The 57,671-nt window shown below is 55.8% G+C and carries 45 protein-coding genes and 7 pseudogenes (2 of these 52 cut by a window edge); 25 read left to right on the top strand and 27 right to left on the bottom strand.

Going from position 1 to position 57,671, the window contains the following annotated elements:
- Positions 1-479, bottom strand: partial view of a PA4780 family RIO1-like protein kinase gene (locus tag KBY02_RS15290; RefSeq protein WP_003318655.1) — the 5' portion only. Its footprint begins 418 nt before the window's first position; only the first 479 of its 897 coding nucleotides appear in the window; the start codon lies at positions 477-479; the stop codon falls past the left edge of the window.
- A gap of 244 nt (positions 480-723) precedes the next feature.
- Positions 724-1,527, bottom strand: a complete 804-nt coding sequence (locus KBY02_RS15285) for an AraC family transcriptional regulator (RefSeq protein WP_024642166.1) — start codon at positions 1,525-1,527, stop codon at positions 724-726.
- A gap of 84 nt (positions 1,528-1,611) precedes the next feature.
- Between KBY02_RS15285 and KBY02_RS15280 the strand changes: the two genes are divergently transcribed.
- Positions 1,612-2,640 carry a bile acid:sodium symporter family protein gene (locus tag KBY02_RS15280; RefSeq protein WP_024650884.1) on the top strand — a complete coding sequence of 343 codons (1,029 nt, stop codon included), beginning with the start codon at positions 1,612-1,614 and terminating at the stop codon, positions 2,638-2,640.
- Between the two features lie 7 nt (positions 2,641-2,647).
- On the opposite strand, the gene KBY02_RS15275 is transcribed toward KBY02_RS15280, so the two are convergent.
- The 3 genes from KBY02_RS15275 to KBY02_RS15265 all read right to left on the bottom strand — a co-directional run bounded on the left by KBY02_RS15275 (position 2,648) and on the right by KBY02_RS15265 (position 5,819).
- Complete coding sequence (locus tag KBY02_RS15275) at positions 2,648-4,045, bottom strand: DUF726 domain-containing protein (protein ID WP_116893403.1); 1,398 nt, start codon at positions 4,043-4,045, stop codon at positions 2,648-2,650.
- Positions 4,046-4,077: 32 nt separating this feature from the next.
- Positions 4,078-4,356 (bottom strand): hypothetical protein, encoded by a 279-nt coding sequence (locus tag KBY02_RS15270; protein ID WP_011266537.1) that lies wholly within the window; start codon positions 4,354-4,356, stop codon positions 4,078-4,080.
- 185 nt (positions 4,357-4,541) lie between these two features.
- Positions 4,542-5,819 (bottom strand): acetyl-CoA C-acetyltransferase, encoded by a 1,278-nt coding sequence (locus KBY02_RS15265; RefSeq protein ID WP_004407972.1) that lies wholly within the window; start codon positions 5,817-5,819, stop codon positions 4,542-4,544.
- A 108-nt stretch (positions 5,820-5,927) separates the two neighbouring features.
- Between KBY02_RS15265 and KBY02_RS15260 the strand changes: the two genes are divergently transcribed.
- The 6 genes from KBY02_RS15260 (at position 5,928) to KBY02_RS15235 (ending at position 10,587) form a co-directional block, all read left to right on the top strand.
- Entirely contained in the window at positions 5,928-7,283 is a 1,356-nt protein-coding gene (locus KBY02_RS15260) for a 3-oxoacyl-ACP reductase (protein WP_004407971.1), read from the top strand.
- Positions 7,284-7,313: 30 nt separating this feature from the next.
- Entirely contained in the window at positions 7,314-8,171 is an 858-nt protein-coding gene (locus tag KBY02_RS15255) for a MaoC/PaaZ C-terminal domain-containing protein (protein WP_024641338.1), read from the top strand.
- A 121-nt stretch (positions 8,172-8,292) separates the two neighbouring features.
- Positions 8,293-8,598 carry a MazG-like family protein gene (locus KBY02_RS15250; RefSeq protein WP_004407969.1) on the top strand — a complete coding sequence of 102 codons (306 nt, stop codon included), beginning with the start codon at positions 8,293-8,295 and terminating at the stop codon, positions 8,596-8,598.
- Entirely contained in the window at positions 8,595-9,344 is a 750-nt protein-coding gene (locus tag KBY02_RS15245) for a methyltransferase domain-containing protein (protein WP_004407968.1), read from the top strand. The genes KBY02_RS15250 and KBY02_RS15245 overlap by 4 nt, the downstream gene beginning before the upstream one ends.
- A 19-nt stretch (positions 9,345-9,363) precedes the next feature.
- Complete coding sequence (locus tag KBY02_RS15240; RefSeq protein WP_116893402.1) at positions 9,364-10,002, top strand: DUF4136 domain-containing protein; 639 nt, start codon at positions 9,364-9,366, stop codon at positions 10,000-10,002.
- Between the two features lie 18 nt (positions 10,003-10,020).
- The gene (locus KBY02_RS15235; protein WP_116893401.1) at positions 10,021-10,587 is read left to right on the top strand and encodes a DUF4136 domain-containing protein; all 567 of its coding nucleotides are present in this window, start codon (positions 10,021-10,023) and stop codon (positions 10,585-10,587) included.
- Between the two features lie 84 nt (positions 10,588-10,671).
- On the opposite strand, the gene KBY02_RS15230 is transcribed toward KBY02_RS15235, so the two are convergent.
- From KBY02_RS15230 to KBY02_RS15220, 3 genes are read right to left on the bottom strand one after another with little or no spacing between them, the layout of a single operon-like run.
- A complete protein-coding gene (locus KBY02_RS15230) occupies positions 10,672-11,262 on the bottom strand; it encodes an LON peptidase substrate-binding domain-containing protein (RefSeq protein WP_004407958.1) in 591 nt (196 codons plus the stop codon).
- 14 nt (positions 11,263-11,276) lie between these two features.
- The gene (locus KBY02_RS15225) at positions 11,277-11,993 is read right to left on the bottom strand and encodes an LrgB family protein (protein ID WP_024641341.1); all 717 of its coding nucleotides are present in this window, start codon (positions 11,991-11,993) and stop codon (positions 11,277-11,279) included.
- The gene (locus KBY02_RS15220; RefSeq protein ID WP_004407954.1) at positions 11,990-12,352 is read right to left on the bottom strand and encodes a CidA/LrgA family protein; all 363 of its coding nucleotides are present in this window, start codon (positions 12,350-12,352) and stop codon (positions 11,990-11,992) included. Before KBY02_RS15220 ends, KBY02_RS15225 begins: the two co-directional genes overlap by 4 nt.
- 190 nt (positions 12,353-12,542) lie before the next feature.
- Between KBY02_RS15220 and KBY02_RS15215 the strand changes: the two genes are divergently transcribed.
- The 3 genes from KBY02_RS15215 to KBY02_RS15205 all read left to right on the top strand — a co-directional run bounded on the left by KBY02_RS15215 (position 12,543) and on the right by KBY02_RS15205 (position 15,533).
- Complete coding sequence (locus tag KBY02_RS15215; RefSeq protein ID WP_024638257.1) at positions 12,543-12,998, top strand: MaoC family dehydratase; 456 nt, start codon at positions 12,543-12,545, stop codon at positions 12,996-12,998.
- A 140-nt stretch (positions 12,999-13,138) separates the two neighbouring features.
- Positions 13,139-14,866 (top strand): C13 family peptidase, encoded by a 1,728-nt coding sequence (locus KBY02_RS15210; protein WP_225650608.1) that lies wholly within the window; start codon positions 13,139-13,141, stop codon positions 14,864-14,866.
- 25 nt (positions 14,867-14,891) lie between these two features.
- Complete coding sequence (locus tag KBY02_RS15205; RefSeq protein WP_011266528.1) at positions 14,892-15,533, top strand: NAD(P)H-binding protein; 642 nt, start codon at positions 14,892-14,894, stop codon at positions 15,531-15,533.
- Positions 15,534-15,793: 260 nt separating this feature from the next.
- Here the strand turns inward: KBY02_RS15205 and KBY02_RS15200 are convergent, their stop codons facing one another.
- Genes KBY02_RS15200 through mpl form a run of 3 tightly spaced genes read right to left on the bottom strand, consistent with a single transcriptional unit; the run spans position 15,794 to position 18,046 of the window.
- Entirely contained in the window at positions 15,794-16,078 is a 285-nt protein-coding gene (locus KBY02_RS15200) for a YceK/YidQ family lipoprotein (RefSeq protein ID WP_024638259.1), read from the bottom strand.
- Positions 16,071-16,700: a flavin prenyltransferase UbiX gene (gene ubiX / locus KBY02_RS15195; protein WP_003393457.1), complete on the bottom strand. Its 630-nt coding sequence runs from the start codon at positions 16,698-16,700 to the stop codon at positions 16,071-16,073. The genes KBY02_RS15200 and ubiX overlap by 8 nt, the downstream gene beginning before the upstream one ends.
- Positions 16,697-18,046, bottom strand: a complete 1,350-nt coding sequence (mpl, locus tag KBY02_RS15190; protein ID WP_024641063.1) for a UDP-N-acetylmuramate:L-alanyl-gamma-D-glutamyl-meso-diaminopimelate ligase — start codon at positions 18,044-18,046, stop codon at positions 16,697-16,699. The genes ubiX and mpl overlap by 4 nt, the downstream gene beginning before the upstream one ends.
- Before the next feature lie 225 nt (positions 18,047-18,271).
- Here mpl and KBY02_RS15185 point away from each other — a divergent pair, with 225 nt between their 5' ends.
- The 10 genes and pseudogenes from KBY02_RS15185 (at position 18,272) to KBY02_RS15140 (ending at position 28,590) form a co-directional block, all read left to right on the top strand.
- Positions 18,272-19,792 (top strand): aldehyde dehydrogenase family protein, encoded by a 1,521-nt coding sequence (locus KBY02_RS15185; protein WP_024638261.1) that lies wholly within the window; start codon positions 18,272-18,274, stop codon positions 19,790-19,792.
- Between the two features lie 431 nt (positions 19,793-20,223).
- Entirely contained in the window at positions 20,224-21,618 is a 1,395-nt protein-coding gene (locus tag KBY02_RS15180) for an ethanolamine ammonia-lyase subunit EutB (protein WP_004407936.1), read from the top strand.
- The gene (gene eutC, locus KBY02_RS15175) at positions 21,615-22,478 is read left to right on the top strand and encodes an ethanolamine ammonia-lyase subunit EutC (RefSeq protein ID WP_024638262.1); all 864 of its coding nucleotides are present in this window, start codon (positions 21,615-21,617) and stop codon (positions 22,476-22,478) included. The genes KBY02_RS15180 and eutC overlap by 4 nt, the downstream gene beginning before the upstream one ends.
- A 241-nt stretch (positions 22,479-22,719) precedes the next feature.
- Complete coding sequence (locus KBY02_RS15170) at positions 22,720-23,367, top strand: DedA family protein (RefSeq protein ID WP_004407930.1); 648 nt, start codon at positions 22,720-22,722, stop codon at positions 23,365-23,367.
- A gap of 3 nt (positions 23,368-23,370) precedes the next feature.
- Positions 23,371-24,180: a zinc-dependent peptidase gene (locus KBY02_RS15165; RefSeq protein WP_032657097.1), complete on the top strand. Its 810-nt coding sequence runs from the start codon at positions 23,371-23,373 to the stop codon at positions 24,178-24,180.
- Positions 24,181-24,290: 110 nt separating this feature from the next.
- Complete coding sequence (gene ppa, locus KBY02_RS15160) at positions 24,291-24,818, top strand: inorganic diphosphatase (RefSeq protein WP_003317259.1); 528 nt, start codon at positions 24,291-24,293, stop codon at positions 24,816-24,818.
- Positions 24,819-25,171: 353 nt separating this feature from the next.
- Positions 25,172-25,903, top strand: coding sequence for a helix-turn-helix transcriptional regulator (locus tag KBY02_RS15155; RefSeq protein WP_225650607.1), 732 nt, complete (start codon positions 25,172-25,174; stop codon positions 25,901-25,903).
- Between the two features lie 402 nt (positions 25,904-26,305).
- On the top strand, positions 26,306-27,511 hold the full coding sequence (locus tag KBY02_RS15150; protein ID WP_225650606.1) for a tyrosine-type recombinase/integrase: 1,206 nt from the start codon (positions 26,306-26,308) through the stop codon (positions 27,509-27,511).
- A 51-nt stretch (positions 27,512-27,562) separates the two neighbouring features.
- Positions 27,563-28,045: pseudogene (locus KBY02_RS15145) on the top strand (SDR family oxidoreductase); the annotation flags it as partial.
- Positions 28,046-28,401: 356 nt separating this feature from the next.
- Positions 28,402-28,590: a hypothetical protein gene (locus KBY02_RS15140; protein WP_225650605.1), complete on the top strand. Its 189-nt coding sequence runs from the start codon at positions 28,402-28,404 to the stop codon at positions 28,588-28,590.
- A 493-nt stretch (positions 28,591-29,083) separates the two neighbouring features.
- Here KBY02_RS15140 and KBY02_RS15135 read toward each other — a convergent pair whose 3' ends face one another.
- From KBY02_RS15135 to KBY02_RS15105, 7 genes are all read right to left on the bottom strand, one after another.
- Positions 29,084-30,325, bottom strand: a complete 1,242-nt coding sequence (locus KBY02_RS15135) for a cystathionine gamma-synthase family protein (RefSeq protein ID WP_225650604.1) — start codon at positions 30,323-30,325, stop codon at positions 29,084-29,086.
- Between the two features lie 769 nt (positions 30,326-31,094).
- Positions 31,095-32,411 carry an aspartate aminotransferase family protein gene (locus KBY02_RS15130; RefSeq protein WP_225650603.1) on the bottom strand — a complete coding sequence of 439 codons (1,317 nt, stop codon included), beginning with the start codon at positions 32,409-32,411 and terminating at the stop codon, positions 31,095-31,097.
- A gap of 199 nt (positions 32,412-32,610) precedes the next feature.
- Complete coding sequence (locus KBY02_RS15125) at positions 32,611-34,452, bottom strand: carbamoyltransferase (RefSeq protein ID WP_225650602.1); 1,842 nt, start codon at positions 34,450-34,452, stop codon at positions 32,611-32,613.
- 280 nt (positions 34,453-34,732) lie between these two features.
- Complete coding sequence (locus tag KBY02_RS15120) at positions 34,733-36,910, bottom strand: iron-containing redox enzyme family protein (RefSeq protein WP_225650601.1); 2,178 nt, start codon at positions 36,908-36,910, stop codon at positions 34,733-34,735.
- A 128-nt stretch (positions 36,911-37,038) separates the two neighbouring features.
- On the bottom strand, positions 37,039-38,046 hold the full coding sequence (locus KBY02_RS15115; RefSeq protein WP_412548788.1) for an SGNH/GDSL hydrolase family protein: 1,008 nt from the start codon (positions 38,044-38,046) through the stop codon (positions 37,039-37,041).
- Between the two features lie 100 nt (positions 38,047-38,146).
- Positions 38,147-39,388 carry a biotin carboxylase gene (locus KBY02_RS15110; RefSeq protein ID WP_225650599.1) on the bottom strand — a complete coding sequence of 414 codons (1,242 nt, stop codon included), beginning with the start codon at positions 39,386-39,388 and terminating at the stop codon, positions 38,147-38,149.
- Positions 39,389-40,252: 864 nt separating this feature from the next.
- Positions 40,253-41,161, bottom strand: coding sequence for a dihydrodipicolinate synthase family protein (locus KBY02_RS15105; RefSeq protein WP_225650598.1), 909 nt, complete (start codon positions 41,159-41,161; stop codon positions 40,253-40,255).
- A 481-nt stretch (positions 41,162-41,642) separates the two neighbouring features.
- Between KBY02_RS15105 and istA the strand changes: the two are divergent.
- A pseudogene (istA, locus tag KBY02_RS15100) lies at positions 41,643-43,142 on the top strand (IS21 family transposase).
- Positions 43,135-43,945 (top strand): annotated as a pseudogene (gene istB / locus KBY02_RS15095) (IS21-like element ISPsy20 family helper ATPase IstB). The pseudogenes istA and istB overlap by 8 nt, the downstream one beginning before the upstream one ends.
- Positions 43,946-44,102: 157 nt before the next feature.
- Here the strand turns inward: istB and KBY02_RS15090 are convergent.
- The 4 genes and pseudogenes from KBY02_RS15090 to KBY02_RS15075 form a co-directional block, all read right to left on the bottom strand.
- Positions 44,103-44,249, bottom strand: a pseudogene (locus tag KBY02_RS15090) (IS5/IS1182 family transposase); the annotation flags it as partial.
- A 515-nt stretch (positions 44,250-44,764) separates the two neighbouring features.
- A complete protein-coding gene (locus KBY02_RS15085) occupies positions 44,765-46,336 on the bottom strand; it encodes a 3-keto-5-aminohexanoate cleavage protein (RefSeq protein ID WP_225650597.1) in 1,572 nt (523 codons plus the stop codon).
- A gap of 15 nt (positions 46,337-46,351) precedes the next feature.
- Entirely contained in the window at positions 46,352-47,893 is a 1,542-nt protein-coding gene (locus KBY02_RS15080) for a gamma-glutamyltransferase family protein (RefSeq protein WP_225650596.1), read from the bottom strand.
- Between the two features lie 62 nt (positions 47,894-47,955).
- Positions 47,956-49,371, bottom strand: coding sequence for an MFS transporter (locus tag KBY02_RS15075; protein WP_225650595.1), 1,416 nt, complete (start codon positions 49,369-49,371; stop codon positions 47,956-47,958).
- Positions 49,372-49,523: 152 nt separating this feature from the next.
- Between KBY02_RS15075 and KBY02_RS15070 the strand changes: the two are divergent.
- Together KBY02_RS15070 and KBY02_RS15065 are read left to right on the top strand one after the other, a co-directional pair.
- Positions 49,524-50,483: pseudogene (locus KBY02_RS15070) on the top strand (IS30 family transposase); the annotation flags it as partial.
- Between the two features lie 227 nt (positions 50,484-50,710).
- Positions 50,711-51,557, top strand: a pseudogene (locus tag KBY02_RS15065) (IS5 family transposase); the annotation flags it as partial.
- 357 nt (positions 51,558-51,914) lie between these two features.
- Here KBY02_RS15065 and KBY02_RS15060 read toward each other — a convergent pair.
- The gene (locus KBY02_RS15060; RefSeq protein ID WP_225650594.1) at positions 51,915-52,751 is read right to left on the bottom strand and encodes a PhzF family phenazine biosynthesis protein; all 837 of its coding nucleotides are present in this window, start codon (positions 52,749-52,751) and stop codon (positions 51,915-51,917) included.
- 68 nt (positions 52,752-52,819) lie between these two features.
- Positions 52,820-53,161 (bottom strand): annotated as a pseudogene (locus KBY02_RS15055) (transposase domain-containing protein); the annotation flags it as partial.
- Between the two features lie 182 nt (positions 53,162-53,343).
- On the opposite strand from KBY02_RS15055, the gene KBY02_RS15050 reads away from it, so the two are divergent.
- Positions 53,344-53,586: a helix-turn-helix domain-containing protein gene (locus KBY02_RS15050; protein ID WP_225650593.1), complete on the top strand. Its 243-nt coding sequence runs from the start codon at positions 53,344-53,346 to the stop codon at positions 53,584-53,586.
- A 92-nt stretch (positions 53,587-53,678) separates the two neighbouring features.
- Here KBY02_RS15050 and KBY02_RS15045 read toward each other — a convergent pair whose 3' ends face one another.
- The 3 genes from KBY02_RS15045 to KBY02_RS15035 form a co-directional block, all read right to left on the bottom strand.
- Positions 53,679-54,530: an alpha/beta hydrolase gene (locus tag KBY02_RS15045; RefSeq protein WP_225650592.1), complete on the bottom strand. Its 852-nt coding sequence runs from the start codon at positions 54,528-54,530 to the stop codon at positions 53,679-53,681.
- The gene (locus tag KBY02_RS15040) at positions 54,530-56,809 is read right to left on the bottom strand and encodes an autotransporter outer membrane beta-barrel domain-containing protein (protein WP_116893404.1); all 2,280 of its coding nucleotides are present in this window, start codon (positions 56,807-56,809) and stop codon (positions 54,530-54,532) included. Before KBY02_RS15040 ends, KBY02_RS15045 begins: the two co-directional genes overlap by 1 nt.
- A 191-nt stretch (positions 56,810-57,000) precedes the next feature.
- On the bottom strand, positions 57,001-57,671 hold the 3' portion of the coding sequence (locus tag KBY02_RS15035; RefSeq protein WP_225650591.1) for a WavE lipopolysaccharide synthesis family protein. It continues 373 nt past the right edge of the window; the window shows 671 of its 1,044 coding nt (coding positions 374-1,044); its start codon lies beyond the right edge, outside the window — the gene reads right to left on this strand; it ends in the stop codon at positions 57,001-57,003.

Below are 57,671 nucleotides of genomic sequence, written 5' to 3'. Positions count from 1 at the left end.
AGCATCAGCACGATCTGCTCGATCAGGAATGCGTGATACTCGCGCGCCTGATCCGGCTCCAGCACGACGTCGTTCAGACGCGGCGCTGCATCGCCATACTCGTCAGCTACCAGTTCCATGAGCAGCACGCCTTCCAGGAAGTCGTACGGCTTGGGCACCCGGACACCTGCGCCGGCCAGACGAAACAGCGCAGCCACTTCGGCATTCTGCCAAGCGTCTTCGGTTTCCTTGCGCCCGAACTTCGAGCCCTTGGCCATGGCGCGGGCCTGACGGCTGTTGCGTACCTTGCGACCTTCCTGATACTCGGCCGCCTGACGGAAACTGCGTTTGTTAGCCTCCTTGTAAACCTTGGCACACCGCAGCTCATTGCCGCAACGCACCACATAAACAGCTGCCTCTTTACCACTCATGAGCGGGCGCAGCACCTCGTCGACCAGACCGTCTTCGATCAGGGGTTCAATGCGTTTAGGAGTTTTCATCAGCTTTTATTGTGGGTCCTTTGTTGCCAGATACGCGATTGTTGCCGTTATACGGCAATCCTCCGCCAGCGAGTAGGGGTAACCCCCTGTGGATTGAAAGGTTTTTTAAGAAAAAACCACGCAATCCCCCGGTTTAAAGCACCTTTCGTGCCGTACAGCCGGTGAAAGATATTCCGGGACAAAACATGTAAAAGCAGAAAAAACAGCGTTAGATGCACTCGTTAGTGCACAAGGCATCCACGCCTTACTTGAACAAGTCACCGGGGGTGTGGCCGAACAAACCCTTGAAGGCTGCGATGAACGCTGACGTCGAGTCATAACCGCAGGCCAGCGCGGTCTGCGTCACACTGGCGCCCTCTTCCAGTGCAGACAGCGAAGACAGCAGCCGTGCCCGCTGCCGCCAGCCACGAAAGCTCAATCCGGTTTCGCGCTGAAACAGGCGCATCAGCGTCTTCTCGGAGGTCCCGAGGCGGGCGGCCCAGTCGTGCAGGGTGATCAAGCGCCCCGGCTCTTCGATCAACTCATTGCACAGCCCCAGCAAACGCGGATGACGTGGCAACGGCAGTGAAAAACCCACTTCGGGCAGTTGCGCCAGTTGATCCAGCAGCACCTGCACCAGCCGCGCCTCATGGCTGTCCTGCTCGGGATAATCCACGGGCAACAGGCAGAAGCTCTTGATCAGCTCGCGGGCCAGTGGCGTGACTTCCAGTACCCTGCAGCGCTGCGGTGCCCACCCCGAATCTGCCGTGCGAATGTACAGGCTGCGCATTTCGGCGCGCATGGAGGTCACCACCTCATGCTCGAGCCCGGCAGGCACCCAGACGCCCCACTGCGGCGGCGCAAAGAAACTGCCCTCGGCGGTATGCACACCCAGAACCCCGCTGATCGCGTAGGAAAACTGCACCCAGTCATGGCGATGGGGCGGCGTCCAGGAACCGGCGCTGAGGCTTTCGGCACGGGCATACAGCGGGCGCGGCAGGCCGGACAAGGCCGGTATCTGCCGTTCGCCTGTGAGCTGTCGCTGATTGATCTGTCCGTTACTCGGCATCTTATGGCCTTATGTCGCAAGACGGCTATGGAGCAACAGAGTAGCCTGCACGCCTCTCTGTTTACAAAAATTCTCCGGCCCCCTATGCAATCACTCAAACACTTCAAGCGCGTCGCCACCGACTGGTTCCTCTGGGGCATGGTGCTGGCGACGGTACTCGCCTATTTCTTCCCGCGTTTCGGGGCTACCGGCGGCAGCATGCACGCTGAGTACGTCATCAAGGTCGGCGTGTTCGTAGTGTTCTTTCTGCATGGCGTGAATCTGTCCAGCGAGCAGATCAAGAAAGGCCTGACCAACTGGCGCTTGCACGTGATGATCCAGGTCTTCACCTTCGTGGTGTTCCCGCTGATCTGGCTGGCGTGCAACAAGCTGCTGGGCTCGCAGGTGCCAGCGCTGCTGATGCTGGGCTTCCTCTACCTGTGCGCCCTGCCCTCGACCATCTCCTCCTCTGTGGCGCTGACCGGCAGCGCAGGCGGCAATGTCCCGGCAGCGATTCTCAATGCCAGCATGTCCAGTGTCATCGGGATTTTCATCACCCCGTGGCTGGTCAGCCTGGTGGTCGGCACCGGCGCTGGCGGGATCGATCTGGGCGATACGCTGCTCGACCTGTGCGCCATGCTCCTGCTGCCACTGGTGCTTGGCCAGTTAATGCGGCCGCTGCTGGGCAAGTTCTTCGCCCGTCACAAGAAATACACCAACCTGATCGACAAGCTGGTGATTCTGCTGCTGGTGTATGCGGCGTTCTGCAACTCGATGATCTCCGGCATGTGGCAAAGCCAGGGCAACAGCGTGATCCTGACCGCGTTCATCGGCACCGCGCTGCTGCTGGCGGTGATCCTGTTGATGACCACCCGCACGGCGCGGGTGCTCAAGTTCGATCATGCCGACAAGGTCGCGGCGGTGTTCTGCGCCACCAAGAAGTCCCTTGCTGCAGGCGCGCCGATGGCTGCGCTGATTTTCGGCAGCAATCCGGGGCTTGGCCTGATTCTGTTGCCGATCATGATCTACCACCCGATGCAGCTGATCGTGTGCTCGATCATCGCCGAGAGCTACGCCAGTCGTCATCGCCAGCAGCTTTCGGCCGCCGCCCTGGAAGAAGCTCGCGCCGCGTGATTGCGGCTTACATCAGCGCGTCATCATCCAGCGTGACGCGCGCGTAGAAGACGATCGCCACGGTGGGGATCAGTGCGGAATAACCCGGTCGCAGCGCAGTGCCGAAGTGCGTCAACAAGCGTTGCACCGGGGCCTGGCGAATTGCACCGAGCAAGCCCTTGACCGCGACGGGCGCCTCGTCGGGCTGCGCGGTCTTGAAAAACGCCGCCACGGTCAGGCGCTCGGCCAGTGCATCGACATGCGCGGCATAGATATCCCAGCTCATCGCGCGGACACTGGCACGCGGCATCTGCACCAGCGGGTGCGCGCTGTTGAACGCATGGCGAAAGAACGTTCTGAGCAGCAACTCTTCCACTTCGACCACTGTCGCGCACTGGTGCAGCGCATCGCCCAGACCGTATTGCCGCGCCAGCATGCCCAGCACTCGCGTATAGGGCACGCCACGACGCCGGGCGGCATTGATCAGAAAGTGCCCGGCGACCAGCTGGAATTCGCGCACGAAGGCGTAAGTGCGGTCCGCTTCAGTGGCCTTGAGGCGCGTCCAGCGACTGCTGCGCAAATGCTTGATGGCCGCCTCCAGCACGTAGTCCGGCGAACGGGCCAGAACGCTGTGCAGCCAGACGTCCTGCAGGACCGGGTCGCGAGTCATTGTCGGTAGCACCGCAACGCCGGTTTCCAGCCCTTCACAGCCACTGAAGCGAGTGGCAATCAGCACTTCCTGCAAGCGCTGCCAGTAATGGTGATGGCGATAACCCCGCATGCGCACGTTCTCGAAGTGCTCGACCGGCGTACGTCCCAGGCTCTTCTCGCCGAGATTCAGCAACAGCACATGATCTTCCGTGGAGTACGCATTGATCAGCCGTCCGCTGATTTTCTGCTTGAGCCGCTCGGCCTCGGCAGCATCGATGCGTACGGCAGCGGCCATCAGCAATACGTCGCCCACCACCAGCCCGTGTTCGGGTGTCTGCTGCAGCTCCTTGAGCGCGCTGACCAGCAGCCGGCCGCCCAGTGAATGGCCGATCAGATTGACCTGCCTGACGTCGGGATGATGTTCGAACAGGTAGCGATCCAGCTGCGCCAACAGCACCTTGCCCATGTCGCGGGCACGGTTGCGGATACGCGCAAAATGAACGACCCGGTCCCCCGCCAGCGCCGCCGCGCCCGCGAGCGGGTGCACTCGGGCAGCCGCCATCAGCAGGCCACGGGAACGGTTGCCCATCTGGGTGAAATGGCTGGATGGCCAGAACGCCAGAATGTTCACACTCTGGCGCAAGGCGCCGGGGATGCTGTTGGCCAACAGGCGTCGGTCATCCAGATCATGCCCTGACGAGTAGCCGTGAATGAAGACGTTGGCGACCTCGCCCGAGGTCTTGGGCAGGGTCAGAAACTTGAAATGATTTTCCACGTTGTCCTGTCACACATGGGCGGATTGCACGCTCAATTGCTGGCGATGAAGCGCTTGGCGATCAGTACGATCAGTCGCAGGCAGAACATGATACCGGTCACCGCGATGACCCATTTGGCCACCAGCAGGAAATAAACCTCTATTTCATCGGAGACCAGCCCCACCAGCAAGCCCATCCCGCCGATCAGCAAACCGATCAGCATCAGCCCGATATAAGGCCTCAGCCAGCGAGTGCGCGCGCCTTTGTCGAACAGATAGAACACGGTGCCGATCAGAATCAGCAGTACCGATACGCCAATAATGAACCCCATGCCTTACCTCAACGTTACAGGCCAATAATGCTGATTGATCATCCCACGCACGGGTGTGACACGGAGCGCCACGACATGCATTCCCACGCCGGAGCGTGAGGAACGATAGTCGTCAGGTAGACCGCGATAGTGCCCATGCTCTGCGTAAGTCAGTTGTGGATTATGCCCATGACCCCAGCATTTGCCTAACGCTCCAGAATCGCCGTCACGCCCTGGCCGCCTGCAGCACAGATGGAAATCAATCCACGTCCGCTGCCTGCCGCATCCAGCAGCTTGGCCAGGTTGGCGACGATGCGGCCTCCGGTCGCCGCGAACGGGTGGCCGGCAGCCAGCGAGCTGCCCTTGACGTTCAGTTTGCTGCGATCAATCGACCCCAGCGGCGCGTCCAGGCCCAGACGGGTTTTGCAGTAGTCGGCGTCTTCCCAGGCCTTGAGGGTGCATAGCACCTGCGCGGCGAAGGCTTCATGGATTTCGTAGTAATCGAAGTCCTGAAGGGTCAGGCCATTGCGGGCCAGCAGACGCGGAACGGCGTAGACCGGCGCCATCAGCAGCCCTTCTGCACCGTTGACGAAATCCACCGCTGCGGCCTCGCCATCACGCCAGTAGGCCAGCACCGGCAGGCCCCGCTCGCGAGCCCATTCCTCGCTGGCCAGCAACACCACCGATGCGCCATCGGTCAGCGGTGTCGAATTGCCCGCCGACAAGGTGCCCTTGGCGCTGCGCTCGAACGCGGGCTTGAGGCCGGCGAGCTTTTCAAGCGTCAGGTCCGGACGCAGGTTGTTGTCACGGATCAGCCCCAGATACGGCGTCATCAAATCATCCTGCCAGCCCTCGGCGTAGGCCGCGGCCATTTTCAGATGGCTCTCGAGCGCCAGTTGATCCTGCGGCCCGCGCTCTATGCCCCAGGTCTGCGCCATCAGCTCGCAATGCTGGCCCATCGACAAGCGCGTACGCGGCTCGCCGTTACGCGGCAGCTCCGGTTTGAGGTGGTGTGGGCGCAACTGCATCAGGGCTTTGAGCTTGTCACCGGGCGTCTTGCTGCGGTTTACCTGCAGCAGGATCTTGCGCAGCCCCTCGTTGACGCCGATCGGTGCATCGGACGTGGTGTCCACGCCACCGGCAATACCGCACTCGATCTGCCCCAGAGCGATCTTGTTGGCCACCAGCAACGCCGCTTCCAGCCCCGTACCACACGCTTGCTGAATGTCGTAAGCCGGGGTCTGTGCCGAGAGCCGCGAGCCGAGCACGCATTCGCGGGTCAGGTTGAAGTCTCTGGAGTGTTTGAGCACTGCGCCCGTCACCACCTCGCCCATGCGCAGCCCGTGCAGATTGAAGCGCTCGATCAGCCCTTCCAGAGCAGCCGTGAGCATGTCCTGATTGCTGGCCTTGGCATAAGGGCCATTGGAGCGCGCGAACGGAATGCGGTTACCGCCGACGATGGCGACCCGACGAGGATGCGTCATGGAAAACTCCCTTTCTTCAAGCGAATGAATGAGCCGTGTCGATCGCAAGAACAAACGTCATGCCACCGTGGTCCATTCCTTTGAACCCCGACTTCAGGAGAGTGTTCCATGCCGTCAGATCGCTATATTGATTTCGCCAACTCCGACATGGGTCGGCGCCTGGTGAAGGCCGTCGGTCTGCCCGCCCCCACTCACCTGGAGCGCTGGCAGGCCGGACGTCTGCGTCCCGTCGAAGGGACCTTGCTGATCAGCGCAGGACCGCTGGGGGATCAGGTCCGCCAGTTCGCCAGCCGCCTGACCGACTCGCTTTACAGTTTCGGCAGCGACATGCCCGGTGCCACGACGTGGGTGTCCAACCAGGGTCCGCGCCTTAAGGCAGTGGTTTTCGACGCCAGCCAGATCCTGCGCACCGATCAGCTCAGGCAGTTGCGGGACTTCTTTCAGCCGCTGCTGCGCAATCTCGATCACTGCGCGCATGTGGTCATTCTCGGCAAGGCACCCGAGACACTCACTGATCCGCTGGCGGCCAGCACTCAACAGGCCATCGAAGGCTTCAGCCGCTCGCTGGCCAAGGAAGTGCGCAATGGCGCAACGGTCAAGTTGCTGCAGGTGGATGACGACGCGCAGGATCAACTGGAGGGCGCCCTGCGCTTCTTCCTCACGCCCAAGGCTGCGTTCATCTCCGGCCAGTTCGTCCACCTCAGTGCCTGCCCGAGCAAGGTGCAGGACTGGACCCGCCCGCTGGCCGGGCGCAAGGCAGTGGTGACGGGCGCGGCACGCGGCATCGGCGCGTCAATCGCCGAGACCCTGACCCGTGACGGCGCGCAGGTCATCCTGCTGGATGTGCCGCAAACCAGGAACGAGCTGGAAGCACTCGCCTCACGGCTTGGCGGTCAGGCCCTGGCGCTGGATATCTGCGCGGCGGATGCCCCGGCGCAGTTGCTCGAACACCTGCCCGACGGCGTCGACATACTGGTGCACAACGCCGGCATCACGCGCGACAAGACGCTGGTCAACATGCCGGAAGATTTCTGGGACTCGGTACTGGCGGTCAACCTCAGTGCGCCGCAAGTGCTGACTCAAGTACTGCTCGACGCGGGAGCCTTGAAGGATAACGCGCGGATCGTGCTCATGGCCTCGATCAGCGGTATCGCCGGTAACCGCGGGCAAACCAACTACACCACCAGCAAGGCAGGTCTGATCGGTTTTGCACGGGCCATGGCCCCCGGGCTCAAGTCACGCGGCATCAGCATCAACGCCGTCGCGCCGGGCTTCATCGAAACGAAAATGACCGCGCACATGCCGTTCACCCTGCGTGAAGCCGGGCGGCGCATGAGTTCGCTGGGTCAGGGCGGCTCGCCACAGGACGTTGCCGAAGCGGTGGCGTGGTTCAGCCAGCCGGGCAGCGGCGCGGTGAGCGGTCAGGTTCTACGTGTATGTGGTCAAAACGTGATCGGGGCTTAAGCACCCGCATCGAATTCAAGGAGATGGATGATGACGGCTCACTGGCGCTACCTCAATTCCCTGCAGCCCCTGTCCAACCTGTTCATCCAGGCAGCGCTCAGGCGCAAGGTCACCGGGATGCAGCTACCCGATCTGGGCTTGCGCAGCTGGATTGCGGTCGATACCGACAAGCTTGAAGCGTACCGCAAAGTGTGCGGATTCGAAGAGAGCAGCCTGCTGCCTCCGACCTATCCGCACGTGCTGGCATTTCCGCTGCAAATGCAATTGATGACCTCCGAGGACTTTCCGTTCCCGCTGCTGGGGCTGATTCACCTCGCCAATCGCACCCGCACGCATCGCCCACTGGGCGGTGTGAGCCAGTTGTACATCAGCGTTCAGGCCACCGATCTGCGCCCGCATGCCAAGGGGGCGACGTTCACCCTGGTCACCCAGGCCGAAGACGGCATGGGGCTGTTGTGGGAAGAAGAAAGCACCATGCTGTGCACCGCCGTGCATCTGGAAGACAGCCCGGTAAGCTATCCGGAAGCCGAGCCGCTACCGCTCAGCGAACTGCAACACTGGCGGGCGACGGCGCAGATAGGCCGCGAGTACGCCAAGGTGTCGGGCGACTACAACCCGATCCACCTCAGCGCCCCCAGCGCCAGGCTGTTCGGTTTTCCACGCGCCATCGCCCACGGCATGTGGCTCAAGGCCCGGGCGCTCGCGGCGCTGGGCGAGCATTTGCCGGCCTCGAATGTCGAGATCAGCGTGCAGTTCCAGAAGCCTGTACGCCTGCCTGCCGACGTGACGCTGTCGGCCAGTGCCGCCGGCTCGCAGGGCCAGTTCCGTGTCGAAGGCCAGGAAGGCATCGTGCATATGGTCGGTAGCTGGCAGCCTGTCAGCGAGTGACGCACAGCCGGATGAACACCTCTGACGGGAGCCCTGCTCCCATCAACGGCTGAACAAACCTCAACGCCCACTTGCCTGGCGACCCGTTCCCCCTGAAGCTATGCGTCTTCAGGAGAGCATGATGAACCTCGACGAGTTGACCCAACGCCTGCACCGCATCCGCGACCAGAATGACTGGAAACAATTTCACAGCCCGAAAAACCTGGCCATGGCTGCCAGTGTGGAGATGGCCGAGCTGGTGGAAATATTCCAGTGGCTGCGCGAAGACCAGTCCCGCGAGCTGCCTGCCGACCAGTTGGAGCACGCCGGCCAGGAAGTCGGCGACATTGTCCTCTACCTGTTGCTGCTGTGCAGCGAACTGGGCCTGGACATGGACGCGGTGGTGCGTAACAAGCTGGCTGACAGCGAGCGGAGATTTGCCAAGTGAGTGATCGGCATTTCGACCAGCTGGCGACCCGTTTTGCAGAAAAGATCTATGGCGGTGCCAAGGGTGCCATTCGTCTGGCAGTACTGCAGGCCGACCTGACCGAGAACCTGCCCGCGCGACCGCTTCGTGTACTGGATATCGGCGCCGGGCTGGGCCACATGTCGTTATGGCTGGCCGAACAGGGTCATCAGGTGACCCTGGCCGAACCCGCCGAGCCGATGCTCGAAGGCGCACGCCAGCGCTTCGCCGATGCCGGACAGACGGCAACCTTCATTCAGGCCCCGTGGCAGGCGCTGCCCGAGTTACTGAGCGACACTTATGATCTGGTGCTGTGCCACGCCGTGCTGGAATGGCTGGCCGAGCCGCACAGCATCCTCCCGGTGCTGCGCCGGCTGACCAAGGACGATGGCTGGCTGTCGCTGGCGTTTTACAACCGCGATGCCTTGGTCTATCGCAACCTGCTGAAGGGCCATTTCCGCAAGATGCGCAAAAATGACATGGCCGGAGAAAAACAGAGCCTGACGCCCCAGCAACCGCTCGACCCCCGGGAACTGGCGGCGCAACTTGAAGGCCTGTGGCAAGTCGAAACGCGTAGCGGGGTGCGGGTATTTCACGATTACATGCCGGTTGAATTCCAGGCTCGGGCCGAGCTGACGGATCTGCTGGAAATGGAACTGGCGCATCGGCGTCATCCAGCCTTTGCCGGGCTGGGTCGATACCTTCACTGGATGTGCCGTCCGGTCTGACATCACTGCGGAGCCCACCATGAAACACCGTTCTGCCTTGTTTGCCATGCTGCTGGGAACCGCTCTGCTCGGGATCTGCGCCTGCCAGAGCGACAACCCGTATGTCGCCAGCTCTCTGCCCATGCCTCCCGCCCCCGCGCAGGCGGCAAGAACGCTGGACATGAGCGCCTACCCTGCGCCGCCGCGTGACTATGGCCGTTATCGCTCTTGGGGCTGGCTCAACGGTCAGCTGCCGCCCGGTACCGCATGGGTGGATTCGGCGCAGGTGGTCGAAGCCGTGAGCAACGGCCTGGATCAGCGTGGCTTGCGACCGGCTCGCGGCAATCAGCCGGCAGACCTGTACGTCGCTGCCACGACCCGGCAGGAAACCCGGCTGCGCCAGGTGCGTGAAGATTACGATCCCTACTACGGGGGCGGCATGGGCTATGGCCGCTACGATGGCTACCGGCCCGGTTATGGCGGCTACGCCAATGTGCCGGTGGTGCGCACCTATCAGGAAAAGGTCATGGTGGTGCAGATCAACCTGATTGACGCGCGCAGTGGCCAGCCGGTATGGAGCGCCAGTGCCGATGCGCGCGCCAGCAACAATCTGGCCGACCGCAGCAGTGCATTGCGGCAGGCCGTGCAACAGGCTCTGGCGGCCTACCCGCCTTCGTAACCCTTTCGGAGAACTGCCATGTTTCGCCGTATCGTTCTGCTGACCTGTGCCATGTTGCTGACGGCCTGTCAGAGCAACTCGATCAATCGCGACTTCGATGCCCAGCGGGATTTCGGCGGCTATCGCAGCTGGAGCTGGAAGGAGCCCGCCGTTCAGTATCAGCCCGACAATGATCCACGGCTCAAGAGCGACCTGACCGAGCAGCGCCTTCGCCAGTCGATCGGCGAGCAACTGGACCAGCGTGGATTACGCATGGCCGCAGCCGGCGCCCGGCCGGATTTGAAAGTGCAGGCCTGGCTGATCGTCGAAAACCGTCAGCAGACGGTCAGCACCAACTATGGCGGGGGCTGGAGCCCCTGGGGCGGTTATGGCTACTGGAACGGGCCGATGAACACCGAAACCCGCAGCGTCGACTACAAGGTCGGCACCGTGCAGATCGATATGTTCGACGGCAAGGACGGCAAGCTGGTCTGGCGTGGCAGCACAGAGCGCATCCTCAATGACAACGCCGGCAGCCCGTCCGAACGCGATCAGGCCATGCGCACTACGGTGGCGAAAATTCTGGAGCAGTATCCACCGCGCTAACCGCGACAGACGTGCCGATGCTCTGCGTCGGCATGGCGTTCCAGACGCTCTGCTACCCTGCGCAATGAACAGCGCGATCCGGGCTCAGGCCTGCAGATCGCCCTGCATTTCATCGAGCAATTCCTGAATCGCGTCGAGACGCTCTTCGGGGTCGTCGATTTCCAGCAGTTCCACTTTGTCTTTTTCGGTGAACGGCAGCAGATAGGCAAGCTGGTTGGACAAGGCGTATTGCCCACCGGCAGACACACCCATGTTCAAGGAAGCCACCATTGGATGCTCGGCCAGCGCTTCGAGCAGGGCTACAAGGTCGGCGTCTTCCTCCTGCAGCGGGCGCTCCACGGGCTCTTCCAGCCACTCGACCTCGGCCACCAGCAGTTGATCGCGCTGAACCTCAGTAGCGACAACCCGGAAGCGACGCCCCCCGACCACACGAATGCCCAGCAAGCCGTTCTCCTGCTGCTGAAAATCCATGACCAGCGCTTCGCAGCCGATCAGCGAATGGCCGTCCGGCGCGGAGCCGACTTCACTTCCCTCGGTGATACACACCACACCGAACCCTTCCCCCTGCTTCATGCAGCGGCCGATCATGTCCAGGTAACGGGCTTCAAACAGCTGCAGATCAAGCACGCACCCCGGAAACAGCACAGCATTCAGCGGAAACAATGGCAGCGTCATAGAAAAGCCTCCTTTTAAATGGCCAGCGACATTGCCAGCGGCAGGAACAACGCCGTTGCAACGCCCATCAGACTCATTGCCAACGCAGCAAAAGCCCCCGTTTCTTCCCCCTCCTGCAATGCCACGGATGTGCCTACCGCATGCGCGGTAAGCCCCAGCGCCATGCCTCGGGCAGCAGGATTGTCCACCCCGATCAGTGACAGCAGACCGGGGCCGAAAATGGCACCGAATACGCCAGTAATCAACACAAAAACAGCCGCCAGGGCGGCAACCCCGCCGATCTGCTCGGCGACCAGCATGGCGATGGGCGATGTCACTGATTTGGGCGCCATGGTCATCAGAATCATGTGGTCGGCACCGAACAGCACCCCGAACCCCACGCACAAACCGGTGGCAAACACCCCGCCGATTACCAGCGTAGTCAAGACCGGCCAGAACAACTGGCGGATCCGTCGCATATTCAAATAGAGCGGGACCGCCAGCGCAACGGTTGCAGGCCCCAGCAGCGTGACCAGAATCTCGGTGCTTTTGCGGTACTCGGTGTATTCAAGGTCGCAGAACAGCACGACCCCGATCACCACCACCATCGAGACCAGCACAGGCTGCAGAAACAGCCAGCGGGTTCTTTCATAGGCGGCCATCGCCAGTTGATAGGCACCCAGGGTGATCGCGATGCCGAAAAGCGGGTGATGGATCACCGACAGCCATGCACCGTGCCAGTCAAGACTCATGGCAACTCCCGGCGCTGGGCCTGACGCTTGATCAATGACTGCATCAGCCAGCCGACAAAGACCACGGAAATCATCAGCGACAGGGTCAGGGTGCCAAAGATCGCCCAGAAGTCCTCGGCAATGGCCGACGCGTACACCATCACCCCGACCGCAGGCGGCACCAGCAGCAACGGCAGATAGCGCAGCAGACTGCTGGCCGCCATGCTGATCGGCTCGCTGACTTCACCGCGCCACATCAAATACGCCATAAGCAGCACAAGGCCGATGATCGGCCCTGGCAAAATCGACAGAAACAGGTGGTTGAGCGCGGTCCCCAGCAATTGGAACAGCACCAGCCATGTCAAACCCCTTAACAGCATGAGGACTCCAGCAGATAAACGAACCCGGCGAACGATCGGCGTCATTATAAACACGCTGCGCCAGAGGTCATGAGTGGGTATTCGCATTGCCGCAGTTGCTTGACCGGCCAGCCGCCCTCTGCTGATCTGATATTCGCCCGCAGGCACGAGCTATGCGGGCGATACCGCCTCATCAGACAAGGAGAGCAGCATGCCTTCTGTACCCGTCACAGAACTCAGGCAGCACATCGGCAAGGACGCAGGCTATTCAGACTGGCTGACCATCGACCAGCAGCGTATCAACCTGTTCGCCGACGCCACAGGGGATTTCCAGTTCATCCATGTCGACCCGGTCAAAGCGGCGCAGACTCCGTTCGGCGCGACTATCGCACATGGCTTCCTGTCGTTGTCGCTGATTCCCAAGCTCATGGAGGGCATCATGGTACTGCCCGAAGGCTTGAAGATGGCGGTCAATTACGGGATGGACAGTGTGCGCTTCGTTCAACCGGTGACGGTCAACTCGCGGGTGCGTCTCAAGGTCCAGCTGACCGACGTGAGCGAGAAAAAACCCGGCCAGTGGTTGCTCAAGGCAACGGCCACCCTGGAGATCGAAGGTCAGGAAAAACCCGCTTTTGTGGCCGAACCTTTAACGTTGTGTTTCGTATAAAGCGTTTAAAACATGAAACAGTCGTAACAGACTGTTTCATCCCGTTGACTCGCTGCGGCATACTCCCCTGCGGTCGTGCCCCCTAACATCTGCTCAAGCGGAGCCGGGCTCGCCCCTGAATCATTCTTCCGGGATCTCACATGCGCGCGCTCGCTCCATTGGCTTTGACACTCTTGATCGCAGGCTGCGGTGATGGCGAATCAATTTTGCCACCAGACGGTCGCCTGCCCGACGGCGGACGCTACCGGGGCGATCTGGTCAATGGTGTCCTGCAGGGCCAGGGCCGCATCGACTACCCCAACGGCAGCTGGTTCGCAGGTCAGTTCGAAAACGGCCTGCGGCAGGGTCAGGGCGAATGGCACGCCAGCAATGGCGACGTCTACAAGGGCGGCTTCGAGCAAGGTCTGTTCAATGGCCAGGGCCGACTGACCACCCGCGCTGGCGCGAGTTATGTCGGCAGCTTCAAACTTGGCATGCGTGACGGCGAAGGCACCCAGAAAGACAAGGGCGTGCTTTATCGTGGCCAGTTCAAGGCCGGTGTATACGACGGCCCCGGTCGCCTGGAACTGGAAGACGGCAGCCAGCATCAAGGCATGTTCGCCAATGGCAAGGCCAACGGCGAGGGGTCGCGCAGTGACGCCAGTGGCAACCAGTACAGTGGCAACTTCATCGACGGTCAATTGCAGGGCACCGGCAGCTTCACCAGTGCTGAAGGCGATCAATACGTCGGCAATTTCCGCAACAGCCAGCTGGACGGCAAGGGTCGCTACGAAAACAGCGACGGTGACGTCTGGAGCGGTGAGTTCAAGGAAGGCGCGCTGACCGGCAAAGGCGAGTTGATCGGCTCTGACGGCAGCCGCTACCAGGGTGATTTCGACAACTGGCGCTTCATGGGTCAGGGCCAGTTGCTGTTGGCCGATGGCAGCCGCTACATCGGCCAGTTCGCCGATGACACCTACCAGGGCGATGGCGTGCTGATTTCTCCGGATGGCAAGGAGCAGCGCGGCATCTGGGCCAACGGCGAGCGAATCCGTGATGCCAAAGGCAAATTGCTCCCGGACCCACTCGAAGCCGGGCTGCTGGTCCAGGGTTCGCTGCTGGACAAGGCACTGGCAGCAGTGCCGGCGTCGACACCGGCCACCGAGCTGTACACGCTGGTCGTAGGTGGCGACGGCAAGCAGAGCGTGTTCATGCGCGAAGCGGACTACGTGAGCAATCTGCTCAAGTCGCGCTTCGGTGCCGTCGGGCAAGTCAGCCTGGTCAATCATCGCGATCACATGGATGACCGGCCGATGGCGACGCGTGAAACCATCACCCGCGCAGTGCAGACACTCGCCCAGCGCACCGGCCCGGAAGACCTGGTGTTCATTTATCTGACCAGCCACGGCACTCAGGATCATGAACTGGTGCTCGACCAGCCGCGCCTGTCGCTGGCAGACCTGCCCGCCGACGCATTGGCCGCGGCCCTCGCGCCACTGAAGAATCGTGACAAGGTTGTGGTGATTTCAGCCTGTTATTCCGGCGGCTTCATTCCCGACCTGAAAGATGAACGCACGCTGATCATGACCGCCTCGCGCGCCGACCGCGTCTCGTTCGGCTGCTCGGAAGAGGCCGACTTCACTTATTTTGGCGATGCACTATTTGCCAGGGCATTGGTCGAAACCGATGACCTGCAACACGCTTTCAACGAAGCGAAGGCCTATGTTGCGCAACGTGAGACCGAAGACAACTTCGAGGCCTCCGAACCGCAGATATGGGCACCCAAAGGAGTCCTGGCGCGCTGGCAGCAGTTGCGCAAGAGCCAGGCCGAACGCGCGTTGAGCACGGCGTTGAACCGCACGGAAGCGAAGACTTCGACTAGCCGCTAGGCTTAGCAGTATCAAGGAGAACGATATGTACCTGACGCCGCAACACATCCTGCTCGCAGGAGCCACGGGCCTTACAGGCGAGCATTTGCTGGACCGGCTGCTCAGCGAGCCGACCGTCACCCGCGTGCTGGCACCGACGCGCAAGCCGCTGGCCGAACACTCGCACCTGGAAAATCCGGTCGGCGAGCTGGCGACGCTGCTGCCAACGCTGTCTGGCCGGGTGGACATCGCATTCTGCTGCCTGGGCACCACGATCAAACAGGCGGGCTCGCAGGACGCCTTCAAGGCGGTCGATCTGGACATGGTCACAGCGTTCGCCAGCCGCGCCCGCGAGCTCGGCGCTCGCCATTTGCTGGTGATCAGCGCAGTCGGCGCAGATCCGCAGTCCAGCACCTTCTACAACCGCGTCAAAGGCGAAATGGAACAGGCGCTTCGTGCCCAGGGCTGGCCGCAACTGACCATCGCCCGCCCTTCCCTGCTGGTGGGCAGCCGTCCTGAAACCCGTTGGGTCGAGCAACTGGCGGCACCTATCGCCAAACTGATCCCCGGCAAATACGGCGCCATCGAAGCCTGCCACCTGGCCCGCGCCCTGTGGCGGCTGGCGCTGGAAGAGCAGAACGGCGAACGGATCGTCGAATCGGATGAGCTGCGCAAGCTGGGCAAGTAGGTTCGCCGAGGCTCAGCGATGACCGTCCCCACGCTCCGCGCTCATCTTTAAACACAAGTCCGATTTTGATTCTGGCCGGAGGCCGTAGGAGCGAACTTGTTCGCGAATGCGATGTTTCAGACGGTACATTTTCGGCGATCATACCGCCCCTTTCGCGAACAAGCGATGCGTCGCCCGGCTTGCTCCTACGGCCTGCGGCCAGAATCAAAAGCAGATTTGTATATAACGATCAGCTCCGCATGGGAATGATCTGCGTCACATTAAAGCCCGCCCGTAGCCTGAACCCCCAGTCCCGCGGCCGTCAGCAATGACAGTGGCAGCAGCAGGGTGTCGAGCAGCGCACTGCCCGGCAGGTCAAGGCCAGGGTAGCTGGGAGCTTGTGCACCGAATCGGTCGGCGGCACAGCAACCACCCTGCAGCGCATACATATTCAAGCGCGTACCGGCATACACCACCGGCGCGCCCGGTTTGGCCGCATTGAGCGTGCGTGCCGTTGCGCAGCCGGTCAGCGCCAGCGCAAGCGCGACCAGCAGCAGCTTATTCATCGCTGCCAATATGGTGTTCGCCCCAGCGCGGCAGCATGTCCTGAGGAATATTCAGCAGATTGAGGATCCGCGCAACGACAAAGTCCACCAGGTCGTCGATGGTCTGCGGCTGGTGATAAAAGCCGGGAGACGCCGGCAAAATCACTGCACCCATGTTCGACAGCTTGAGCATGTGTTCCAGATGAATGCTGGAATACGGCGCTTCGCGCGGCACCAGAATCAATTGGCGCCGCTCCTTCAGCGTCACGTCAGCGGCGCGCTCGATCAGATTGTTGCAGGCCCCGGTGGCAATCGCCGACAGCGAACCGGTGGAACACGGCACCACCACCATCGCGCTCGGCGCACCCGAGCCGGAGGCCACTGGCGACATCCAGTCATCGCGCCCATAGACACGAATCTGCCCGGCAGACGCACCGGTGTACTCCGTCAGAAACGCCTGCATCATCATCGCCTTGGGCGGCAGGCGTACGTCGGTCTCGGTGGCCATCACCAGTTGCGCCGCCTTGGAGATCAGGAAGTGCACTTCCCGATCCTCACGCACCAGACAATCCAGCAGGCGCAGGCCATATGGCGCGCCGGAAGCGCCGGTCATGGCAACCGTAACGCGCTCCGGGCCGCTCATTGCAACGCCTCGGCCAGTTTGCCATGTAAGCCGCCAAAGCCGCCGTTGCTCATGATCACGATGTGCGTGCCGGGCTGCGCCTGGCTTTTGACCTGGGCGATGATTGCCTCAAGGGAATCACAGACCAACGCAGGCACAGTGCCTCCCGCGACTGTTGCCGCCAGGTCCCAGCCCAGATTGGGCGGAGCGTACCAGACCACCTGATCCGCCTGACCCACGCTTTCCCGCAGGCCGTCGCGATGCGCGCCAAGCTTCATCGAGTTGGAGCGCGGCTCGATGACCGCAATGATCGACGCATCACCGACCTTCTTGCGCAGGCCGTCCAGTGTGGTGGCGATAGCCGTGGGGTGATGGGCGAAGTCATCATAAATAGTGATGCCGCGCACGTCGGCGACCTTTTCCATGCGCCGCTTGACGCTCTTGAACGCACTGAGCGCCTGCACCCCCAGCAACGGCACGACGCCCACATGGCGAGCGGCTGCCAGTGTCGCCAGGGCGTTGGCCACGTTGTGCTGACCGGTCATGTCCCAGTCGACGGCGCCCTGAAGTTCGCCTTCGAACAGCACTTCAAAGCGCGAGCCGTCTTCGCTCAACAGCCGTGCCTGCCACTGACCGTTCTGGCCCGTGGTCTGTACCGGCGTCCAGCAGCCCATCTCGATGACCCGCGACAACGCCGGCTCGGTCGTCGGATGGATCACCAGGCCTTCGCTCGGAATGGTACGCACCAGATGGTGAAACTGACGTTCGATGGCCGGCAGGTCGGGGAAGATGTCGGCATGATCGAACTCAAGATTGTTGAGAATCGCTGTCCGCGGACGGTAGTGGACGAACTTGGAGCGTTTGTCGAAGAACGCGCTGTCGTATTCATCGGCCTCGACCACAAAGAACGGGGTCTCGCCCAGACGTGCCGACACGGCGAAGTTCTGCGGGATGCCACCGATCAGGAAGCCGGGGCTCATGCCCGCGTGTTCCAGCACCCAGGCCAGCATGCTGCTGGTGGTGGTCTTGCCGTGCGTGCCGGCCACGGCCAGTACCCAGCGGCCTTGCAGCACATGGTCCGCCAGCCACTGCGGGCCAGACACATACGGCAAACCTGTGTTGAGCACATATTCAACCGCCGGGTTGCCACGCGACAGCGCGTTGCCGACCACTACCAGGTCCGGCGCGGGGATCAGTTGCACGGGATCATAGCCTTGGGTCAGCTCGATGCCCTGCGCCTGCAACTGGGTGCTCATCGGTGGGTAGACGTTGGCGTCGGAGCCCGTGACCCGGTGCCCTAACTCTTTGGCGAGCACCGCCAGAGACCCCATGAACGTGCCGCAGATACCAAGGATATGAATATGCATGACCAACCTCTCAGAACATCTGCGCAGGTTAACGTAGGGACGGTGAAATGGCACCCTGAGTTTGTCCGTCGTCTTGCGCGCACGGCCCATTTCAATGCCCGGCAGATAAGCCTAAAGTCCTAGCCACGGCCGAATGCAAATGGCCTATTCTTGAACGCTCGTTGCCAGATACCCGAAAGCAGAATCGACACAGACTCCCTCACAACAAGAACCAGGAGACATACCATGCGTTACGCTCATCCCGGTACCGAAGGCGCCATCGTCAACTTCAAGGAACGCTACGGTAACTACATCGGTGGCGAGTTCGTCGCGCCGGTCAAAGGCCAGTATTTCACCAACACCTCGCCGGTCACCGGCAAGGCCATCGCAGAATTTCCGCGCTCCACCGCCGAAGACATCGACAAGGCACTCGACGCTGCGCACGCCGCCGCTGCAGCCTGGGGCTCGACCTCGGTACAGGCCCGCTCGCTGGTCCTGCTGAAGATTGCCGATCGCATCGAAGCCAATCTGGAAGTCCTGGCCATCACCGAAACCTGGGACAACGGCAAAGCGATCCGCGAAACCCTCAACGCCGATATCCCGCTGGCCGCCGACCATTTCCGCTACTTCGCCGGCGTGCTGCGCGCGCAGGAAGGCAGCGCCGCCGAAATCGACGGCAATACCGTGGCCTATCACATTCATGAGCCGCTGGGCGTGGTCGGGCAGATCATCCCGTGGAACTTCCCGCTCCTGATGGCGGCCTGGAAACTCGCCCCTGCGCTGGCGGCCGGTAATTGCATCGTGCTCAAACCTGCCGAGCAGACGCCGCTGGGCATCAGCGTGCTGATCGAACTGATCGGCGACCTGCTGCCTCCCGGCGTGCTGAACATCGTGCAGGGTTATGGCCGCGAGGCGGGTGAAGCGCTGGCCAGCAGCAAACGCATCGCCAAAATCGCCTTCACCGGCTCGACACCGGTCGGCTCGCACATCATGAAACTGGCGGCGGACAACATCATCCCGTCCACCGTGGAACTGGGCGGCAAGTCGCCGAACATCTTCTTCGAAGACATCATGAGCGCCGAGCCGGAGTTCATCGACAAGGCCGCTGAAGGCCTGGTCCTGGCGTTCTTCAATCAGGGCGAAGTCTGCACCTGCCCGTCCCGCGCGCTGGTGCAGGAGTCGATCTATCCACAGTTCATGGAAGCGGTGCTGCGCAAGGTCGAGAAGATCAAACGCGGCGACCCGCTGGACACCGACACCATGGTCGGCGCCCAGGCATCCGAGCAACAATTCGACAAGATTCTTTCGTACCTGGACATCGCCAAGGGCGAAGGCGCCGAACTGTTGACCGGCGGCAAAGTGGAGAAGCTGGAGGGCAACCTGTCCACCGGCTACTACATCCAGCCGACGCTGCTCAAAGGCAATAACAAAATGCGCGTGTTCCAGGAAGAGATCTTCGGCCCGGTGGTCAGCGTCACGACCTTCAAGGACGAAGCCGAAGCCGTGGCCATCGCCAACGATACCGAGTTCGGCCTGGGCGCAGGCCTGTGGACCCGCGACATCAACCGCGCCTACCGCGTGGGCCGGGCGATCAAGGCCGGACGCGTGTGGACCAACTGCTACCACCTGTACCCGGCACACGCCGCGTTCGGTGGCTACAAGAAATCCGGCGTCGGCCGCGAAACCCACAAAATCGCGCTTGAGCATTATCAGCAGACCAAAAACCTGCTGGTGAGCTACGACACCAACCCGCTGGGTTTCTTCTAGGTATTCAGGTCCCCTGCTCAGGTTGGAACACGCCCCCTGTAGGAGCGGACCGGGCGACGCTTCGCTTGTCCGCGAAGACGGTAGTTCAGACGATACCTTCCCGGAGAATGTACTGGCCCTTTCGCGAACAAGTTCGCTCCCACGGCCTTCGGCCAGAATCAAAAGCGGACTTGTGTATAGCACCGAGCCCTATTGCGCGGTAACAAGAAACACATCACGCACCAACCCTGTGCATCACGCCCCGGCTTAACGCTGCGGCGTGATGTATCCTGCCCTGGACTGATCCGCTTACGCCTGCAAACTCGCACTCCCGGTCGGGATGGAGTATTAATTGCTTACGTTGCTTCCCATAGTCGTTTGAACCGGGACGTCACCGGTTCGACCGAAAGACCACGTCCGACGCGAACAGCGCGACGTCATGGAGAATCTGTATGGCGAGCTTTTCCCATTCTGTCGGTGCGCAGACGTACCGCTTCGACAGCCTCAAAGAAGTCATGGCCAAGGCCAGTCCTGCGCGCTCCGGTGATTACCTGGCCGAAGTCGCTGCGCAGAACGACGGCGAACGGGTCGCCGCGCAAATGGCGCTGGCGAATATTCCGCTCAAGCACTTTCTTGAAGAAGCCCTGATTCCCTATGAACAGGACGAAGTCACCCGGCTGATCATTGATACCCACGACAAACTGGCGTTCGCCCCGGTCAGTCATCTGACAGTTGGCGGCTTTCGCGACTGGCTGCTCAGCGACAAGGCTGACGAAACCAGTCTGCGCGCACTGGCCCCCGGCCTGACCCCGGAAATGGCCGCCGCCGTTTCAAAGATCATGCGCGTGCAGGATCTGGTGCTGGTGGCGCAGAAAATCCGCGTGGTCACGCGCTTCCGTAACACCATGGGCCTGCGCGGCCGGCTGTCGACACGCCTGCAACCCAATCACCCCACCGACGACCCGTCCGGCATTGCCGCCAGCGTGCTCGATGGTCTGCTGTACGGCAATGGCGATGCCATGATCGGCATCAACCCGGCCACCGACAGCACCTCGTCCATCGTCGCCCTGCTGGAAATGCTCGACGCCATCGTCCAGCGCTATGAAATACCGACCCAGTCCTGCGTACTGACCCACGTCACCACCTCCATTGAAGTGATCAACCGTGGCGTGCCGGTCGATCTGGTGTTTCAGTCGATCACCGGCACTGAGGCCGCCAACGCCAGCTTCGGCATCAGCCTCAAGCTGTTGCAGGAAGGCTATGAAGCGGGCCTGAGCCTGAATCGCGGCACCCTCGGGCAAAACCTGATGTATTTCGAGACCGGACAAGGCAGCGCGCTGTCGGCCAACGCGCATCATGGCGTCGACCAGCAGACCTGCGAGACCCGCGCCTACGCCGTCGCCCGGCATTTCAACCCGTTTCTGGTCAACACCGTGGTCGGTTTCATCGGCCCCGAGTACCTGTACAACGGCAAACAGATCATCCGCGCCGGTCTGGAGGATCACTTCTGCGGCAAGCTGCTGGGCGTGCCGATGGGCTGTGACATCTGCTACACCAACCACGCAGAGGCCGATCAGGACGACATGGACACCCTGCTGACCCTGCTGGGGGTCGCGGGGATCAACTTCATCATGGGCATCCCCGGCTCCGACGACATCATGCTCAACTACCAGACCACCTCGTTCCACGACGCGCTGTACGCCAGGCAAAGCCTGGGCCTGCGTCCTGCGCCGGAATACGAAGCCTGGCTGGAAAAAATGGGCATCTTCACCCAGGCCGACGGCCGTGTGCGCTTCGGCGACAGCCTGCCGCCGGCCTTCCGTCAGGCGCTGGCGCATCTAGCATGAGTGACGAGCCGATGAACGAACTACAAGACAGCGCCGCCCCCGCCAATCCATGGCTGGAACTGCGCCGCCTGACCCCTGCGCGCATCGCGCTGGGGCGTACCGGTACCAGCCTGCCGACCTCTGCGCAGCTGGACTTTCAAGCCGCCCATGCGCAGGCACGCGATGCAGTGCATCTGGCCTTCGACCATGCCGCGATCAGCGCACAACTGACCGAAAAAGGCCGTGAAACCCTGTTGCTGCACAGCGCCGCCGCCGACCGGGACAGCTACCTGCAGCGCCCGGACCTGGGCCGTCGCCTGAATGACGAATCAGCGCAGACGTTGCGCGACTACGCCGCGGCTCATCCGGGCGGTCTCGATCTGGCAATAGTCGTCGCCGACGGTCTGTCCGCCCTGGCGGTGCATCGGCATGCGGTGCCTTTCCTCATTCGCCTGGAAGAACAGGCCAGCGCCGAAGGCTGGTCGCTGTCGCCAGTGATCATGGTCGAGCAGGGCCGCGTCGCCGTGGCCGATGAGGTCGGTGAACTGCTCGGTGCGAAGATGGTGGTCATTCTGATCGGCGAGCGCCCCGGCCTCAGCTCCCCCGACAGTCTGGGCCTGTACTTCACCTACGCGCCGAAGGTCGGGCTGAACGATGCGCACCGCAACTGTATTTCCAATGTTCGCCTGGAAGGCTTGAGCTACGGTATGGCCGCTCATCGGCTGCTGTACCTGATGCGCGAGGCCTGCAGACGGCAGATTTCCGGGGTCAACCTGAAAGACGAGGCGGAACTGCAGACTCTGGAATCAGACGGCGCTGGCGATCATTCAGACAAACCCATCGGCAACTTCCTGCTCGACGGCCCTGCCGCGCCACACTAAGCCCTACACTGGCTTATGCCGTTCACAGCCGCCGGGCAGATTCGCGTGACCCTCCCGGCTTGCGGCATAAGCCGGGATGAATATTGCGGCCCGCTCTTCCCTCCTCAAGACTGTACTGCTCCCTCCCGTTCAACCCCGCCGTTTATTCCAAAACCCCTTCTGCGCATTCTGCTTCTATAATGCCGCGCAGTCGTTTCTTCCGCATGCGACCCCGAACAGGGTTCTCGCCTCAGGTGCCTTAATGGAATTCAACCCGCTCGACCTTATTCTGCATCTCGACGTTTACCTTGACCTGTTGGTGACCAACTACGGTACATGGGTCTATGCGATTCTGTTTTTGGTGATTTTCTGCGAGACCGGACTGGTGATCATGCCCTTCCTGCCGGGCGACTCGCTGCTGTTCATCGCTGGCGCCGTGGCTGCTGGCGGCGGCATGGACCCGGTCCTGCTGGCCGGGTTGCTGATGCTCGCAGCGATTCTGGGCGACAGCACCAACTACGTGATTGGCCGCACGGTCGGCGAAAAACTGTTCAGCAATTCGTCATCGCGAATCTTCCGCCGCGACTACCTGCTGCGCACCCAGAATTTCTACGCACGCCACGGCGGCAAGACCGTCACGCTGGCGCGCTTCCTGCCGATTATCCGCACCTTCGCGCCCTTCGTCGCGGGCGTCGGCAGAATGTCCTATCCGCGCTTCGTGGGCTTCAGCGTGCTGGGCTCGGTGCTGTGGGTCGGCAGCCTGGTGACCCTGGGCTTCTTCTTCGGCAACGTGCCATTCATCAAGCACAACCTGACCTTTCTGGTACTGGCAATCATCCTGCTGTCACTGGTGCCGATGGTCATTGGCGTGGTGCGCAGCCGCAGCGCGCGTCCGGTCGACGCGCGCTGAATCATGTGGTCATTCAGCCACTGGCGCAGGCAGCGCATGCTGGCCCGACACCCGGTTGCTGAAGAGCTATGGCAGAACGTCTGCGCACGTCTGCCTATCCTCGATGGCCTGGGCAACGGGCAGCACGCGCAACTGCGTGACGCCTGCGTGCTGTTTCTGCATGACAAACACCTCAGCGCGCTGCCGGGCGTTGATCTGGATGACGAACAGCGGCTGTTTCTCGCCGCCCAGGCGCAGCTGCCGCTGCTGAACCTCGGCGAACTGAACTGGTATCAGGGTTTTCACGAAATCGTGTTGTACCCCGACGACTTCGTCAGCCCGCAGCGCCATCGCGATGCCAGCGGCGTCGAACACGAGTGGGATGGCGAGCACAGCGGCGAAGCCTGGCTGCAGGGACCGGTGATTCTGGCCTGGCCCGGCGTATTGAGCAGCGGCGGCTGGGATGGCTACAACCTGGTGATCCATGAACTGGCGCACAAGCTCGACATGCTCAACGGCGACGCCAATGGCCTGCCGCCGCTGCACAGCGACATGCAGGTGACCGAATGGGCTCGCGTCATGCAAAGCGCGTTCGATGATCTCAACCGGCAACTGGACCATAACCCTGACGCCGAACCCGCCATCGATCCCTATGCCGCCGAAGACCCGGCCGAGTTCTTCGCCGTGACCAGCGAATACTTCTTCAGCGCGCCCGACCTGCTGCACGGCAGTTACCCGGCAGTCTACGAACAACTGAAAGCGTTCTACCGTCAGGACACCCTGGCGCGGCTTGACCTGCTGCGTCAACAGGACCCGGCTTACCGGGACAGCTGACGGCCTCCAAGGCCATGCGTGGCAACCAAAACAGAATATGCCTATAATCCGGACCACTTTATGGCGGTTCGCGCCACAATCTGTCTGTTCAACCAGGGGGGCAATGCCCAATGAGCTACAGCAAGATTCCGGCTGGTAAAGACCTGCCGAACGACATCTACGTCGCCATCGAAATCCCGGCCAACCACGCGCCGATCAAATACGAAATCGACAAAGATTCCGATTGCCTGTTCGTTGACCGTTTCATGGCCACCCCGATGTTCTACCCGGCCAACTATGGTTTCATCCCCAACACCCTGGCTGACGACGGCGACCCGCTGGACGTGCTCGTGGTAACGCCATACCCGGTTACCCCTGGCTCGGTTATCCGCGCACGCCCGGTCGGCATCCTGCACATGACTGACGACGGCGGCGGCGATGCCAAAGTTATCGCAGTGCCACACGACAAGCTGTCCCAGCTGTACGTCGACGTGAAAGAGTACACCGACCTGCCGCCGCTGCTGCTCGAGCAGATCAAGCACTTCTTCGAGAACTACAAGGATCTCGAAAAAGGCAAATGGGTGAAGATCGAAGGTTGGGGCAACGCTGACGCTGCCCGTGCCGAGATCACCAAATCGGTTGCAGCGTACAAAGGCTGATCATCGATTGGCGTTTCAGGGCACGCTACACCCGTGCCCTGAAACACGCTTCCCCCCTCCTCGCTGTACCTCCCCGCACACCTCGCTCGCTGAAACCCAATCCATCTTTTTTGCAGCACGCACGTTTAAAAATGCGCCCGGCTTTTAGACATTCAATGAACAGTTCGTTAAGGCCCGTATAGCGGGGGTAAACGCGCAATACCTCGTTTAGCGCCAAAAGCGCTATTACGGAATCCACCTACACGACATTCATTCCATCCGTAGTCCGGATAGCCACGCCCACCCTGGGATAACGTCGACGTCAACACCTCGTTCATTTAAACGCCCCGGCGACGCCCGTAGACTTCGCCACTATGAATACATCAGGTGATCGACTCCGCACCCTCCTTCGGGAGTGCCATCTCACAGCGACTGATTTTGCCGCCAACCGCAAAATCACGCCGCAACACGTCAATAACTGGTTCAAGCGCGGCGTGCCCATGGCGCGGATTGACGAGGTGGCTGAACTGTTGACCGTCAACGCCCGCTGGCTGCGCACCGGCGAAGGCCCCAAACACCCTAACGAATGCGCCAATGAAAACACCGGCGGCGATACCCGCGTCATCATTCATCAGGCCAGAAACGTGTCGCGCGGCGATGTGGAAATCCAGATTTTCATGGAAGCCGAATCCACCCACGGCGTCGGCAAGACCGTCCTCGCCGAAGCCCCCGGACAGAAAATCCGCCTGCCCCTGCAAGTCCTGCAGAACATGGGCATCGACCCGAAAAACTGCATGTGTGTGGCCATGGTCGGCAACAGCATGGCCGACAAGATCCAGGACGGCTCGATCCTCGGCGTCGACCGCGAGCTGACCCAGGTCATCGACGGCGAAATCTACGCCCTCGAACACGGCGGCATCCTGCGCGTCCGCTACCTCTACCGCCTGCCCAACGGCGGCCTGCGCCTGCGCAGCCATAACGATGCCGAATACCCGGACGAACTGTTCAGCGCCGAAGATATAGACCGGGAAAAAATACGGATTCTGGGCTGGATATTCTGGTGGTCGACCCTGAACAGCCGACGCAATGCCATGCTGCTGTTATGAGGCGTTTACGGCTGAAAGGCATTCGGGCTGGGCATGGAAGGCGAAGTTCAGTATCCTGTTCGCCATCCAGAGCACCTGACGCAGTCATGCGATGCGGTGTTTGAACGGGGCATGTGATCCGTTTGCCCTGTTGCCTATTCGCGCTTCTTCAAGAGGCGCATCTGTTGAAGGCGATTGCGGTCTATCAAAAATAGATCAGAACCGCCTACGAGAAGCCGGCCACAAGCCGGCTTTTTAATTGTCCAAAATAATCCTATCCCATCCGAGAATCTTCCTGATAGCTTAGCTATTCCAGGCGTTTCAGGCATTCACCTGTCCGATGGTGTTCAACACCATTCGACCTCATCCGACGATGAAGTGGGGGGATAAATGGGGGGACAAAAGGGACGACAGGGGAATCTAATGGGTAAGCTGAATCCGAAACAAGTCGAAAACCTGACCGAACCTGGCACCTACGAAGACGGTGACGGATTGCGCTTGGTGGTCAAAGCCACAGGACGCAAATCATGGCTTCTGCGCTTTCAATTGGGGGGACGCCGTAGGGAGATGGGTTTGGGCGCATTCCCCGAAGTAAGCCTCAAAAAGGCCAGACTCGCCGCCAGCGCCAAACGTATTCAACTGAGCGACGGTGTAGATCCTTTAGCAGCTCGCGACTTCGAACGCGCTGCCCAACGTGAAGCTCAGCGAATAAACGATGGGAAACAGCTGAAGTTCGAAACACTCGCGAATGAATACTGCGAAGCACACGGGGGCGCTTGGTCAGAGAAGTGGCGTAAAGGCTGGCTGCGTAAGCTTGAGCTGTATGCGTTTGACCACATCGGCAAACTATCAGCCGAGGAAATCGGTACTCCACAGGTGCTCGTGGTGCTGCAACCCATCTGGGCCACCAAAACCAGAACTGCCGACGAAGTACGTGGCCAAATTGAGCAGGTTCTGGACGCCGCCAAGGCACGCAACCTGCGAGAGGGAGAGAATCCTGCTCGCTGGCGTGGGCACTTGGACAACCTGCTGAGTCGTGCTGAAAAGAAGAAAGCTCGGAAGCGCGAGCACTTTGAAGCTTTGCGGTGGCAGGACATGCCGACTCTGATGGCAAAGCTCAGTACAAACATGACGGCGGCGTCCTTGGCCGCCCAGTTGCTGATCATGACCAGCGCACGAGCCCACATGGTCAGGTTTGCTCGCTGGGATGAGTTTGATCTGGAAGCCGGCACCTGGTCTCTGCCAGATGAACGTATGAAAATGCGAGTAGCTTTCGTAATCCCACTTGCCAATAAAGTCGTAACGCTGGTGCAGAGCATTCCTCGAAATGAGGGAAGTCCTTATCTATTCCCAGGCCAGGGCAAGAGCGGGGTAATGCACGCAAATGCCTTACGCACGCTCCTTCATGGAATGGGATACGAACACATCACGCGACATGGCTTTCGATCCTCATTTCGAGACTGGGCCGGTGAATGTACTCACCACCCACGCGAGGTTTGCGAAATGGCACTAGCCCATGATGAGCGGGATCAAACTGAAGGGGCCTACTCTCGCTCCGACTTTCTCGATAAGCGACGTGCACTCATGTCAGATTGGGCTGACCTCTTCAGCAAACCATTGTTTATCTAGCAAAAAAGCGATAATCCGGCTTCGGGATGAAAGCAGCCTGCGGGAACGTTCGATCACGTAGTCATCTCTGCGGCGCAGACACCTAGCGGGCCGGTGCGACAACTGGCACTTACTGATGCCTATGCCGCAATGAACAGCAAATTCTGGGGCGCCTACCGAGTTGCGAGGCTCGTCAGTATCAATGCCGGCGGCTCACTCACTTTCGTTTCGGGATACCTGAGCGGCCGGCCGAGCAAATCGTCGGTATTGCAAGGGGCAATCAACGCTGCGCTGGAGGCGCTGTCGCGTGGGCTCGCACTGGAATTGTCACCGGTGCAAGTCAACACAGTTTCGCCAGGGCTGATCGCAATGCCGTTGTGGTCGAAGATGGCGAATGAGGCCCGTAAGTCGATGTATCAAGCGGATGCCGCGCGCTTGCCGGCCCAGGTCACGGGACAACCGGAAGATGTCGCCAACGCTATTGTATACCTGGCCAGTACTCCGTACTCCACCGGTTCGACCGTACTGGTGGACGGGGGCGCAAGCATCGTCTGATATCAGGCCCCTCATACGTAAGCATACAAGATGCCCAACGAGGCCACATGAGGGGCCCTACTTCCCAGGAAATAATAATGAATAGAGAAAAACGCTGCCTGCTCATCCTTGCCCTTACCTGTCTCGGACTTGTGAAAGGGGCTGTTGAAAGAATCCAGAGGTGTCCACCTAATTAAGTGGACACCATTTCTAGCCTTTAAGCGGGGTTTTCCATGCAGCCACAACGCTGTTCGTATTCCAATTCCTTCAAGGCCCAAGTTGCTCAATAGTGCGCCCAGCCCGGAGCTTCGATTGCCAGCGTTGCGCAGAAGCACAGCTTTAACGCAAACCTCGTCCATAAATGGACTCGGGTAAAAATGAACAAAGCCATGGCGGTGCAACCTGCTTTTATTCCGCAGCCCTTGCCACTAACCGGAGGACATTCGCAAGCTGCTTCATCGAGTATCTGCGTTGAAATCCAGCACACACTTGGCACCGTCAAAGTGAACTGGCCGACCGAAAACGGTGCGGCCTGTGCCACCTTTCTGCGAGACCTGTTGCGATGATTCGCACCGACGCCATCTGGCTCGCCAATGAACCGATGGACATGCGTGCTGGTGCCGAGACCGCGTTAGCCCGAGTCATTGCAGCACTGTGCTTATCTGTTCGCCAACCGCCGCACCAACCGGATGAAAGTCCTAGTGCATGACGAGGTAGGTACCAATGCTGAGCTTCCGGTGATTGGTGTTGGGTCAGTATGGCATTGGCTTATGGGGCATTTCAGGTAAGCGGACGGCGAACAAAGCTACTACTTCACATGCTGCCAGTACTGCGCGATGAACAGGCAGTGTACGACGGGCACAGAGCGTCGAGTGAAGCGCTGGGGAACCTCGCGTGATGTTGTAGAGCCATACACATAAGAAATGTCAACCCATGGCTAGCCCCCTTCCTACCAACTCCACTACACAGAGCGTGAGATAAAGCGGCGCATTGAACATATAGAGACTCGGATTTCCGATTCTGACCCAACATTAAAATTGATTAGACTAAATAATTTTCTCACTCTAAAGCCTGTGAGAAGTCTTGAATCAAGTTAGCCGAATCTTCAAGACCTACTGAAAGTCTAATAAGTCCATCGGCGATTCCCATTTCCGCTCGAACTTCGGCTCCCGCCTCCCAAAAAATTGTTGGCGCGACAGGAATAATCAGCGTGCGAGTGTCTCCCATTCCCGTAGCCTTGATTGGCAGCTTCAATCGATTCAAGAACTGGAGCATTGTAGTTGGTTCGCTTAGTTCAAAGCTGAGCAGCCATGAGGGTGATTTGAAAAGCTGCGCCGCACGCGCGTGGTTGGGATGTGACTCTAGCCCTGGGTAGTGCACCGCTCTGACTCTGGGATGCGTTTGAAGCCACTTTGCCAAGGCCATCGCGGTCGAACTTGTCTGCTGGGTGCGCAATTCAAGAGTTTCAGCACCAACGCTGATGCTGTGTGCCTGTTCAGGTGAGAGAGTCCCCCCCATGTCACGTAGTGCCTTTTTTCGGATCTGCTGCAAGGCCCATTGCCTTGGATTACCTTTGCGATAAGACTTGAAAATATTTGGGTAGCCTTGCCAGTCAAACAACCCCGTGTCGGTAACTGCACCGCCAAGCGCCGTTCCGTGACCTGCGATAGTCTTTGTCAGCGAGTTGATGACAAGACTTGCCGCAACCGTGTGTGGCTGGAAGAGCGCAGGGGAGGTGATCGTGTTGTCGATCACATAGACCAAGCCTAGTTCAGAGCACAAGTTGCCAATAGCCATGAGATCTGGCACTTGGGTGCCTGGGTTGGCGATGGTTTCAACAAAAACCATGCGTGTATTGGGGCGCAGTGATGCCTCGACGACTGACACCGAGCCGGTATCGATCTTGCTGACCTCAATACCCAAGCCGCTCAATGTATCGAGTAGACTGTTCGTATTACCGAAAACGTATCGGCTAGAAATTATGTGATCTCCCGCGCGCAGCAAAGCAAAGAATGTTCCTGCGATCGCGGCCATTCCGGAGGCAAAGCATACGGTACCTAAGCCATGCTCCAACTGTGTGATTTTCGCTTCCAGTGCAGCGGTGGTCGGCGTCCCCTGTCTTGCGTAGTTGAAACCGTTTTTTTTGCTCCCCTGGAAAATAGCGATCAGATCCTCTACTTGGTCAAAGCCAAACTGAACAGACGTGTGGATGGGTGTGTGAATGCCACCGTGCTCCGCACCTAAGTGGCGGTCGGAATGAACGTTTTTTGTAGTCGGGGAGTTGTCTTTAAGTGTCGTCATTCAAGGAAACCTTATCAAAGCAATGAGCTGAGAAAATTTATGGCAACGATAAAACAAGCTTTCCACAGATCAGATGGAAATGCGATCAGTTGGAAAGGGCTTCCGCAAACGGGCGGAAAGTACCGGAGCGTAGGGGCAGAAAATTAGAAGCCCGACATCGCACGGCTCAACACCAGCGCAAAACTGGTTCAGCCAAGTAAAATGGCGCAGAGCCCGATGGACGCCGCCGTTAGCCAGCCCATGACCTCGGTGGGATTGGTCAAGTGAATGCCGAACCCTGCTAATATAACTCCATGTTCAGAGTTTTTTTACGCCCCCGTACTCAATCGTATCGTTTGTGGGCCAATGCGCCACTAATCAACTTCCACGCGAGGAGGAATAGGTAGCAAGCGCCAAAACCCTTTCAGCCACAGCCATGTCAGAGTGCTGGGCATCGCCAATAGTGAACCACCAACGGCAGGTGTCGCTCCCTAGCACAGCAATCCGGCATAGCCTCAACCACCAATACTAGGCCTGGCGTACGTCCGTATTAAGGGCAAGTATTAGTATTACCCAAATTGCCCGCGTCCAGGCTTGGCGCTGATCGCGTATATACGGGATGCCGTCACGAAACGCTAACATAGATACTCACTTTCCCTGCGCGCAGTTAAACCTCAAGCCATAAGCGGTTTGAAGTAATGTGCTCAACAAACCACGGGAAACAGGGTGTTTGCTTCCTGCTCTCGGGGGCTTGGCGGGGCGGCAGGTTAGTCGCCCTTCGGTAATCCTGCTAAACGACCGCCCTGACAACTGCACTGAAGCGCTCGACCATTTGCACCAGTTCCACTTCACTGGTGATAAACGGCGGAGCAAACAGGACATGATTGCCCTGCACTCCCTGCACCGTACCACTGCCTGGATAAATCAACAAGCCACGCTCTAAGGCTTGCCGTTTGAGCGCTGTGGCGTAGACACTACCGCCTTTATGCGGAGCCTTAGTGGCGCGGTCTTGGACAAATTCAACGCCGACAAACAGCCCACGTCCACGTATATCACCGATAATATCTAGGTCAGCCAGATTTTCCTTGAGCCAACTGCGCAGCTGCTCACCACGTTGGCGCACATTTACCAGCAGCTCGTCTTCAACGATGACCTGTTGCACCTCCAAGGCAATTGCACAGGCTAGTGGATGGTTAACATGGGTCTGACCATTACCTAATACCCCTGAACCCCGCGCCATCACTGAATGCACCTTGTCGCTGATCAACAACGCTGAGATCGGCATGTAACCGGCAGCCAATCCTTTGCCCACGGCAACCATGTCCGGCACGATACCTTCGTCGGCATACGCGAACATCTGACCGGTACGTCCCATACCAGCCATCACCTCATCAAGGATCAATAGCACATCATGTTGATCGCAGACAGCCTTGATTTTTCGAAAGTAACCTTGCACAGCTGGTACTGCGCCGCTGGTTGAACCCACCACCGTTTCGGCGAAAAATGCAGCGACGTTCTCACTGCCCAAGGTGCGAATTTTTTGATCCAACTCATCGGCCAAGCGAGTTGCATACTGCTCTTCGTCTTCGTCGGGGCGTTGATCACGGTAAGCATAACAGGGGGATACGAATTCGGCAGGCGGCAACAACCTGCCGAAGACTGATTGACGCTGGGGGTTGCCGGAAATACTAAGAGTGCCCAAGGTGCTGCCGTGGTAACTCTGCAGCCTAGAAATGAACATTGACTTATTCGGTAGCCCCCGCTCGCACTGGTACTGGAAGGCGACTTTCATCGCGAGCTCCATTACCTCCGATCCCCCCGACAAAAACTGCGCTCTCGCTAACCCCCCACTGGCCGCAACTAGGCGCTCAGCAAGTGCCTCCGCAGCATGCGTGGTGAAACTGCCCGCATGGGCCCAGGCCAGTTTTTTTGTCTCTCGCTCAAATGCCGCAATAATACGCGGATGATTATGTCCCAGGCTCGACACGGCGACGCCACCGCAGGTGTCGAGATAGAGCTTGCCCGTCGCGTCTTCTAGCCAGCACCCTTTCCCCCCTACCGCAAGAATCGGCGAGGTATTTAGGTTTTTGTAAATCAATTTTGACATCAGCGCACCTCCTTGAGGTCGGCGTTACGGTCTATGTACAACGCGATCCCAAGCGGTTGGTGCTTGGTGAAAACGCCGTCCAAAGCGCGAGGAGTGCAGCACCGAACGAGTCAGTCCAACGGGCATGAGAACGACCATAAAAATAAGAAACGCAAGAAACTTCAGCATGCAGAGGGCTCCAGACAGTTTAAAGTAACGATTAATCCAGCGGAATTTCGCTGCGCCAATCGACGGCATCAACGAATTCTGGCTGGCCCATCCGCTCTAACACGAAACTTCCCAGCACTAGCACGTCTATTTCCGTACGCATAAAGCAAGCATATGCCTCTGCAGGCTTGCACACGATCGGCTCGCCCCTTACGTTGAACGAGGTGTTTACCAGTACTGAGCATCCTGTGCGATGTTTGAAGCTGCGTAGCAAGTTGGTGAAGGGAGCGTTATTTTCTTCAGTCACCGTTTGCACGCGCGCCGAAAAGTCGACATGGGTGACCGCCGGCAGTTGCGAGCGAATATTGTTGATACTTCCCAAGCCTCGCTCTGGGCCATCCAATTGCGATGATTGCGGAATTTTGATGGCTTCCGACACTGGCGCGACCATCAGCATGTAAGGGCTTTTTTCACGGATATCAAAATAATTCGCGGCATCCTCGGCCAGCACCGCCGGCGCGAACGGGCGGAACGATTCGCGGAACTTGATCTTCAGGTTCATCGTGCGTTGCATCTGCGGATTACGTGCATCGCCGAGAATCGAGCGCGCGCCTAGGGCCCGGGGACCAAATTCCATACGGCCCTGGAACCAGCCCACCACAGCGCCATCGGCCAGCCGACTGGCGATTTGGTCATACAGTCCGCTATCGTCATAGCGAATGAAGGGGTATTTATTTTCCAGGAGGAATGCCTCGATTTCATCGTCGCTGAACCCCGGCCCCAGCAGGCTGCCGCTCATGGCGTCTGACTTGCTGCTTGTAAGGTGCGGGCGATTGCAGCGCTTTACCGCATAGTCCATCGCTGCGCCCAACGCACACCCTGCATCCCCAGCTGCTGGTTGAATCCAGATCGAGTCAAAGCGGCCGGAGCGACTGAGCACGCCGTTGGCAACGCAATTCAAAGCGACTCCACCGGCCAAGCACAGGTTGCGCTGACCTGTCTGCTCGACGGCAGCGGTCGCCAGTCCCAAGACTACTTCTTCAGTGACTGTTTGAATTGATGCTGCGAGATCGCACTCCCGCTGCGAAATCGGGCCTTCAGATTCTCGAATTAGCCCCCCGAACAGTGCTTCGAAGGCTTCCCCCACCATGCGTTCACCGCGCAGGTACTCGAAGTATTTCATGTTCAACGTGAACGAACCGTCCGGGCGGATATTGATCAACTCTTCCCGAATTCTGTCCGCATAGATTGGCTGGCCATACGGCGCCAGCCCCATCAGTTTGTACTCCCCAGAATCGACCTTGAAACCGCAATAGTAAGTCATTGCTGAATACATCAACCCCAAGGAGTGCGGGTAGGAAATCGAATTTTTCAGTTCAAGTCTGGAGCCCAGACCTTGCCAGATAGTCGTCGAATGCCATTCTCCAATGCCGTCGATGCACAGCACCGCAGCGTTCTCGAAGGGAGACGGATAGAACGCTGCCGCCGCGTGAGAGCGGTGATGTCGTGACGCCTGGGTGCGTGGCGCCTTGCCGCGGCCCAGCGCTTCAAGCTGTTCATCGACGAAGTTGAGAACGTTCCATTTCCAACGGATCCATTCCGGCATCGCATTGATAAACGTGCGAGCGCCGCCGATACCACCACTGGCGAAAGAAGAAATCACCCGTGAAAATTTCTCTTGGGGATCTTCGTAATATATCACCGCATCTAAGTCCTCCAGGGTAATCCCCTCGGCGTCCAGGCAGTACGCAATCGCTTGGGCCGGAAATGCCGGATCGTGGCGCAAACGGGTGAAGCGCTCTTCTTGGGCGGCAGCAACGGGCACTCCGTCCTTGACCAAGGCGGCAGCACTGTCGTGATAGAAGGCGGATATACCTAAAACATACATAGCCATTAAGTGCGCATCCTCATCACATCCTGCTAATACGGTAAGTTGCTTGGGCCAACCCATGGAGCCGTAGCACAACAACCTTCTATGCGTTTCAAAATCTTCTTCAAATACAAGAGCATGTGATAAACTCGATACCGCAGTTACACATCCTAATCAGGTGTCTATCGTCATAGCCGCCACTGAGTCTCCGTATTAATCACCGAACACTCCATTTAACCATTCGTACTGCGTTGTTCCAGATAAAGAATGGCAAGCCCGATGCGCTATTGATCGGACGCTTGGTCTACACTTTCGCGGTGATGGGCAGATGGTGGAGGTATTCTTTTGACGCCTTTGCCCGCTCAATCCGCGGTAGTACGCATCCCGCCGTCGATAGCCCCACCCAGCGTAATAGCGATTCCCACTCGCTCGGCCTCGGCGCCAGGGATTCATAGCCTACACGCACCCGTTGCCATTGCGCGGCGGCATCTTCAAACGTGGTGAAGGAGCGCATGTAAGCGTCAATCGCATCTGCAGCCCAAGCGGAGTGCCCCGTGGAAACATTGTCAATGGTGTTATGCAAATCTACGAATGCCGTGCTAAAACCGTAATGCTGCAAAAAGTGCCGAGCAGAGCGATAAGCGCCCCCCACGCCGGATAACTCCATCGCTAGGTTCATACCGAGAATTTCCGGCATAAAAGTTACCGGCAGTTTCCCCAAGCACAGCCAGTATACCGGCAGGCGAAAGGAATCCTCGTCAAGGCGCACATCTTGGGCAAATTCACGACTGCCGGTTGGTGCCAACTCGAAGCCCATCTCGCGCAAGCCATCGCGGTAGATTTTCGGATGATTGAGCGCAGCGTCACCGTTGCCCAACTCATCCCAATAAGTCTGAAACAAAGTGTAGCCGACGTGAGAGGACGCCAACCCAATGTCGGTGAAACCCTGCAGCCACGCACCATCGATAAGTGTCAACGGTGCCAGTTGTAGGGTTGAATTAATGATCTCTTCTCTGTTCGGCATTTGCGCCGGATCTCTGCTATCGAACTGCCGGCCGTTCTGATCATGCTTATCCAGCAACCAGGCTCGCAGGACACTGGTGCCCCAGCGCTCGGGCAGTTGACGCTCAGAGGTTTTCAGCGACTGTCGCGACCGCGCCAGCCAGCGATACACATACCTGCGGGCGAATTTCAACGTGACAGGCTGCAACGCACGTCCCTGCAAAACAAAATAGGCCTCGCGCAGGTTATGGGGCCAGTGCCCCATGTCCGCGTCAGTGCCTATGTCCTGTGGACTCGTATTGGGCGGACCGTCGACTCGCCGCTTCATTAGCTGATCGTCGCAAGCCCTTGGTAACCAATCAATCCATTGGCGAATCACGCTCAAGTCCATTTCACTGAAAATGCGGAACATGCGCCCAGTGGGCGCAACCAAGCTATTTACCAGAGGGCTTTGTTTCGAATTCCCCGGCACAATAAGGGGGCTACGTGATAGCGCATCCAGAAATGGTAGCGGGTCGTGCTGCGCCTCCTCGAACCACAGCGCCAAGCTGCGTCCTTCCATCAGATAATGCCGGTGATACACCGCGCCGACCCTAGCCATGCGTTGTATCAAGTGAGCGATCGCCTTTTGGGGCGAGGTGGTGGTCAGCGATGCATTATAAAGCCGGGCATTCCAACGCTGTAACGCACCGAGCAACCAGTTGGCGCCGCGTAGGAGACGGACCAGGCGCTCTTCACCTTGCTCAGCGACTTGCTGGGTAATCCACTGGCTGATATGACACAACGATGCTGATGCAAGGCCTTTGAAGGCTTCGCTGAGGTCCAGTCTTTGAACATCAAGCGCTATCCCTTCGAGCTGCCCCATCACCGCCCAGCCCGGAAACAAACCTACTGTACGTAGGGCCCAATCAACGCCACAGAGCTCATCTCCAAATGTTTCACTGCGCCGACTAAGGGCGAGTAAAAGCGCAGGCAATTCAAAAGCGTCATCTAGTAGGTCCGGCAGCGTAGCCAACTGCGCCGGGGCCAGTGCATAAGCGTTAAGTTGCAACTGGCTCAGCAACGTGTTGAAGTGATGAGCACGGGAAGCGTTCGGGTATCCCACGCCTACGTCGTGAGCAAGCAGTTGCATCAGTCTCAGTTGCGCGGGGTCTTCAAACACACCGGGCGCACTCATGCCCTGCAGCCAGCACCCCAGTATCGACGCCATTGGTGCTGAGTAGACGGCCAAGGCCTGGGCAAACGCGCATGCGCTGTTCGTTTCGACGGCAGTAGCTGCAGCACGAGCATAAGCCTTGGTCTGAGCCTGCTTCCATGCGTCGATCTGCTGGGACAACTGGTACAATGGTGTCAACTCGCAGCCACTCAGAATATTGTCGAGATAATCTGATTCCAAGAAACATTCAGGATTGAGCGCCAAACGGTAGAGCGCACGCCAATTATGGGGGGCGGGCATTCGAGCTGGAACGGGGTCATCCATAAATAATACCTTGCGAGCGGCGCGTTAGAACATTGGATAGATAGATGAGTCCGGCTTCTTCTTATTCCTCTTTCTAAAAAGGCGTTGAAAAAACTTTTTGATGGATTTCATGTACAATACCTCTTAGCTTAGCGAGTTACATCAAGGATAATTTTTGAAACCAGATCGTTCCCAGCATCGGTGAAGTGGATGCGGTCGACGAACTGCCAGTCTTGCGGTCCCAAGGACTCGGCCAGTAGCGGAGTGATATCAACAAACCCCACCCCCATATTTTGCGCACCTTCCTTCAAACGCTGGGCGTAGGACTCGCGTACTGAGGTTTGCAGGATGTCGCCATATACTTCAGTGAAATTTCCGAGCTTATCGAGTTCAGCGAACAATTCCTCCTCTTGACGGCATCCGGTTTGTCGCACCCAGCCTGCCAAGGGCTGAAGTATAAAAGTCAACTTTGCACCCAAATCTTTGGCCAAGGCACGCCAGATATCTAAGTGCTGCAACGTAAGGTCGGCAGCGTAGTCGATTTGTTCCTGTATAGAAGGTATGGTATACGCCTCGGGCTCCCGACCATTTCCGAAGAGGTCTGTCAGCCCCCACAAACTGCGCGCTGATCGCTTAGGCATCAAGGCATCGAAAAATTGATTACAGTTGAAGAAAGCACCATGTTCACCAACGTATTCCTGGGGCTGACGTGCAAGGCCAAGATTATTAAACCCGGAAAACAGCACGATCTCATCTACCTTTGGCAGGTAGTGCCGATTAAGGACTAGCAGCATCAACTCTTGAGTTGAGTTAAAGCTACGACCGCCAAAATTGAGCCAACGCTCCTTTCGCACGTCATTTTTTGTCAAACAGGACGACAGTGTACAACTATCATTGCTAGCACCAATGCCGAATACTGTCGAACTTCCCGCTAATAAACGCACAGCTTGACCATGTTCTTTGGCATTAGCTACCGAATATCGAGTGCCCTGAGCAACGGAATAACGAAACCCTATCTTGTCTGTATTTATGACTGGTGAATAGTGATTACTCGGATGGAAGTACATTAGATAGGGCAGCCATCGAACCTCACCACTATCTGTAAACTTTTGCTCGTATTCGGCCATTTGGGGTGTGAGCGCCATCCTTATTGTCATGCTAATAACCCTCATTATTTTCACGGCAACCCATGAAAAGTCTGGAAAACCATATGTACCCTATACTGAGGGACACTGGCTCGATGCGGCTATCACTTAATTAGGCAACGACAACGTTGCGCTCGATTGCTTCTGTTAGCAACAAAAGATTTGTCCGAAGCGTGTCGCAATCCTCATCCTTAATAATTAGCTCCCCAATAAACGAAGAGTTATCTATGATCTGCGTCGTAACGCTCGCGCCCAAGGTCCTGGTAAACTTGACACTCACGAATTTTATATTCAATTCAGAGGCTATTAGGTCAACATCTGGAAGAAAATTTAGCACGCCTGATGAAGGCGCACGAATCATCCTAATTCCGCTATATGACTTACGCTCCGGAGTGCCTGAGATAATCTCACCATCGATTGCCCACGCAAGCCAAAGATGCCACGGTTCAAAGGACTTGAATGACAAGATTGCCAAATCCCAAATATGCATTCCCGCTGGACGCATATTGGTTTCTACCGTAGATGTTGAGTCGGCTCGAAGGAAGATCTCGTTATGGTACGCTCCGTTATTGCTGGACACAAGTTTACGCATATAGTGACCGGCATCATTAATTAATCGGTATTCCTGATCAGATAGCTTAGCAGGAACAATTTGCTGTATCTCGGCGCGAAATGAATCCTGTGTTGTTTCTTTTTCAGTGATCCAAGAGTAACCAGCAACAAAATCCCAGCTGAATTCTTTTGCACCGGTTATGAGCTCTTCGACAAGAACACCTCCGTCATGAAAAGCGCTCAGCTTTTCCCAAGCGGGAGCACACTCATCAAGATGATATAATGCAATACATCCATGACTATTGCCAAAGTTAGCTGGCTTTACAAATGCACGGCCGGCGAGTAGTGCCACGACTTCCCTGAAATGTTCAAGAGTGTTAACTTGCACGCTGTATATGGGGTTGTGCGTAGCCGGGCGAGCAGAATCAGCCCCCTCCAAGTCGCGATAAGCGCGCTTATCCAGCCCTGGTGGTGCTTCATCCGGCAATATCCCTGGTAACTGATAATATTTCGAAAGATGAGCACCTAGTAATATGCCAAAATCGGAAAATGGCAGTACACCAACCACCTTCAAGTCTTTATTGCTTATTTCCCTAACTACATACTCGAACGAGGCTTCGATAGCATCGCTCTCGAGCGGACAGACCAGTACCGCGTCCGCAGCTTCATAATCTGCAGGCTGTGCGTGTTTTGTAATTAACGTAAGCGTCGCTGAATATCGGGAAGCACACAGCTTACGAAGATTCATAATGTCGTATACTCTTGAACCGTTATACCCAACTACTAAAAAAGTACTTTTCATTCATGAGCCTCACGTCTGCAAGAAGAAACCTTGCATTCAAAAGTTTTCGGCTAGCTAGATACCAGATGAAGATCAAGCCCTCAGCATACCAATCAGCGTGACATTAATGAGGCGAGTGGTGCCATCGCATTATTAATACCGCCGCCACACACCAAAACCCATCGCTAGCTTCCTTATAAAATAGCGATTTCCAATCGCGCCGAATAATAGTCAATATGCGTCAGCGCACATTCAAAAATCGACATAATTAATATCCAAATCAATGTGCCAAAAAGTGTATAAGCCTTAAACCTATCCACGAACATAAAACATACGAAGGCTAACAACAAGAGCATCGCCAGAACAGAAGCCCTATAACTTCCAGCTCAACCGACTAGAAGTATAATTGCAATTTATAAAACAATCATAATCAAGCTGCTCAAGACTAAAATCTCCAGCTAAATCAGCCTAGCAAGCTACATTGATCATCCGACTGATAGTCTCATAGGAGGTTTAAAACCAGCCCGTGAGGTTCTATCTTCAAAGGCAACTCTACGCAGATAACACTAAGTATCATGATGAGAATAGCAAAACCATTCACATCTACCACACCTTGATCGTCACCAACCCACCTGCCAAACAACTTCCTGAATTGATAGCGATTTCGCTGAGGGCTTATGCGTCTCCACTTTGTACCTTTTCGCCTTTAGATAAGCAACTAAGATACCGATATACCAAGACCGAAAAATCGCTACCCGGACAACTATAAAAACTGTATTTTTCCAGTCATAACTTTAACACCTAGACAAAAATTTAAGTCTTAAAATTTTGCCTGACCAACCATCTATATTCGCTTCTCCAATCTTTTCAAGAGCGACCTTAAGACTAAAGCATAAACTTATATTTCTTGTCCAGCCCTAAGCCTTTAAGAATATTTAGACCCTTATTGAGATGAGCTTGTTCAATAGGTCGCAACGGCTTCCTTAAACTACCTGCGGGAAGTCCTACCGCGTTCATCATTGTCTTCGTAACAGTTGGCGCAGTTGCCGAATATGCAAACTCCAGCAGAGGCATGATCTCTAAATAGGTTTCTTTGAAAATAACAGACTGACGTGCATCATGCCAAGGAGTAGCCAGCAGCTCAATTTCCTTCGGAATGAGATTACCAATCGCACTTAAAACTCCCTGCCCTCCTAAAGACATATTGTGAATTAGTAAGCCGGGCTCAACTAAGTCGTCACACATCAATGATATATCTGGCTTTGCTCTTAGCAACCTTGCCATTTGCTCTGCCCGCCCAGTTGCTTCTTTGTGAACAACATAATTGGGATGTTCGAATATTCTTAATAATTGTTCCCAATGCATATCTGTGCCCAGTCTTGGAGAGTTGTTATACGTCCCTAAGGGTAAGGTCGTAGAGTCGGCTACGTCGAGGAAATATCGCTCAGCATCATTAACTGAAGGGCTTACGTAAGGCGGAACCGATATGACGCCACCGTCAGCGCCATTTTTGGCTGCAAAGCTTACATTTTTAATAGTTGTGTCGGTGTTTGATCCAGTGCACCCGTAGAAAAAAAACATATTCGAGGGCTTCATAGCCATTGTATTGATAACGATATCCTCTCGTTCTTCTGGCGAGAGCATCGATACCTCTCCTGTCGTACTCATGAACAACAGAAATCGTGTGCCATGATGTTGCTGCCATTCGATAAGCGCCTTGAAGGCTCCAAAATCAACTGACCCATCCGCACCAAACGGCGTAATCAACGCGACAAAAGAACCTTCTATTTTCATAACACTAACCTCTTCTTTAGCTCATTTATTTCGAAGATAGTTGAAGTGGGCGCAGGCTACAATTTAGAGCTTTTTCTAACAAGAAAATGTGTTTCTAAATATGAAAATTGAGTTTAGTTATCCACCAAAATCTGTCCCGTGCAACAATTTTTTTTCTCAAGCGCTGACGATGCTGAAACCTTTAGTCCAAAAATAACGTGATCTTTTTCCGGCGATTCTTATAAAATACTTAAAAAATCAGCTAGTTAGTTAAACGGCAATAGATATGACTAAGCTACGGAACGACTCTTCTTAGCATTTTTTCGTATATTTATATAATTATTCGATCTAAAAAATTCTTTGTGGTGGTTCTGTGGCAAATAAGTTCGGAGAACATTTTTCGTCTGCAGATGGCCACATCTGTCGCCGCTGACCGAAAACTGGGTCAGCTGTTCAACTGCCTCTGCGTACTTTTTGAGCAGGAGAACACAGGGTGATCAGCATGGAAATGTTGGGAAAAATCCGGCGGATGTATTTCCGCGACAAGCTCTCGCTGCATCAGATAGCCAAGCGTACCAGGCTGTCGAGAAACACCATCCGTAAATGGGTCAGAGCGCCCGAAGCCACTCAACCAGCGTACCAACGGTGCGCAACCTTCAATAAGCTCAGCCCTTTTCACGAGACCCTGGAGCAGGCGCTCAAGGCCGATTCGTTCCGGCCAAAACACAACCGCAGGAGCGCCAAAGCACTTTTCGAGCAGATCAAGGCCGAGGGTTACGACGGCGGCTACAGCGAGCTCACGGCGTTTGTCCGCTCTTGGCGAGGGGAGCAAGGCAAGTCTTTACGCGCTTTTGTACCGCTGACGTTTGCTCTCGGTGAGGCCTTTCAATTTGACTGGAGCGAAGAAGGTCTGCTGATCGGTGGTCTTTTTCGACGTATCCAGGTCTCCCACATGAAGCTGTGCGCCAGCCGCGCATTCTGGCTGGTTGCGTACCCCAGCCAAGGCCACGAGATGCTATTTGATACCCATACCCGTTCGTTTGGAGCGTTGGGTGGCGTGCCACGTCGCGGCATCTACGACAACATGAAAACGGCTGTCGACAAGGTCAACAAAGGCAAAGGCCGCACGGTCAACGCCCGGTTTTCCGTGATGTGCGCGCACTATCTGTTCGATCCGGACTTCTGCAACGTGGCCTCTGGCTGGGAGAAAGGCATCGTCGAAAAGAACGTGCAGGACAGCCGCAGACGAATCTGGCTCGATGCTCAAAACTGCATGTTCCATACCTTCGAGGAGCTGAACGTCTGGCTCGGCCAACGCTGTCGTACGCTCTGGGCTGAACTTGTACATCCGCAGTACAACGGTTTGACGGTGGCAGAAGTCCTGGAGCTGGAGGAGGCTGAAATGATGCCGATGCCGACGGCCTTTGATGGCTACGTGGAACGCACCGTCCGTGTCTCTAGCACCTGCCTGATCAGCGTGGCGCGCAATCGTTATTCGGTGCCTTGCGAGCGTGTGGGTCAATGGGTCAGCAGCCGTTTGTACCCTTCGCGGATCGTGGTCATTGCCGACGAAACGGTGATCGCCAGTCACGAGCGCCTCTTTGATCGAGATCAGGTCGGTTTTGAATGGCAGCACTACATCCCACTCATCGAACGCAAGCCTGGTGCACTGCGCAATGGCGCTCCATTTGCTGATCTGCCAAAACCGTTACAGCTTCTCAAACGCGGACTGAGGCGTCACACCAACGGTCATCGAATCATGATGCAGGTACTGGCTGCTGTGCCCATCGCCGGTCTCGAACCAGTGCTGGTGGCGGTGGAGCTGGTACTTGAATCGGGAAGTCTGAGCGCCGATCACATCCTCAATGTCGTTGCCCGCCTGACCTCCACCGCACCACCTCCCTGTGTATGAACCAGCCTACAACTGAAGGTGGCGCCTGTTGCCAATACAGCACGCTACGACCGGCTCCGTACGACCGATGAGGAGAATCGCAATGCGTGACCTAATGACTGAACTCAAAGAACTGCGCCTGCACGGCATGGCCAGTGCTTGGGAAGAACTGGTCTCTAAAGGAACAGCGTCGACGGCTTCATCGAAATGGCTGCTGGAACATCTGCTTCAGCAGGAACATGCGGATCGCGCGGTGCGCTCGGTGCGCTCGGTGAATCATCAGATGAACATGGCAAACTCCCCAGCACCGTGACTTAGCTGGCTTTGACTTCAGCGCTTCCAGCGCTGATGCCCGGCTGGTCAGCGATCTATCAAGCTTAGCGTTCACTGAAACCGCGCAGAATGTCGCGTTCATCGGCGACCCTGGAACAGGGAAAACACACCTGGCCAGTGCCTTGGCTGTATCCGGAATCACGGCCCACAACAAACGAGTGCGCTTCTTTTCCACGGTGGATCTGGTCAATCTGCTGGAGCGTGAAAAGTACGATGGTAAGGCAGGCCGAATCGCCCAGGGACTGCTAAGAACAGACCTGGTGATACTCGATGAGCTGGGGTATTTACCTTTCAGCCAGAGTGGCGGCGCACTGTTATTTCACCTGCTGTCCAAACTGTACGAACACACCAGCGTGGTCATCAACACCAACCTCAGCTTCTCGGAATGGTCGAGTGTGTTTGGCGACGCCAAAATGAATACGGCGCTGCTGGATCGGCTGACACACCACTGCCATATTGTTGAAACAGGCAACGAGTCTTACCGCCTGCAACACAGCACATTGGCTGCCCAGACAAAGATCAAAACACGCGAACGAAAGCGAAAGGACGGAGATGATATCGAGGACGATGAGACATTTTGATCCGCACCATAAATACCCTGCTGCATGCATACATGCGGTGGGGCTTGATGCGTCTTTAATCGGAACACTGCTGCTAAGCTTATCCACAATTGCTGGGATCCGTCCTGGGTCAATTTTCAATCGGCGGGGTGGGTCAGTTTTCAATCAGCGCCAACAGCCAGACAGCCCCCGAGCACAAGATCCATAGGATTCCATGAAGTACCAGACGATCACCACTGCGTGGCCTAACCATTTTCTGCTATGGAGAAACCAAATCCTTGATCAACTCCCACGATGCGTCGGAGATTTCGTAACGCTTTGCCATGCCGGCGTCCAGCTAATCATGGCGGCAATTTTACCCGTACCGACTTTTCGTACAAAACCTAGGAAAAAAGGGGCGATCCAAGGCCCCGGGAGACCTACTCTAATATTTAATACAGCATCGCTGTCTGACGCCAGCGTTCATGCCCCACAGTAAAGGATTTTCACTCGATTACGGCGGTGATTCAGAAAAAAAAGCAGGGGGTAGAACACGGCAACTTTAATATCCAATTCCACCAGCACAGACAGGCCATCATGGATTTTCAAAAGTCTACTGGCCTGGGGTAGAGGTATACCTTTTCGACTTTGACGTCGGGTCGCATCATGTTGCTGGCTTTTGAAGGAATCAGAAGCACGGCATAAGACGTCAGCTATTCGCTTGGAATGTGATGCTCGACGAGCGGGCACAGTACAATTCTATTAATCTCCATGCGGCATATCCAAATCATAGGACTATTTACCGTAACAGTAGCGTTGAGCGATAGTGGCGGCATGATTTCTAACTGGAAATTTTAACATTCAAGAATGCTCGAAATTTCCACTCATCAGTACTTCTCTTAATTGTTGCGGCGTCCATAGCTCATGGCCTCTGCGGTTCAGTTCATCGGCCACTGACTCTACTTGTTGAAACGATCCCATCGCTTTTACTCGACTCCATCTGCTATTTCGCCTAGCGACGATTAAGGAGTCCTCAAGTCCTACTCGTATGCCATCTACTTCCAAGGCCACGGCGGTGTCCACGATTAAGTGCTGCAAAACTCCAGGCAACAATAGTGAAATTAAAGCTTTGGGGAAATGACTTCGTATTTTATTCACTACCGGCTGTAGTGAACTAGTTAAGCATTGCACCGCTTCCTTAGTATTTTTTCCTTCTCTAACTATCTGAATGCAAACATCCCGAGCATATGGTGACACTAGAGAATCGTCAGAGTAAGTTTTTGTATAAGGGTCGTATCGTAGTTGATCCACACAAGCTACCAGCATAAAAAGCGGATTAGATATTGAGTTATTTATCTGACTACGGTAACAAGAAATCGCATTCTGTAATATCTCGTTATTGAACACCTCTATCTCTGGCGTATACCCTAACTCTCTAAAGCGCTGCAATTGTTTGTTAATAAAATCCTTCGAATTTTTATATCCAGTTTTATTTGCGAACAATACGTCTCCTGTACTTAATGAAGCAATACCCTGCCACCTTGTGACTTTTTGGTAATCATGAAGGATATTCCAGCGGTGAACGCTTTCGGAATCAGCTGTATTTCCTCTTACACTTGTAGATAGGTTCACTAAAGCATGTGGCTGCTGACCATGGATCTGGGGGATGATTTTTTTATATTGGTTAAGCTCCGGTTGATTATCCTGATCTATGATGGTAATCCGAAACCCAAGCTGCTCAACTGTAACCAGCCTTCCTCCGGCAACGTTTCTGGTATGAAGGTGGACTACGGCGGCACCGTGCTCGAGTGCTAAAATGGCCTCCGATGCGATCATCTGGGGCACAATCGGCAGGTATGGAGAACGTGCTACCATCGGGTTAAAATAACCTGAGTCGCAAAGCTTCCACCCTATGTCTTCAAGGTTTTTAATTAAGCGTTTACTGCGAAATAATCGCTGCACCAGACTGGGTGGAATATAGCCACTTTTCTTCCTATATAGCCATTTCAAGTTCCCTTCATCGTCAACTATCCACCCCTGCGATGTAAGCGTAGTTATCAAGTCATCTGCTGCGCCCGAAATAACGACATACGCTAAAAACTCTTTCTTTATAACAGAGATATTGTCTTGGGTGTATGACTTAAATTGATCACCGATCAATTCACAAACTTCGTCGCTGCTTAAGTTGGAAATAGTTAATTTAGCTATTTTTTTTGGCGCGACCTCTGGCCCACCAAACGTCATCCCACCAGCTTTTTCCAGCTGCCAACCCTCATCTTTTATACACTCTAAAAGCCTTGTCGAGTCTTGGTTATTAAGTTTATGAAGCTCCAGATTCGACAAGTACACCGTGTCGTTGGGCAAGTGAAGCTTAGGTACTGCTCCAGTAATTGCAGCTGTTATAAACATTCTCTTCTTAACAATAGTATCCATTTTTTTGACCTTAGTTTAAAAAACTGAAATTGCTCCATCCGCACGGTATTCTGTACCACCGGTAAAAACGCCTTCGCATGACCTATGTATTATTTGACCTCGTCCAAAAAGAGCTTGGCTTTCGCTAATACGGCACGAATGCCCTAGCTTAGTTAGTTGAGCAATAATTTCAGGGTCTGTACTTTTTTCGAAATTTAAGCGGCCGAGCTCGTCAATTTCCCAGCGCGGAGCGTCAAGGGCTGACTGCGGGTTCAAGCCATAATCAATTAGATTCACTGCTAACTGTACGATGCCTTGAGGCTGCATTTTTGCGCCTATTATGCCGAGCGGCCCTATTACCCTATCACCTTCGGAGATAAAGCTAGGCATTAATGTATTATATGGGCGCTTACCAGGTGCAAGCGAATTGCTATGTTCAGGTTGTAAGCTAAATGCACTAGCGCGGCTATTCATGGCTATACCTGTGCCTGGTACTACAATACCAGACCCAAACCCCCAATAGTTGCTTTGCATAAGGGAAACCATATTGCCATCACTGTCCGCTGTAGCCACATATACCGTCCCACCACCAGGTATATGTGCCGAGAAGTCTCCCGCGAAAGAAGTTGAAATTTTTTCTCTATCACCGCTAATACTTTCTTCCGATAAAATCTGATTGTAGTTCGCATCATTCACTCTTGGGTCGCATATGCTTATCTCACCTACTTTAAGAGCGATCTTGAGCGCCTCGATTTGTAAGTGTATCGATTCTGCTCGGCTGTTAGTATTGACTGCATATCCATTAAGTATTTTTAGTGCATGCAAAGCTACCAATCCTTGACTGTTCGGAGGCGGGGTCCATACTCGATATTGCCGATATTCAGCTGATACCGACTCTTGCCATTCTGGCTGATAACTTCGTAGGTCCTCTGCATTGAGCAATCCACCATAACCATCATAGAACCGTGATATGATCTGTGACAGTTTGCCATTGTAGAAATCTTCAGAATAAGACTCAGCAATTATCTTCAGGGTATTCGCAAGATCCCGGACTTTGAATATGCTCCCAGGCTCTGGAGTATTTCCCTTGGGAGCGAAAGTATCGAACCATGGAAAGTACTCTTCTCCTGAAAGCAGATTTTTATATTTTTGATGTATTCCAGCCCACGCTTTAGCGCTGGTATATGTAACAGGATATCCGTTCGCTGCGTAATCTATACTAGACCTGAATAGGTCAAAGTAACTGCTTTTACCGAACCGACGGTGAAGCTCAGCCCATCCTTTTGGTAAACCGGGAACACAACTAGCTAAAACACCATATTGTGGGACATGATCGCAATTTCTTTTTTTAAAATACGATATGTCCATCAGACTAGGCGCTGGACCACTTGCATTCAGAGTGTAGAGCTTACCTTCAACACAGACCTGTGCGATCAGGTCTCCGCCTAAACCACATCGTGTAGGGGCGACTACGGTTAATGTAGATGCTGCAGCGATCGCAGCATCAACTGCATTACCACCTTGTTGCAGAATTGCCAAGCCAGCTTGGGCTGCGAGTGGATTAGATGTTGCAACCATGCCTTTAGTTCCGTGTACAACCGTTCGCCTAGACGAATAAGGATATTCACCCAATGTACTGCTTAGCATAATTTAGACTCCTGTAGATTTGACTTTAACTGTTTGTAAAATAGGATACCTGATAATATCGCCATTAATGCTAATACAGCAAATGTGTCTCTAAGGGGCGCTGAATAGCCCGAGCTCAATAGATGGCCGTGTAGAAATAGAGCCCAGCTTATCCCTAGCGTTATTGATAGTTGAAGGAATGTATTAAAAAGTGTACCGGCATCTCCCTTCTCTTCATTGGGTATATCACTATAGCCATGAGTATTCATTATCGTAAACATTATTGACGAGACAAATCCATAGGCAAACAACACTAATTCTACTGTCGGCAAGTTGAATTCTTGTAGTGCGCATCCCAAGCATATCAAGCAAACGCCCAGCGTGGTGCATCCAGTAAATACCGCATTACGGGTTCCCAATCTTAAGATTATCTTCTTAACATATTTTTTAGCTGCATATGCGGAAATAGCTGCAGGCAGAAGTGTTAATCCTGCAACTGCGGCTGAAAAGTTACCAACAGTCTGTACAGACAGGGTAGTCAAAACCAAAGTGCCACTGATGGCAATCCGGAGAAGGCTGCCGGAGATAATTATCGCTTTCAAATTGCTGAAGCGAAACAGGGTGAAATTAAATAGAGCTGAGATTCCTTTATATTGGCAATGGAAAAAAATTGAAACCATTACACAAGCAAATACCCCTGAGAATATGTTCACACTGGTAATGCCAACCGATTTTATGGAATAGGCACTGTAAAATATAGCGCCAATTCCCATTGCATATATTGAATAAATAAATCTAAATTTCCAATTGGCTTTCTTTGCATTTGCGACCTCTACGTCGACGCCTTTTACTATGAAAATCAAGCTAGTTAAGATAATAGATGACCCTGCCACTACAACAAAGCAGCTCCTCCAGTTGAAATAGTAACTCAGGGCGCCACCTAAGATAGGCCCTATTACCAACCCAAGTATGCCTGGCCCTGCCAAGCTGGAAATCAGTGTCAGGTATTCGTCTTTTGTCGTCACCTTTGCTAATATTATCCGACCCTGCGGGACTAATAATGCACCGCCTATGCCTTGTATAATTCTACAACTGATAATTAAGAAATCTGTCGTCGAGATAGCCGAGCCAAGACTACCTACCGTCATTAAAATTGCGGCAAATAGGAAGGCATTTTTGTCCCCTAATATTTCAACTATTAATCTAGATGCGGGAAGGATAATGAGTACTGCCAAGCCGTAGCAAACAAGCAGAAGACTTAACATAGTAGAGCTAATATCGATATCTTTTTGAATCGATAGAGATATCGTGGGTAGCATGGAGATGTTTATCATCTCTAGCATGTATATGCCAGACAGCACTTTAGCGAATCTATAATTAGTGAAGGATAAGCTATGCATACTTTCCTTGCCACTCATAATGTCAACCACCGCGGCACTCCTGAGATTGCATTGGGTTTACAGCTTGGCAGTAAGATCAGATGAAGCTGGGAGGCCGCAAAAACTTAGTGCGACACCGCACTCTCCGCTAAGGTGTAACGATGTTTTACACAGAACTCAGCATCTAATAAGAACGTGCAGCCATTCAAGTCGGGCAATACAAGCAACTTCGTCAGCGCGAAATAGCATTTATGCCTGGACGCCACAGACCTCCACCATCAATCGTAAGCTTCGCCGAAATCTTCTCGTAGCAGGCTATTAGGCCCATCAAGCTCAAGCTTTTATCTGTTGGCGACGGGCGCTTGTCCACCGACAAAGAGGCTAGTCATAGGCAATGAGCGCTTTGACCTGGTTATCCACCTGCTTCGAGAGCACTTTTCTCCGAAGCAAAGCGCAGGCAAGCTGCGCCTTATGATGATATGAAAATGAATTTTGAAGAAGCCTAATTCTGCCCGAAAACTATCTACAACGTAATCTAAGTGCTGCCTGTCGGGGAATTGCGTAACGAACTGATCCAGTGCCTTCGCCAAGAAAAAAATACTCGCAGGCCAAGTTCTAGTTGCATTGATGGGCGTGGACATATCCCGGAGATGGTCAGTATGTAAGTCCAGCCTCCGCAGATCGGAGACCGATTGATGCACCGCAATTGGGAAGGTGATTAGGGCAATGGCTCTGCTGTGGTCACCCTGGTTTAGAGCACCAGTGGCCATCTGATACTCAAAATTAACGATGCCACAGCAACGCCCGCCGTGGAGGACTTCAGTGAAGTCCTGCATAACATGCCATTGGCAGTGCGTAAAAGCATGACGTATGACCAAGGCCGGAACATGGGAAAGCACGCCGAAATCAAGCAGAACACCGGCTTGGCGATTTACTTTTGTAACCTGGGTAGCCCTTGGGAGCGTGGCAGTAATGAAGACATCAATGGTCAGACTAGCCAGTATTTGCCCAAAGTGATGGACTTGTCGGTGGATAGCTAGGAACCGCTGGACGCCATTTCGTATAAAATTAACATTCGCCCTCGCAAGCGCCTCGGATTTAAGTGTCCGATTAAAGTGATTACAGAAGTAATATGCATACATCATGCGGCTCCTGCTTCAGTTCACCTGCTTCAGTTCAATAGCCGTGTTGCGCTCAGCTTTTGCGACCACCTTTTTTCCATCTTTCAATTGTTATAATCGTTTTCAATTTTCGCTTCAACATTTTTTTACATTTTTTGTGGCACGTTCCTGGCGCTTAGGGAAACGCTGAAAAGCACTTCCACATTTGGCAAAATTCCTTACCGCCTGGCGAGCCGCCTGATGAAGCGGATCAGGTGGTGCAGTGAGATGGCTTAATCAAGCTAATCGAGCCTCACTCCCCCAAGAGGTGAAGGTCGTCGCCCGCCTTATCCATTGATGGCGATGCTGCGGGGTCATCTGATGCGGAACTGGTTCGGCTACAGCGACCCGCGATGGATGAGGCCTTATACGAGACAGCCATTCTTCGCCAATTTGCCGGCCTGAACCTGGGGCGTATTCGTGACGAAACGACCATCCTCAATTTCCGCCGTCTGCTTGACAAGCATGAGCTGGCTGCCGGGACTCTGCTGGTTATCAATGGCTATCTGGGCGACCGTGGGCTTCTACACCTAGGCAAAGTGGTCGATTCGACGATCATTCACGCACCGAGTTCAACCAAGAACGACGTAGGCAAGCCTGATCTCGAAATGCAATAGACGAAGAAATGGAACATGTATATCTTCTGTATGAAAGCGCACATCGGCGTCGATGCCGAATCAGGGCGGGTGCACAGCATGGTGGGAACAGCTGCGAATGTTCCGGACGTGACTCGAGTTGATCCGTTGCTGCTTGGCGATGAAACTTACGTGTGTGGCGATGCCGGCTACATCGGCGTGGAGACGCCTCTCGAACGTCAGGATCGTCAGATGATCTGGTCGATTGCAGCTCGGCAGAGCAATTACAAAAAAGCTTGGAAAGAAGAGCCTGATCGGTCGGGTACGACGCAAGATTGAACACGCGAAAGCCCAAGTACGCGCGAAGGTAGAACGCCCCTTTGGGTGGTCGAGCGCCAGTTCGGTTACACGAACGTGCGATTTCCTAGCCTGGCGAAGAACATCACACAAAACAAGCCAGGCTTTTGCCCTATCGAACCTTCGGATCGCTCGAAAGCGGTGACTGACGATGGAAGAGGTGCGCCTGTAATGCTCGAAAACGCCTTTAAAAAAGGGCATCGTTTGAAGGTAAATCGATGAATCAACGGCTAAAACGCTTCGATTAGCGGATCGAGTGAGCGGTTTTTAGCCTCAAGCCAAGAGGGCGTCAGATATCGACGCATATTTCGGACCGTCCTTAGGTATCTGCCTAAGCAATCGCCCCCCCCCGATACGGTTCATGCACATGGAGCCGGACAGATTGGATCATCATTGCCTGACCTCCGTCGGTTTTCCGCTATGTAGCGCAGTTACTCGTTTGGTACGGAAGCTATCAGCCGAATAATCAGAAGTGGTTACAAACCGATTTTTTAATCCTCTTTTAAAAAGAAACTCGGCCGCTAATGCACTTTTGCACCTCCCCTCCAACCCAGATAATCTCTCCGACTTGCTCCACCGCAATTCGTCCGCGGCGTCCCAAAGCCGTACCTTGGCTGGCGGTATACCTTTTTGGCATTAGGCCCGCTGGTATTAGCCATTGAGCAAGGCTGGCATTAAGGCTGCCTGTAACAGGATCTTCGACAGACCTACTGCTAATAAAGGCTCGGACTTCGATATCTCCCTCTGCATATGGCCCGATCCAAGGTGCAACCGCTCCTACGTTCAAACCATTGAGTACCGCATAGTCTGGATGTATTGCCAATAGTTCTTCGCGTGATCGCAGCAATACGGCAACCCAACCAGGGCCGTTGTCAGCCCATTGGCTCGCAATGATACGGTCGGGTGTTAGACCCAACCCATTGATAATACAATGCAAAATATCATCTTCAACCGCGCCTCCACGTATTAGTGGTGGTGCGGCGAAAACTAGGCGCGGGCCATCGCATCGGATGTGAACTAAACCCGCAGCACACTCCTGAACGACGTCCTTACGTTGCGAAAAACTATTTTCCCCAAGCCACACGTAACAGCTGCCTAAGGTGGGGTGCCCAGCGAAGGGAATCTCACGCATTGGCGTAAAGATACGTACACGATAATCTGCGTCAGGATTGGTAGGACGCATAAGAAATGTAGTTTCGCTAAGGTTTGTCCAACGTGCAAACGCGGCCATTTGTTCGGTAGTCAGCTCATCTGCGTCGCTTACCACCGCGAGGGCATTGCCTTCAAGTGGCTTGCTAGCGAACACATCGATTTGATGAAAATTTAGTGTATTAGGCATCAATATCTCGTAGGCCTGACTGCAGTGGGAAAATTAACCCTGAGTAGATCAGGACCGGATCTACACATTTAATCAATGAGGTGTGAGACGCAGCGTGATGCTATACAGTTATAAGGTAGCAAGTCGGCAATTTCAATCGCCCGCTGCGTAGGCTGGCGAGTCAGCATATCTTTCAAATACGCATACCGATCATGCCCATTGAGCTTGGCCGACTGGATCAGGCTCGTCAGCGCCGCCGCACGTTTGCCGCTGCTCAACGACCCTGCGAATAAGAGGCCATGGCCAGATCTGCTGCTCTGCGTGGTTGTTCTCGATAAGCACGGCCCCGTTATCCAGATAACGTGATAACGCCGTCCAGCGTTTGAGGCTGTACCCAACGCTTTGGCAATGGCGACGCCATCGTGCACAAGCCGGCTTTTTAATGCCTACAGCTTTCTTCTTGCGGCTGGACAGTGGATATCATCCGCTTGAGAAGCCTCCAGCCAAATCAACCGCTGGCAGCACTTTTCTGGTCGTCCCAGTCGAAAACCCACTTTAGGATAATCCCAAGTCAGGTTTATTCAGGTAACCGGACTATTAGAGGGTTTGCCAAGTGAAAACCATCCATAACGCTCGCTACCAGGCGTTGCTTGATCTTTTGCTGAAAGCGCGCAACGCAGCCGGTATGACGCAAAAAGAATTAGCCGTCGGGCTAGGGCGGCCGCAGTCGTTTGTCTCAAAGACAGAGAATGCCGAGCGCAGGCTCGATGTCATTGAGTTCATGGATGTCTGTCGGGGGATCGGGACCGATCCATATGCGCTGCTCAGCAAGCTGGACTCGATGGCTCGCCCATGATCAACAATCGCGAAGCTTTGCTGGATGAGCGCTTGCGTAAAGAATGACTCATAGCGATTCAACGCAGTCCGTTCTGGTCAGTTACAGGACTGTCACGGACAGACTTCTACGTCCCGCCCTCTCCACAGCTTCCAGACCTCTTCCCACCCGTCTTCGTGACTCGGTCCCGAGAGGATAATCAGCTGGCTGCACGCACCGTTGCCCAGTTGCCTGGTGTAACCCTTTGCCAGTTCAGTCGGGATCATTTCGTCACGCGCTCCCGACAAGTGGCGCTGGGGTATCAAGGCCAGGCGCTGAATGTAATCGAGTGGGTCCAACGATCCAGTGAGAGGCGAAAGTCCTTTTAGCTGGGTCCACTGATTCGGGGCGAGATTGCCTGCGATGGTCTGGATCCGGGTGATGTCGTTTCGTTGTCCAGCCAGCAGCAACGCGAGGGTTGCGCCACCTGAATAACCAATCAGCTCGAACTCGTTATTACCGTAACGTTGTTTCATATGGTCCAGCGCGCTGCTGAGGCTGGTGACCACTTCCTGGGAGAAGCGGCGACTGGTCCAGAGTGCAGAGTTGCAGGCCGGGCCCATGATGAATTGACAAGGTCGCGCAAGATAGGCGCTGGGAGAGGGGTCGTTGATTGCCAACCGCGCCACGAGCAGCTTACGTGGGCTCGGATCGAGACTGGGTTGAGTGGCGGTGGCCCAGGCATGACCGTCGCCTTCCAGATAGACTCGCAGACGGTTCGTCCTGAAAGTCTCTGGCGGTAATAGCGCCGCCAGTGGAAGGGGCTGAGCCGACAGAATCTGCATCCGTCGGCCATGCTGTTCCGCCAATTGCTGTAGATCAGCGCGCGGCGACTGACAACCGGAAATGGCACCGCTCAACAGCAGCGCCATCACAACGGCAAGGATACCGCCCAAGCGTTTTCGACCGAGGCGGTAACTCCACATCAAAAGTCGTAACGCACTTTTGCGGAGAACACATCGGCATCGAAGTCCGATTTCCCGATGTAGTCGTAGTTGACGCCCAGTGTAACTGCACCCAGTTTGTAGTCGGCACCGACACCCGCTTCGTAACTGTCACGCACAGCCTTGGCACCGCTGGTTACAAACGGTGTACTGCCGAGCAAAAAGGTGGACGTGCTCTGCGCTTCGTCGGCGGCAAAGTCATGGTAGGCCATCAGCTTGGCCTGTGGCTCCAGCGTTCCGGCGCCCAAGAGGAAGCTGCCAGCCACGCGCATGCCTGCGCCCAGCTCAACGGTTTCATAACGCTGATCTTCGACCTTCAGCGCAGCCGACGAACCCTTCTCGCGATAGCCGTCGATATTCACCTGGCTGTAACGCGCCGCCACGCGCGGCTCGACCAGGACTTGCGGGCTGACGTGATAGGTGTAACCCCCCACCAGATTCAGCCCCAGCAGGTCACTGTCATAATCAGCCTTGGCACGTGTACCGGCGATGCTGCGTTTGCCCTGATTGTCATTGAAGCCGTAAGTCAGGCTTGTATCGACAAAGTAATTGCCCTGCTCGAAGCCGCCATACAACGTGAATGCATGGCTGTCGACTTCGGTTTTGTTGCCACTTTTGCCATTCACGTCGGTATTGATGAAGCTGTAGGCCAGGCCCAGCGTCAGGTCGTCATTGAGTTTGCCGTCAGCGCCCACAGCGACTCCGCTGCTGTAAGCGTTATAGCCAGCAATCCCGTCACGCTGGCCTTGAGTGGCGTCGCTGTAAAGCGACTGGACCCAGACACCTGCATCTTTGAAGCCCTCACCAGAGGAAGCACCGCGTATCGAGCTGGTGCGGCTGCCAGTTACATTGCTGATCAGGCCTTGGCTGGTAGTAGCGGCGCTTCTGGCCCCGCCGTTGATCTCCGGCGACAGCTGAGAGGCCAGCTTGGCGAGCTGCCCCCCGTCAGCATTCAACAAAAGCTGTTTGAACGCATCGCTGTCGTTCAGCTTGCTGATGATGCTATCGCCAGTCAGGTTGACCAGTGTGGTCTGTTCATTAACTGAACCGCCGTTGTCGGCAACTACCTGAGCGACCTCTTCCCTGCCCTTGGCGGTGACCACAGCCACCACGTTTTTGCCGTCAACGGTATAGCTGTCGATTTTAAGCAGCGCCGAGGTACTGACCACATCGAGTTTGCCGGCAGGATCGACCGCGTTTCCATCCTTGGTCAGCAGTTCGATCTTGCCTGCTTCGATAAGCTTGTAAGCAGTGCTGTTGGCGCTGAAGTCGTCACCCTTGGCCGCGAGCTTTACTTGCGCTCCCGGTTCGAACTGAGTGATGCCGGTAACTTTCAGCACCGCGGTTTTAGTATCAGTGGCCTTGCTCAGATTCAGGCCGAGCGCCGAGTTGCCGTCGACATACAGATCGCCATTAATGCTGCTGTGTGCGGACTCGAACGTCATGGTAGTAGGACTGTCGGAGCTGCCGCCAACGTAAACCGATCCGCCGCTCTTGAGGCGAATGTTGTAGCCATCCGTACGGCTGTCAGTACCTGTGAAGGAAGTATCCCCTTCCAGTTCGATATTGCTCAGGTCGATCAGGTTACCGACAACGACGCTGCCTTTTCTCAGGATCAGCTCGACCGGACGATTGCTTTTAGAGGCGTCGATGGCCCTGTCAGCGGAAATGATCGAACCGTCGTTGTAGATATTGAAGTCGCCCCGTTCTATGTACCAGGGTTGAGCGCCGATCATAGCGAACCTGGTAGTGCCCATCACGATAGCAGCGCCCTCGCCGCGGATCGTCCCCGTATTGATCAGATCCGCACTATTGCCTATCAAGGTGACCCCGTCGATTCGAAGACCTTGAGACCCCGTGCCGCTAGCGGAGAGGCTGCCATGGTTTTCGAAAGCTTTCAGACTCGTGGCGACATCCAGGGCCGTCGCGCCTTGGCCAGTAACGTCAACCAGGCCGCGGTTAATGACGCTGCCGTTAATCTTGCCCCCCTCAAGGCTGATACCTTTGGCTGCTTCCCCACTGGCAAAGTTGCCGGAACCGCTGATGTTCGCGTTGAGGATCAGACCCTTTTCAATAGTCGAACCACTTAGCTGGATCGCATCTTTAACTGCACTGCCCGAATAGGCACCGTTGATTTCGAGATTGCCGGTATGGGTCTGACGCTCGCTCTTGTAGCCAGCGTTGGTCAATTCGACTGTTTCAGCACAAGCCGGAACAGCAGTTGCAGCCATAGCCATTGCGAGAAGGGTCTTGCGAAACATCACAGCGTTCACGATTCATTCCTTATGTTGGGGGCGCTTCCATGCGTAGCGAGTACATGCCGCAAAAAAAGTGGCGATTGGCCACACAGAAGAGCGCGGCGAGGATAAAGTAACCGACTTGAAATAACATCAAATATTATCGATACAGTCGCACTTCGTTAACATCGTGGAAGCACTCGGGGTTGAGATGACTAGACCCGATAAGACTCCGCATGCGCGACCTTCCTCAGCGTGCGCCAATACGAACGGATGCGCTTGGCAAGGGTTGGCGAAGTGCTGAACAGTACGATGGTCGCAAAGGACACCCACCAGCCGGGGCGCAGGCATGTCAGCAGGTATTGATTGAGCCAGATGCGCGCGATCCTCAGCCTGTAGCCCTTCGGGTCGAGCCTCTGCAATTGCTCTATCGCAGAGGCCCTGTAGAGCGTCGTCAATACGCGGCGGCTGATCAGAAAGCGTTCCGGGAAGTCGACGCCAGCCTCGCAGTGGTTGAGGACTCTGAAGTTGCGTCTCAAGACGTTGTCCCATAATTTCAGGTTGCTCAGCCCTACTTCGCAGGGTCGTGCGAGCCGGGCGTCGATGCCCTTCCTGTGCATGACACCCAGCATCAGTGCCTGCTCGCTCACCAGGCGCGCGGATGTGTAGCCAATGAAGTTGCCAAACGGGTTCCGAGACGGCCTGTCGTTGAACAGCGCTTCCCTTTCGAACAGGGGTTGCTCCCACATGGCGAGCATCGCGTCGCGCGTGCCGAATTGAACGAGATCCGATATGTGGAACAACATCGGCAACCGTTCAGGGTCGCGAATATAAAGCGTCGTGGTGGTGATGGGCGTGTCGAACAGTTGTGTCTCGCCCGGCTCGG

Source organism: Pseudomonas sp. P129, from assembly GCF_020312195.1.
Taxonomy (GTDB): domain Bacteria; phylum Pseudomonadota; class Gammaproteobacteria; order Pseudomonadales; family Pseudomonadaceae; genus Aquipseudomonas; species Aquipseudomonas fragariae.
This window is presented reverse-complemented; position numbering and strand designations above follow the sequence as displayed.

Bases quoted from the DNA above. Each gene is read 5' to 3' on its own strand.
- KBY02_RS15110 (WP_225650599.1), bottom strand. From the start codon at position 39,388: ATGAAAAGTACTTTTTTAGTAGTTGGGTATAACGGTTCAAGAGTATAC.
- KBY02_RS15250 (WP_004407969.1), top strand. From the start codon at position 8,293: ATGAACCTCGACGAGTTGACCCAACGCCTGCACCGCATCCGCGACCAG.
- KBY02_RS15040 (WP_116893404.1), bottom strand. From the start codon at position 56,809: ATGTTTCGCAAGACCCTTCTCGCAATGGCTATGGCTGCAACTGCTGTT.
- KBY02_RS15230 (WP_004407958.1), bottom strand. From the start codon at position 11,262: ATGACGCTGCCATTGTTTCCGCTGAATGCTGTGCTGTTTCCGGGGTGC.
- KBY02_RS15240 (WP_116893402.1), top strand. From the start codon at position 9,364: ATGAAACACCGTTCTGCCTTGTTTGCCATGCTGCTGGGAACCGCTCTG.
- KBY02_RS15265 (WP_004407972.1), bottom strand. From the start codon at position 5,819: ATGACGCATCCTCGTCGGGTCGCCATCGTCGGCGGTAACCGCATTCCG.
- KBY02_RS15260 (WP_004407971.1), top strand. From the start codon at position 5,928: ATGCCGTCAGATCGCTATATTGATTTCGCCAACTCCGACATGGGTCGG.
- KBY02_RS15080 (WP_225650596.1), bottom strand. From the start codon at position 47,893: ATGGTTGCAACATCTAATCCACTCGCAGCCCAAGCTGGCTTGGCAATT.
- KBY02_RS15285 (WP_024642166.1), bottom strand. From the start codon at position 1,527: ATGCCGAGTAACGGACAGATCAATCAGCGACAGCTCACAGGCGAACGG.
- KBY02_RS15135 (WP_225650604.1), bottom strand. From the start codon at position 30,325: ATGACGACACTTAAAGACAACTCCCCGACTACAAAAAACGTTCATTCC.
- KBY02_RS15150 (WP_225650606.1), top strand. From the start codon at position 26,306: ATGGGTAAGCTGAATCCGAAACAAGTCGAAAACCTGACCGAACCTGGC.
- KBY02_RS15185 (WP_024638261.1), top strand. From the start codon at position 18,272: ATGCGTTACGCTCATCCCGGTACCGAAGGCGCCATCGTCAACTTCAAG.
- KBY02_RS15125 (WP_225650602.1), bottom strand. From the start codon at position 34,452: ATGGCTATGTATGTTTTAGGTATATCCGCCTTCTATCACGACAGTGCT.
- KBY02_RS15165 (WP_032657097.1), top strand. From the start codon at position 23,371: ATGTGGTCATTCAGCCACTGGCGCAGGCAGCGCATGCTGGCCCGACAC.
- KBY02_RS15200 (WP_024638259.1), bottom strand. From the start codon at position 16,078: ATGAATAAGCTGCTGCTGGTCGCGCTTGCGCTGGCGCTGACCGGCTGC.
- KBY02_RS15085 (WP_225650597.1), bottom strand. From the start codon at position 46,336: ATGGATACTATTGTTAAGAAGAGAATGTTTATAACAGCTGCAATTACT.
- KBY02_RS15210 (WP_225650608.1), top strand. From the start codon at position 13,139: ATGCGCGCGCTCGCTCCATTGGCTTTGACACTCTTGATCGCAGGCTGC.
- eutC (WP_024638262.1), top strand. From the start codon at position 21,615: ATGAGTGACGAGCCGATGAACGAACTACAAGACAGCGCCGCCCCCGCC.
- KBY02_RS15120 (WP_225650601.1), bottom strand. From the start codon at position 36,910: ATGGATGACCCCGTTCCAGCTCGAATGCCCGCCCCCCATAATTGGCGT.
- ppa (WP_003317259.1), top strand. From the start codon at position 24,291: ATGAGCTACAGCAAGATTCCGGCTGGTAAAGACCTGCCGAACGACATC.
- KBY02_RS15060 (WP_225650594.1), bottom strand. From the start codon at position 52,751: ATGCCTAATACACTAAATTTTCATCAAATCGATGTGTTCGCTAGCAAG.
- mpl (WP_024641063.1), bottom strand. From the start codon at position 18,046: ATGCATATTCATATCCTTGGTATCTGCGGCACGTTCATGGGGTCTCTG.
- ubiX (WP_003393457.1), bottom strand. From the start codon at position 16,700: ATGAGCGGCCCGGAGCGCGTTACGGTTGCCATGACCGGCGCTTCCGGC.
- KBY02_RS15255 (WP_024641338.1), top strand. From the start codon at position 7,314: ATGACGGCTCACTGGCGCTACCTCAATTCCCTGCAGCCCCTGTCCAAC.
- KBY02_RS15270 (WP_011266537.1), bottom strand. From the start codon at position 4,356: ATGGGGTTCATTATTGGCGTATCGGTACTGCTGATTCTGATCGGCACC.
- KBY02_RS15215 (WP_024638257.1), top strand. From the start codon at position 12,543: ATGCCTTCTGTACCCGTCACAGAACTCAGGCAGCACATCGGCAAGGAC.
- KBY02_RS15280 (WP_024650884.1), top strand. From the start codon at position 1,612: ATGCAATCACTCAAACACTTCAAGCGCGTCGCCACCGACTGGTTCCTC.
- KBY02_RS15155 (WP_225650607.1), top strand. From the start codon at position 25,172: ATGAATACATCAGGTGATCGACTCCGCACCCTCCTTCGGGAGTGCCAT.
- KBY02_RS15170 (WP_004407930.1), top strand. From the start codon at position 22,720: ATGGAATTCAACCCGCTCGACCTTATTCTGCATCTCGACGTTTACCTT.
- KBY02_RS15045 (WP_225650592.1), bottom strand. From the start codon at position 54,530: ATGTGGAGTTACCGCCTCGGTCGAAAACGCTTGGGCGGTATCCTTGCC.
- KBY02_RS15205 (WP_011266528.1), top strand. From the start codon at position 14,892: ATGTACCTGACGCCGCAACACATCCTGCTCGCAGGAGCCACGGGCCTT.
- KBY02_RS15105 (WP_225650598.1), bottom strand. From the start codon at position 41,161: ATGAAAATAGAAGGTTCTTTTGTCGCGTTGATTACGCCGTTTGGTGCG.
- KBY02_RS15115 (WP_412548788.1), bottom strand. From the start codon at position 38,046: ATGACAATAAGGATGGCGCTCACACCCCAAATGGCCGAATACGAGCAA.
- KBY02_RS15220 (WP_004407954.1), bottom strand. From the start codon at position 12,352: ATGCTGTTAAGGGGTTTGACATGGCTGGTGCTGTTCCAATTGCTGGGG.
- KBY02_RS15225 (WP_024641341.1), bottom strand. From the start codon at position 11,993: ATGAGTCTTGACTGGCACGGTGCATGGCTGTCGGTGATCCATCACCCG.
- KBY02_RS15235 (WP_116893401.1), top strand. From the start codon at position 10,021: ATGTTTCGCCGTATCGTTCTGCTGACCTGTGCCATGTTGCTGACGGCC.
- KBY02_RS15130 (WP_225650603.1), bottom strand. From the start codon at position 32,411: ATGTCAAAATTGATTTACAAAAACCTAAATACCTCGCCGATTCTTGCG.
- KBY02_RS15180 (WP_004407936.1), top strand. From the start codon at position 20,224: ATGGCGAGCTTTTCCCATTCTGTCGGTGCGCAGACGTACCGCTTCGAC.
- KBY02_RS15140 (WP_225650605.1), top strand. From the start codon at position 28,402: ATGAACAAAGCCATGGCGGTGCAACCTGCTTTTATTCCGCAGCCCTTG.